Raw genomic sequence first — 57,671 nt, 5'->3', positions numbered from 1 at the left:
CGCATGAGACTCCACTTCGATCGACAGCTTCTCACCGCCGTCCACGACATCGATAATGGCCAAATGCAGGCAGTTATCCTGAAGGGCTGCCCGCATTCCAGCAAGTCGAGGCTGCAATTCATCCATCGTCATTGTGACGCCTCGCACGACCTGCACGATCGACCATTGCGCATCTTCCGTGAACATGGAAAACGCCTTTTCGAGCGACCCGGTCCCGAATTCCTTCAGGAAGGACTCGATAATCGAGAGATTATTGCTGGCCATTGGTTTCTTTCCGGCTTTATTCGAAGGAAATGGAATCAGCGACGCGCGTGAACAGCGGGAACAGCTTGTTCATCGCCATGTCGTGCAATTCCTGATCCATGCCGGTCGTCGCCTGTTTGGCGATGATGACGGCATAATTCAGTTCATAGGCATGACGGGCCGTCGATTCGACGCCCATATTGGTTGAAACACCGCCGATCACGACTGTCTTGATGCCGCGCCGGCGCAGTTGCAGGTCCAGTTCCGTGCCGGTGAACGCGCCCCATTGACGCTTGGTGATGAAAATATCTCCTTCCTGGGCGAGCCCCGGGGCCAATGCATCGAAATTGGCGGGCAGTCCTCCTTCGAACTGCATGGGGGCATCGACAGGCTGCATCAGCGCGTCGCCGAAATCCGGAGACCAGCTGACATTGACGAGAACAACCGGGGCGCCAGCGGCGCGAAACTGCTCGGCCAGTTTCTTGCCCTGGCTGGCGAGTTCTTCGGATGTCAGCGGTGTGAGCGGAAGGGGGAGAATGCCCTGCTGAATATCGATCAGCACCAGGGCCGTCGTCTTCGGATCTACAATGGTCACTATGCACTCCAACGGAAGATGTGGGCGTTGTGGTTCTGATCCAGCTTTCTAGGCATGATGAGCCATCGCCTTCCCTCCCAATTTGGAGGGGGAGGCAAGATCGGCCCCCTTTCCCGATCCCCCCTTCGCCGCCATCCTGTTCCCTAAGCGCCGACAGGCCCCAGCAAACCAAGCTGGCCCAGCAGCGCCATGGCCTGCGCGCGCGTCTTGCAACCGAATTTCTGGACGACATTGTCGAGATGGAAACGGACTGTCACCTTGGATATGCCCATCAACTGGGCGATTTCCGCTTCGCGATAGCCCTGCGCCAGCGTCCGCGCGCAGTCCCATTCGCGGGGCGTCAGATGGGAACGCTCATCCTGATCGTCAGCATCGCCGCCCACCGACTGGCCGGCAATCCGCATGAACCGATGACCGATGGCGAGAAGGTCTCCCTCAACGCTTTGAATCAGCGCCTTGAAGGACGAATCCTTCGCTCCTCCGGCCAGAACCATCATCGCAACCCGTCCCTTGGGAAGGTGAATGGGCACGACCAGCAGGGTGGAAACCCCCATATCGCGAATGAGCGCGGTCACCTGCCGCTGTTCGGGCGAATCCTGATAAGGTTGCCGCCGACGTTTTTCCTGAAGGGATACGACGAACGGGAGATCGGTAAACCGGCAACGAATATAGACTGGCATCTTGAGCGCGGCATGGCGATCCCACCAGAGGCTCAGCAGTTCATCCGGCCATCCGCGCGCCCGGGCATAGCGGTCCATTTCCGGTATCTGATAGGGATGGGAGGTATCGAGAACCCAGAATGTCAGCGGCAGATCAAGCACCGCCGCAACGGCATCGAGCACCTTCTCCGCTTCGCTCAGTTCCGTTGCGTTACGCAAATCGCCCAGAATAGGTTCCAGCGCTTCACGAACGCTTTTTTCGGCATCGACCGGAGACTCCATCACATCACAGGCAAACATGATTCAGGTCCTCTTCCTATTTTGAGATCGCCAGCTTCAAGCCGGTCGAAAAACGTCATGAAATAAATGCTTTGCGTCCGTTTCTCCGGAATATTCCACCTTCACCTTCTCCCGTCATATCTGCCCTTCGGACTTCTCCAATGACGTTGTACCAACCTTCCAGTCACCGCTCAAATGCCGGGAGATTTCCTGAGCACCCGTCAGAATGGCGGCCTTCAGACGCTCCAGCGCGTCTCCCTGCAACAGGCTCGTCAAACCGATCGCGACCAGCGACTGTCCCAATCGCCCGCCATCGCTCCACACAGGTGCAGCCACGACCGTAACACCGGGAATATATTGACCTTCATCCACACCGATACCAGTTCGCCGCACTTCTTCGACTTCATCCAGCCACGCCTCGAACGTCGGCGGATTACCCCATTGCAAGGTTGCGAAACGGCTCTTGAGGTCTTCGGGTGACAGGCCGCCAAAGGCCGCGATGCACCGGCCGGTTGCGCTGATCAGCGCTGGAAAGCGGCTGCCGATCTGCGAGCTGATCTGAAGCCCCTGGATGTGGGGAGACATCGCTACGACGACGATATGATCCGCGCTGACAATGCTGGCGCCCAGAACAGAGACCTGATGCGCCTCGGCAATCCGATCGATCTGGCTCTGCGCGATCAGGGAAAAGCGGTTCCTCCGCAGCCAGTGGCGCGCAAGCGTCAAAACCCCCGCATCCAGCGAATATCGTTTCGTATCCGGATCGAAGGAAACGAATTCCTCCGCCACCAGCGCCCTTAGCACATGCAGACAGGTACTGGGCACCAGTTCGAGTTCACGCGCAATCGCATGAACCCCCATGCCCGAATCGGCCTTGCCGAGCAGGCGCATGACGGCCGCGGCCCGCGCTATGGCCGGGGCCTTGCTGGCCTCAACGACCCTTGCCAGGCCGCCCGTCGATTTGGCCGACTCCTCACGATCTTCAACTATTCCGGCCATCGCGCTCCACCTCTTCGCCGTTCACTGTTCGATATATACAACATTATTTTATATTTACAACATCTGATTCGTCGATTTATGAATCAGCGAACGGGCGATCGCGGCCCTCTGAACCTTTCTGGAGCATTGGAAGTGGCAAAACTCACCGACCTCACGAGCTACGCCGACGCGCAGGCTCAGGCTTCGTCCGAAGCCTTATGGGATCTGTTCGACGGCAACCGGGAAGAGCTCAACATCGCCCATGAGTGCATCGACCGTCATGCCGACGGAACAGGGCGGACCGCCGTGCGCATCGCAGATGCCGGGGGCGACGATGTCCTGTTGAGCTTCGACGAGATTGCGGCTGGCTCATCGCGCTTCGCCCATTGGCTGGAAGACCAGGGCATCGGACCGGGCGATCGCGTGGCCTTCATGCTCGATCCGTCGCTGCCCTTCTATGTGTCGATGTTCGGCGCGATCAAGCGCGGAGCGATCGGCGTTCCTCTTTTCACGCTGTTCGGCCTCGACGGGCTGCGCCTGCGCGTGGACGACTGCAAGCCCAAGCTGCTCGTCGTCAATGCCGCCAAGGAAGCCATCGCCCGCGAGATTGACGGCCTTCAGGTCGTGGTCGCGGACGACGCTTTTCTGACGCTGCTTGAAACCTATCCGACAAGCTATGCAGTGAAGAGCAAGGCCAACGATCTGGCGGTGTTCCAATACACGTCCGGAACGACGCGCGCCCTGCCCGCCGCCGTCAAGCATACGCACCGGGCGTTGGTCACGCTGATGCTTGCCGCGCTTTACGGCACCGGCATCCGTCCGGGCGACGAGTTCTTCTGCCCCTCCTCCCCCGCCTGGGGCCATGGCCTGTGGCACGGCACGCTGGCGCCGCTGGCATTGGGCGTCACCACCGGCACCATGTCGGGCAAGTTCGATCCCGTCCGCCTGATGCAGGCGCTTCAGGATTTCAGGATCACCAACATGTCGGCCGCCTCCACCCATTATCGCATGATGGGCAAGACCGGCACGGCTGAAAATTACGCCTTCTCGATCAGGAAGCTGTCGTTCACCGGCGAGCCGATCGATCCTGCCACGCTGGAGTTCATCGACAAGGCCTTCCACGTCCCGGCATGCAGCATGTACGGCACCACGGAAATCGGCGTCGTGCTGGTCAACTATCCCGGCGCGTCGGACTTCCTTGTCAAGCCCGGCTCGCTCGGCAAGGCGATCCCCGGCCAGAAGCTGGAAGTCCAGCGCCCGGACGGAACGCTAACCGCGCCCGGCGAAGTCGGCGAACTGATGCTGTGGCGTCGCGACAATTGGGAAACGACCAAGGATCTCGCCCGTATCGACGAGGATGGCTATTTCTACCATTGTGGCCGAGCCGACGACGTCATCATCTCCGCTGGCTGGACGATGAGCCCGGTCGAGATCGAAAACACCATGCTCAAACATCCCGATGTCGCCGAAGCGGCAGTGATCGGCGTGCCCGACGCAACCCGCGGCCAGGTGGTCAAGGGGTATGTCGTTGCAAAGCGGCCGGGCGACCCGGCCTTTACCAAGGAGCTTCAGGACTTCACGCGCGAACGCCTGAGCCAGCATGAATTCCCGCGCATCATCGAATTTGTCGACGAACTTCCAAAGACGCCCGCCGGCAAGATTAATCGCAAAGTCCTCCGCGATCGCGAGAGCGCCCTCGCCCAGGTCTGAACATCATTTTCAAGGAGAGAAAAATGGCATCCATCTTAGAAAACCGGGAAGCCCGCTTCCCCAAGATTACCGAGGACGGCCTGGCCGACCTGCGCAAGCGCATCGGCGTCAAGATCGAGAATTCGGTCGAACCCTGGAACTATGAAGCGTCGCGCGACGCGATCCGCCACTACGCCCATGGCATCGGCGACGACAATCCGTTGTGGACCGACCCCGCTTATGCGGAAAAGACCAAATATGGTTCGCTCGTCGCGCTACCGAGCTTCCTATTCTCGACCAGCCGTATCATTTCCGGCTATTCGGGCGGCCTGTCGGGCGTGCATGCCATGTGGGCCGGTGCGGACTGGACCTGGCACAAGCCCGTCCTGCGCAACGACACGATTTCGACCGTGGCCTATCTCAAGGATCTGATCGAACACCAGACCAGGTTCGCCGGCCGCTCCTTCCAGCAAATCTACCATGTCGATTTCTACAACCAGCATGGCGACCTTGTCTCCGAAGCTGACAGCTGGGTGTTCCGCACCGACCGCGATGAGGCCCGTGAGCGCGGTACCAAATATACCGAGGCGCGCGGTCGCGTCGAACCCTTCACCGAAGAGCAGCTCGCGGAATTCTCCAAATATTACGGGGCCGAGGAAGTCCGGGGCGCCACACCACGTTACTGGGAGGATGTGAACGAAGGCGATGTCCTGCCGACCATGATCAAGGGGCCGATGACCGTCACCGGCTTCATCGCCTATGCGCAGGGCTGGGGCGGCCTCTACATCCGCGCCAACAAGATGGCGTGGAAGATGCAACAGGCGCATCCGGGCCTGGGCATCAAGAACCGCTTCAACGTGCCCGATTGCCCCGAGCGCGTCCACTGGGACGAACAGTTCGCGCTCGATGTCGGGGCGCCGGGCGCCTATGACTATGGTCCGGAACGTTGCAGCTGGCTGACCCATCATGCCACCAACTGGATCGGCGACGACGGCTTCCTCCACAAGTCGAAATGCCAGATCCGGCGTCACAATCCGGATGGCGATGTGATCTTCATCGACGGCTCGGTGATCCGCAAGTTCGAGGACAACGGCAAGAAATATGTCGAGATCCAGCAGAACGCGAAGACCCACCGTGGCGAAGTATCGGCCTTCGGCACCTCGGTCGCCGAACTGCCCTCGCGCGTCCGATAAGCAGGCGAATGGCCGGGTTGCAAGACCCGGCCAAGCAGCCTTCGGACCGAACCGGCGCGACACTCGAAACCTATCTCCTCCGCCGGGACACGGGCATCGCACTTGCGACGCCGCAGGAGATCATTGGCGATGCGCGCAACAGGACACACGCAGGTCGGGATATGCCCCGCATTATTGACAGGCGCTTCTTTTCCCCGTTGCACTACTCCTATCATGTCAATCGGCGACGCAATGTGAGGCCTGTTTAAGTCTGAGGTCCAAGCATGGATGCATAGCTTGGGTTGTTTATGGAGAGAGGCTCTTGTCTATCAATAATCGGCGCGAAAATGCGATTTTCAACCAGAACAAGTTGAAGATCGGGACATTCGCCACGAACACCGTCGGATCGATGCACACAAGCGCGCCGGAGGCTTTCCAGCCGTCCTGGTCCAATGCGCTCAAGGCCGCCACGATGGCTGACGGTGCTGGGTTCGAAGCGCTGCTGGCACTGGCGCGGTGGCGCGGGCCGCTGGCGGGCAATCCCGATCATCGCGGCCATGTCGTGCTCGATCCATTCGCCTGGGGTGCCGCGCTGGCGATGGCGACGAACTACAGCACACTGTTTTCAACCTCCCATGCCCCGATGGTTCATCCGCTTCTGGTCGCAAAACAGGGCGCTACGATCGATCATATTTCCGGCGGGCGCTTTGGCCTCAATGTGGTGGGGGGCTGGAACCGGTCGGAGTTCGAGATGTTCGGCTTCAACCTGGACGAGCATGACCGGCGTTACGAATATCTTGAGGAATGGCTGACCGTCGTAAAAAGGTTGTGGACCGAACATGACGAAATCGACTTCCAGGGCGATTTCCTAAAGTTGAAGGGGGCGATTTCGCGTCCCCAACCCGTGCAAAATGGCGGTCCGCCGATCCTGAACGCCGCCGTATCGGCGCGGGGCCAGCGTTTCGCGGCCGAATATGCCGACGCAGCCTTCGTCTACGCCGGTCTCGATAAGGATACGATCGCAAGCTACAAGACACTTGCGCGCGAGGAGTTCGGTCGGGATCTCGCTGTTTGGACCCAGATTCCCATTGTGCAGCGCTCGACCCGGGATGAAGCGGAAAAGTTCCTGAACTATTTTGCAAACGAACATGAAGATGTCGAGAGCGTCGACGCCTGGCTCAAGGGGATCAATGCTGAATCCCGCGACATCAAGGGCGGAAATGCCAAGTTCAATAGGGTTGATGTGAGCTGCGGCGGGCCTCCGGTCGTTGGAACAGCGCAGGATATTGCCGACAGCCTGATCGAACTGAGCGAGCGCGGAATTGACGGCGTGCTGTTCTCATGGTTCGATTTCGAAGATGGCTTGACGCGCTTCATCGAGGAAGTGATCCCTCTGCTCGAAACCGCTGGGATGCGCGCTCCTTTTGTCCCGCCCACAGAGCATCGCTAAAACATTCCAACCATTAACAAGAGCGGCCGATCTTATATCGTAAGATCGGCCGCTATTTGCTGCGCGCCAATGATGTCATCGACGCGCGCATCTCTTCAGCTCCTTAGATCACCATGCATCCTCCAGGATCCTCCTGACTTCCGACACGGACGAGATCGAACGTGGGTTGGCCGCGACATAGGAATCATGGATTGCCGCATCAGCGACAGCCGGCAGCACGTCCCGCGATATGTCGGCATCGCGCAGGCGACCCGGCAGGCCAAGATGGGCGACAAGATCACCCACTATGTCGCCCAGCCTTCTGGAAGGCTCACCGATCATGGCAGCGATCACCGCTTGCCTCGCGCCATTTACCTCCTCATTGAAGCGCAGTACATGGGGGAGCATCACACAGGACGTATCCCCATGCGACATCCCCGCAGTGCCGCCCAGGGCATGACCGATGCCGTGACTGGCCCCCGCCTTGACACCGCCCGACGCCGGCCCAAGGATCGAAAGCCACGATCCCTTCATGCAGTCCAGCCGCGCATTCATGTCGTTCGGATCATCGAACACCTGCTTGAGCGACACGATCAGCAGTTGCGCGGCGCGAAGCGAATAGGCATCCGACAGCGGATTGGGATTGATCGAGCACCAGGTCTCGACCGCATGGTCGACAGCCCGCATCCCGGTGGAGAACCAAAGACTGGGCGGTGTCTGGACCGTCATTTCCGGATCGAGAATGACGATGTCCGGTCCAAGCTGCGGATAGACATAGACTCGCTTGACCGGGCCGCGTTCATCAGTGATCCCCGCCCCCGATGTGAACTCGCTGGCCGACAGCGCAGTCGCGATCGCGACGAAGGGCAAGGTTGGCGACTTCACCGGTCCATAACTGCCATCATCGACGCGGTTATAGGGACGCAGCCGGTCGATGTCGTCCGCCTCCTCAATGGCGTTTGCCACGCACAGGCGCGCAGCCTTGACCGTGTCGCAAACCGACCCTCCACCGATCGTCACGACGCCGCCGGCGCCCTTCAGCGCCTCGGCCACCCGAATAACTTCCGCACGCGGCGAATGGGGACGGATGCCCGAAACCATGGAATGGAATTTGGGTCCGAGCGCTGCGGCAACCTTCTCCGCCAGCCCTCCCGGGCGGGCGAGGCTGTTGGCCGTGACCACCACCACACGGTCCATGGACAGGCGGCGAACGGCTTCGGCCAACGCCTCGGCCATCGGGATGCCAAAGGCAACGCTCTGCTGCGGCGGCGCTGCCGACCAACCGATTTCGCGCAATTGTGCCAAGTTATTTTTCCTTCTCCTGGGATGCGACAGCATGTCGCGAACCGCCCTCGTCGGGACGATGCCTCGAAAAAGCCCGAACGATGGTTGCCACTGAAGATCGTCAATCGATCAAAATGTAGTATGCCGGTTTAAGTCGAGCACATCAAAAAGCAATTTTTATCCAGATCACGAAGAATTTTCCAACGACTTCAACATTGCCGCTGAAAATTCACCCATAAGCAGAGTCGATCTGCCTGGTGCAGACTAACCTGCCTTTACAACTTCCTTGCGCAACGCTTCGACATTGATGGGGAGCTCACCTGGATAGTCCAGCTCACGCGAGATGCGCAGCGCACCATGGTTCAAGGCCTGAAGCAAACCCGCCAAATCCCCTTCGACCACCTGCGCGAGCACACCCCCCGCTGACAGCGATGCCACGATATCGCCATTATGATCCATGATCGGAACGGCGACATGCATATAATTGTGCCCGCCTTCTTCCTCATCAAGGGCAAAGCCATTCTGGCGGACAGCTTCAACGACTTCGAGAAACAGTTGAGGCTCCGTAATCGTTTTTGTGGTTATCGGGTCCATGCCATAGGTCACAAGCAGAGTGGCGACGGCCGAATCCGTCATGCCACTGGCCAGTATCTTGCCCGGCGCGCAGGCATGGATGGGAGCCACCACTGTCAACGCGACATCGCGCTGCATCATGGGCGTAGGCAGCGACCGCATGACCACGACCTTGCCCTTGCTCAGGCGGCCCAGTCCCACATAAAATCCGGTCCGGGCGGCGATTTCATCCATGATCGGACCGGCAATTCGATCCAGATTGCGGCGACCCAAGGCGCAGGCCCCCAGGACCGCGAGCCCCAGGCCGGGATAGCAGCGCCCGGACTCGTCATCCTGATAGATCATTTCCGCCTTCGACAGCGTCGCGACGATGCGCGACACCGCACTCTGGGACATGCCCAGCTTCGCCGAGATCTCTCCGATCCTCAACGGCCTGCGGGCATTTGCCACGGCTTCCAGAACTTCGATCGCCTTTCTGACCGACTTGATCGGCGAATCGCCTTCCTGGTCTTCCACCATATCCTCCTGGTTTCCTTGCCGCCCGGGCGTTTCAGCCTAACTGCCGAACGTCCGTTTCGCAACAGAATAGCGACATCATCGCAAGCGCCATCCGCATTATGAATAGGTAAATCCATTTTTTCTTGACCTATCAGGGATGCTCGAGCGATGTGATGCATGACCGCGCGCATTTCGACAGGACAGGTCGCACGCGTCGCCTTGGAATACCGCCCCGTCTGGCGCGATCGAAGGCGCGGCATGCAGGGGAAAGAGCGCCTATAATATCCGTTCGCATGCATGATTTAGGGACTGAATATGCCAGATGATTTCAGACAACGGGCCAAGCTGATGCGGAAAGGCCGATCCTATGAGGATTTTGAAGTTGGCCAGCGGTTCGTGCATCATTGGGGCCGCACGATCACGGAGAGCGATACCGTCAACTTCTCCCTCCTCTATCTGTGCTACAATCCCCTCTATTTCAACCGGGACTATGCCAAGGCCCACGGCCATCCCGACATCGTCGTCAATCCCCAATTCCTGTTCAACGTCGTGCTGGGCATGTCGGTCGAAGATTGCAGCGAAGGCGGTGGGCCGTTTCTGGGCGTCTATGATCTGGTCTACGATCACCCGATCTATCCGGGCACGACCGTCGTCGCCCAGACGGAGACTTTGGAAAAACGCCTGTCCTCAAGCAACCCCCGGAACGGCATCGTAACGTGGCGGACCGAAGGGTTCGACAGTGATGGAGAACGCATCATCAGTTTCCGTCGTTCCAACCTCTCGTTCCTTCGCAATCCAGGAGAAGGTGCATGAAGGCCCGGCTCTCGCAACTCACCGGCAATTATAATTATTTCGAGGATTTCGAGATTGGCGCCGTGATGCGCCATGCCCGAGGCAAGACCGTCACGCCGCTCGAAAACGTCATGACGACCAATCTGGTGCTGAATACGGCGGAAGGCCATTTCAACGAACATGTCATGGAATCGACCGCTTATGGCAAAATCCTGTGCTATGGCGGCGTGAACTTCTCACTTGTCCTTGGGCTTGCGTCGCAGGACTGTATCGAGAACGCGCTGGCGGAATTGTCCCTGAACAATATCAAGCTGTCCGGCCCGGTGTTCCACGGCGACACGCTTTATGCCTATTCCGAAGTCCTGAGCAGAGAAGACAGCGATCGCGAGGATGCGGGGATCGTTGAGTTCCGCCATTACGGAGTGAACCAGCGCGACGAGGTCATCGCCCAGGTCGATCGCCGGGCGCTGATCAAGCGGCGCAGCCATTGGGCCGATAAATGACCCAGCATTTGCGAGAGGGGGCTTTCAGTATCAGAGCCGATAGGTTCCCTCCCCATATGGTTGACGCGGCAGCCCGCCCGCCGGACAGGGCAGATCGGGCATTGCCCCTTCCTATGCGACTAGGAGAGTTGAATGAAACGCCTTGAAGGAAAAGTGGCCATCATCACCGGCGCTGCCAGCGGTCTGGGCGAAGCGGGCGCCCGGCTTTTCGTCGCTGAAGGCGCAAGGGTCGTGATGACCGACATTCAGGATGGCACGTCGATCGCGGCCGAACTGGGCGATTCCGCCATATTTTGCAGACATGACGTGACGGACGAAGCGGGCTGGGAAGAGGTCGTCAGCAAGGCGCTGTCGCAATTCGGGCGCCTTGACATATTGGTCAACAGTGCCGCCATTCGCGATGTGAAGCCCTTGATGGAAACGAGTGTCGCGGAGATGGAGCGCAGCTTCCGCATCAATACGCTTGGCCCGATGCTGGGCATGAAAGCGGCATTCGCCGCGCTGAAAGCGTCCGGCAAGGGCGCGGTCATCAACCTTGGTTCCGGCAACGGCGTTCGCATTCAGCCCGGCGCGCTGGCCTATTCGACGAGCAAATGGGCGCTGCGGGGGCTTAGTGGATGTGCGGCGGCGGAATTGGCCCGTGCAGGCATCCGGGTCAACAGCGTGATCCCCGGCATGGCCAAAACACCCATGCATGCCGCCACCAATACGCCGGAAACCATAGCGAAATATGAGCCGATGATTCCCCTCGCCCGCCTTGGAGAGCCCGAGGAAGTCGCCCAGGCATTCCTGTTTCTGGCCTCCGATGCGGCCAGCTATCTGGTCGGATCGGAAATCGTCGTGGACGGCGGCGTCCTGCTCTAACGAAGATCGGGAGGCCGGGTCCGGATCGCTGCGCCCCGGCCTTCAAAAACGCTCACCGACCATTTCTTCGCTCTTGGCCCAAAGCGCCTCGGCTCTTTGCGGATCGAGGGCATAGGCGCGGACGCCCGAACGAATGGTGGGATCATCGCGGACGATTTCAGCGACGCGACAGTCCTCGCAATATTGCCCGCCCACAGCTTCCGCTGACGCGACGATCGCACTCCAGACCGTCGTCGCTGCTCCTTGAGGGACGGATTTCCACTGATAGGATTGGCTGCCATCCACCGAGGCGATCAGCCTGCTCGCAACCTCGGCGGTCATATTCTTGGAAAAGCCGGTCCTGATCCGCCCCGGATGGACTGCGGTTGCGCGGACGCCCCGGTGCCTGTGGCGCGCATCGAATGCGACGGCGAAGAGAATGTTGGCCGTTTTCGAGCGGCCATAGCTGCCAAACTCCGTATAGGCTGCGCGCTCGAAATTCGGATCGTCAAGATTGACGTCTGCATGGCGATGGCTCGCTGAACTCAGATTGACCAAGCGTGACCCCGGCTTCAGGAGCGAGGCAATCCGGTTCACCAAAACGAAATGCCCCAGATGATTGGTCCCGAATTGCATCTCAAAGCCGTCCTCGGTTTTCCCGAACGGACAGGCCGCGATCCCGGCATTGGCGATGATGACGTCGAAAGGCGCACCGGCAGCAAGCAGGCTGTCGGCGCAGCGACGCACGCTGGAAAGCGAAGCGAGGTCAAGCGGCACGACCGCCATCCCGCCGCTGTCAGCAGCCCCGGCCCGCACAGTTTTCGCCATCATGGAGGCCTTGTCGGGGTTCCGGACCGCGCCGACGATCCAGGCGCCATGCGCGGCCAGTACACGCGCGGTTTCCAGACCCAGACCGGCCGATGCGCCAGTCACCAATATGCGCTTCCCGCGCAAATCCAGACCCTCCAGCACCTCGTCGGCCGTTGAGTCGGGCCCTAACTGATTCGCGTCGCTTGCGGCCATAGGCTGCCTTGTCCTGCCTGGGGAGGAGCCGTGCCGTCAGATCCGCGACAGCAGCCGGTGCGCCAATTTCAGGTGCGGCGCGTCGATCATCTTTCCGTCCAGCTGCAGCACGCCCGCACCCGGATTGGCCTCGAATGCGGCTACGACCGCACGCGCATGGGCAATCTCTTCATGGCTGGGCGAGAATGCCGCATTGATCGCGGCGACCTGCGCCGGATGGATCGCCATCATACCGGTGAAACCATCGCGTCGCCCGCGCGCCATATAGGCGGCCAGACCCGCTTCATCCCGGAAATCGGGATAGACCGTCTCGATCGCTGGGACATCGGCATGGTGCGCACCAAACAGCACGAGGCTGCGCGCCAGTTCATAGGGGGGCGTGTAGCGCCCCCCGTCCTCCCGCGAGGAACTGGCGCCGATGGCGGCGGGTAGATCTTCCGCGCCCCAGGTCAGGCCCACCAGCGCATCGCGGCACTGCGCATAGGTGCCGAGTTGAAAAATGGCGGTCGGCGTTTCGGTCGCGATGGGAAGCACCGGCACCCGCCCCTCTCCCATCATGTCCAGCAAGCGGAGGATGCTGGCGGCTCCCTCCGCCTTGGGCAAGACGATCGCATCAGGTCGGCCGGGCAGGACGACCGCCAGATCGTCTTCGGTCATCCCACTGTCCAACGGGTTGAGCCGCACGAAGCAGCGGTCATGACGCGGCCCCGCGAGATAGTCGGCAACCGCCGCGCGGGCGCTATCCTTCGCAACGGGCGCAACGGAATCTTCCAGATCGAGAATGATGGCGTCAGCCCCGGTCGCCGCCGCCTTGGCAAAGCGTTCAGGCCGGTCGCCCGGCACGAAAAGCAGGGAACGAAGCATCAGGCCGCCCTCTTCACCAGAGCTGTCCGCACGCATCGGCAGACCAGTTCGTCACGCTGATTGAGCAGTTCATGGCGGAAGGTGACAATCCCGGCATTGGGACGGGATCTGGATTCCTTCAGATCGACCACCTCGCTCGTCGCGCGCATCGTGTCGCCGATAAAGACGGGCTTGGGCATCACCAATTGGTCATAACCCAGATTGGCAACCAGCGTGCCCAGCGTCGTTTCCCCCACCGAAAGGCCGATCATCAGCGCGAAGGTGAAGGTGCCGTTGACAAGAATCTGCCCGAACTCGCTCGCCTTCGCCGCCTCGGCGTCGATATGCAACGGCTGCGGATTGTGCGTCATCGTGCTGAACAGCAGATTGTCAGTTTCCGTCACGGTGCGGCGGATCTCATGCTCGATCCGGATACCCACCTGCCATTCCTCAAAACAGCGTCCAGCCATATCAGACGTCCCTCTCCTCGATCCTTGCCAACAGCGCTTCGACCTGCACCTGAGAGCCTGCACTGGTCTTCAGCTCGGCCACCACGCCGTCGAACGGTGCGGTCAGCGTGTGTTCCATCTTCATCGCTTCCAGAGTCAGCAACTTTTGCCCCTTGGCAACCTGTTGGCCCTCGGACACCGCCACCGAGATCACCCTGCCCGGCATCGGCGCAAGGATCGCCCCGTCACCCGCCGCCGCGCCGTGCACCCCCTGCTTGCGCCACGGTTCGAGCAACCAGACCTGCCCTTTTTCCGTGGCCAGGACGGACTCGCGTGGACGTTCCACGCCATGACCGTTGAGCGGGATTTCCACCGTCTCGCCGTCAAGCAGGAAGCGGGCGCGGCCGTGCGGTTCGGCATTGAGGCGGAAACCCGGCACACGGCTCTTCGGCACCAATTGCATCGCCGCCTTCGCCAGCATCGCATCCGAAGGGACGGGCGGCTGGGCCAGCGCCTCGCCATCGCGACCGATCAGGCCGGTATCGACCGTGCCCGCTGCGAATTGCGGGTGGGCCAGCGCCTTCACAAGAAAGGCCGCATTGGTCTTGACGGGCCAAACCGCCGTGTCCTCCAGCATCTCGCCCAGCCGCTCGATCGCCTGTTCCCGCGTCGATCCATGCGCGATCACCTTGGCGATCATCGGATCGTAGAAGGGCGAAACCTCCGCGTCCTCGTAAATGCCGGTATCGATCCGTCCGCCACGGGCCGAACCGAAGCGCAGCATCTGAATCCGGCCGATAGAAGGCAGGAACCCCTTAGCGGGGTCTTCGGCATAAAGCCGCGCCTCCATGGCCCAACCGCTGATGGCCAGTTCCTCCTGTCGCCTTGGCAGCGGTTCGCCGCTCGCCACGCGCAACTGCCATTCGACCAGATCCTGCCCGGTGATTTCCTCGGTCACGGGATGCTCGACCTGCAAGCGCGTATTCATTTCCATGAACCAGATGCGGTCTGCACGAAGCCCTTCAGAACCGTCGGCTATGAATTCGATCGTGCCTGCGCCTTCATAATCCACCGCCTTGGCCGCACGCACGGCGGCGGCACAGACCGCCGCACGCGTAGCGGCATCCATGCCCGGCGCGGGCGCTTCCTCGATCACCTTCTGATGCCGCCGCTGGAGCGAGCAGTCGCGCTCGAACAGGTGGACGACATTGCCATGACCGTCACCGAAGACCTGCACCTCAATGTGCCGGGGCGACAAAATATATTTCTCGATCAACACATGGGGATTGCCGAACGATGCCGCCGCCTCGCGCTGGCAGGATGCAAGCGCATCGGTGAAATCTTCCGGACTTTCGACCAGCCGCATGCCCTTGCCGCCGCCGCCTGCGACCGCCTTGATCAGTACGGGATAGCCGATCTTCTCCGCTTCGCCGGCCAGGAAAGCAGGGTCCTGATTTTCGCCCAGATAGCCGGGCGTGGTCGGCACCCCTGCCTGCTGCATCAGCTTCTTGGCGGCATCCTTGAGGCCCATGGCGGTGATGCTGTCGGGCTTCGGCCCGACCCAGACGAGTCCGGTATCCAGCACGCTCTGCGCGAATTCCGCATTTTCCGAGAGGAAACCATAGCCAGGATGGATTGCCTCCGCCCCGGTCGCCCTGGCCGCAGCGAGGATCTTCTCCCCCATCAGATAGGATTCGCGCGCGGGCGACGGGCCGATATGGACTGCCTCATCCGCCGAACGGACATGCAGCGCGCGGGCGTCCGCATCGGAATAGACCGCCACGGTGCGGATACCCAGCCGCCTTGCGGTGCGGATAATGCGGCAGGCGATTTCGCCGCGATTTGCGATAAGAACGGAACGGATCACGGCACTACATCCTGAACACGCCGAACGCCGGGCGTTCGGGGATGGGCGTTTCGAGGCAGGCTTCCAGCGCCAGCCCCAGCACGTCGCGGGTCTGCACGGGATCAATCACGCCATCGTCCCACAGCCGAGCGGTGGCGTAATAGGGATTGCCTTCATCCTCATATTTCTGCCGGATCGGCGCCTTGAAAGCTTCGGCCTCCTCCGGCGTCCATTTCGCGCCGTCCCGGTGGACCGTGGCGAGCACGCTCGCCGCCTGTTCGCCCCCCATCACGGAAATGCGGCTGTTGGGCCAGGTGAACAGGAAGCGGGGCTGATAGGCGCGACCGCACATCCCATAATTGCCCGCACCGAAACTGCCGCCGATCAGCACCGTGATCTTGGGCACGGTTGCAGTAGCGACGGCGGTTACCAGCTTCGCGCCATGTTTGGCGATGCCTTCCGCCTCATATTTACCGCCCACCATGAAGCCGGAAATATTCTGGAGGAACAGCAGCGGAATACGGCGCTGACAGGCCAGTTCGATGAAATGCGCGCCCTTCTGGGCACTCTGGCTGAACAGCACGCCATTATTGGCAAGGATCGCTACCGGCATCCCGCAAATATGGGCAAAGCCACAAACCAGCGTGTTGCCATACAGGGCTTTGAACTCATGAAATTCCGACCCGTCGACAATCCGGGCAATCACCTCATGCACATCATAGGACGCGCGGACATCTTCGGGGACGATCGCATAAAGGTCTTCCGGATCGAATTTCGGCGGGCGCGCCTCGCGCCGTTGAATGCCGGCATCGCCTGCAGGACCCAGATGCGAAACGATATCCCGCACGATTGACAGCGCATGTTCATCATTATCGGCAAGATGATCGGTCACGCCGGACGTGCGGCTGTGCATTTCGCCACCGCCCAGTTCCTCCGCAGAGATGATCTCGCCCGTGGCAGCCTGCACCAGCGGAGGGCCGGCAAGGAAGATCGTACCCTGTTCCCTGACGATCACCGTCTCGTCCGACATGGCGGGGACATAGGCGCCGCCGGCCGTACAACTGCCCATCACGCAGGCGATCTGCGGAATGCCGCGCGCGGACATGCTCGCCTGATTGAAGAAAAACCGGCCAAAATGGTCGCGGTCCGGAAATACCTCCGCCTGATTGGGCAAATTCGCGCCGCCCGAATCCACCAGATAGATGCAGGGAAGGCCATTTTCGGCCGCGATCTCCTGCGCGCGCAAATGCTTCTTCACCGTCAACGGGTAATAGGTGCCGCCCTTTACCGTCGCATCATTGGCAAAGATCATGCACTGTCGCCCGGACACGCGCCCGATGCCGGCGATAATACCCGCGCCGGGCACTTCATCCCCATAGAGGCCGTTCGCGGCAAGCTGTCCGATTTCGAGCAATGGCGAGCCGGGGTCAAGCAGCTGCTCCACGCGGTCGCGCGGCAACAGCTTGCCCCGCGAGACATGACGGTCGCGGCTGCGCTCATCCCCGCCAAGGGCTGCTTTCGCAACTTGGGCACGCAATTGCTGAGCCAATGCCCTGTTATGGGTCGCTCGCTGCTGAACCAGCGGATCGTCCGGATTGAGGCTGGAGGAAAGAACGGGCGCCGTCATCCGGCCGCTCCGGCCGAACTGCGGAACGGGGGATCGCATTTGGTCGGATCGAAATCACTGTTCGACTTCATTGGCATATTCTTCCGTTCACTTTCGGCGGATATTCTGGACGGCGGCCGGCCTGTGGAAAGACGGGATTTGCAGGCGATCCCGGATGGATTACCCGATGATAACCGCGCCAGGTCCCGACAACCGTCGACATCGCCATTTTCGCAACTCTGTCCGACCTTGCGCACCTCTCACTTTCCGCAGGTATCACCAGACTCGAACGGTGGCTTGGTGCTCGCTTGTTCACAGGCGAAAAGCCGGTTCCAATATGCCGTGGAGAGGATGATGACAAAGCACTACCGGCCTTCGACTTATCAGGCGAAGGCCATCGATCCCGAAGACGGCAGCCTTTACCGATGGTATGTGCTGGCCGTGCTGGTGCTGATCAACGCCATGGGCGCGGCCGACAAGGCGATCATCTCCGTTGTCGCCGAGCCTTTGAAGCAGGAATTTTCGCTCAGCGACAAGGATATCGGCCTGTTGGGCGGGGTGGCCTATACACTCCCCTATGCGCTTGCCATCCTGCCGATGGGGTGGCTTGTCGACCGCCTCAATCGCCGTGCACTGTTGTGTTTTTCGGTAACGATCTGGAGCGGCTTGACCGCAGCGGGTTCGATCGCCGCCAATTTCACGCTTCTTGCGATCGCGCGCATGGGTGTCGGGACGGCGGAAGCTACCCAGGGGCCAGCAGCCATGTCACTCATGGCCGACACATTTCCGCCTGATAGACGGAGCACCGCCATCGGCATCTATATTGCCGGAGCAGCAGCCGGGGCGATCCTGATCTTCGTCGCTGGCGCTTGGCTATTGGCGCACTATGGCTGGCGCACGGTCTTCCTTGTCTCCGGCGGTCCGGGCGTGGCGCTTGCGGCACTCCTGCTGTTCACGACGAAGGAGCCGCGACGCGGACGCTTCGACACCCCCTCCGCCGCGCCGGACAATGCCGGGTTCAAGGCGACGTTCAAGTCGATCATCGGCAACAAGGCCATAGTCTACACCATGGCCGGAGCGACCATTGCCAACGGCGTCATATTTTCCATCACGATCTGGACGACGTCTTTCCTGGTCCGCGTCTATGACAAACCCGTCAGCGAAGGAGCGTTCTGGACGGGCATGGGATATGGCCTGGGTATGGTGATCGGCGCCACGGCTGTCGGACCGATTGCCGATCGCTTTGCGAAGGGCCAGGTGAAAAGGCTCGCCTTGATCCCGATCCTCGCATCAATCGTCGCCGTCATTGCGGGAATGGTCATGACGTCGGGTCATTCACTGGGCGTTTCGCTGATCGGGCTATGCCTGATTGCGGTGATGGGCGGGATGTTCGTTCCACCGGGCTATGCGATCATCATCGCGCTGAGTCCGGCACGGGAACGCGGCATCTCCCTTGCGGCATCCCGATTTGTCACGAACCTTCTGGGCAACAGCACCATCCCGTTGATGACGGGCGCCATATCTGATGCGCTGGATATTCGCTGGGCGATCCTGTTCACCTCGACATTGCTGATATTCACAGCGTTTTTCTATTGGAGAGTGTCGGTCATCGCCCAGCGGGAATGATGTTCCGCGTTCGCGGGAAGCTCGACATGGAGCTCGAGCTTCCCGACCCGCTTCAACGTTCGAGCACGTCCTCACCATCGGGATATTCGACCAGTTCCAGCCGGAGACCGTCAGGATCGGTGCATATCAGCCATCGCCCGCGCAGCAACGGATGATCGAAAAGGACACGCGTATCCTCCACCACAGCACCGCCATATTCGACCACGCGCGCGGCCACGGCGTCGATATCCTTCACCCATATCGCAAGATGCGTGAAACCCAGCCGGTTCATCGGCACCCGCTCCGGCGGCCCCTCATGGCCGGGAGATATGAAGTGGAGCAGTTCCAATGTCATATGATCACGGCGGATGATCCGGGTTTGCAGATCGAGCGAACCGTCGATTTCCAGGATACGGCGCCAGCTATCGCCCTTGAAGGCGAATTCCCGCAGCATTTCGAAACCCAGACCTTCACACCAAAAACGGACGGACCGTTCAAGGTCCGTCACGCATATGCCGATGTGTCCGATCGTCCAGCCCGTCATCGGATCCTCTTCCGCTTGTTCATTACCCGGGCATGAGCGCCCGGGCGCATGTTACTGCGGAAAACGCCGATGTGGGAAGAGTTGAGCGGCGATCGCGTTCTTGAGTACCGCAGGAGCACCGCCAGCAACCATGGCCGAAACGGCATCGCGCATCGCTGTCTGCACCGGGAAGTCCATCGTCACGCCGTCGCCGCCATGCAGCTTCACGCCAGTCAGCGTGACCTGAGGCGCCATTTGCGAGCCGAACAGCTTCGACAGGCTTGCATCGAGAACCTTGGGGAACACCCCCTGATCCGCCGTGCTCGCCGCGCGCCATGTCAGCAGCCGCTGCGCCTCAATCGCCAGATACATGTCGACGATGTCGTGATAGACCGATTGATACTGAATGACGTCCTTGCCGAAACATTGACGCTTTTCGACATAGGCGACAGCCTCGTCATAGGCGATGCCAGCCAGCGACAGGCTGAAGATCGAATTGTGCAGCCGCTCCATGTTAAAGCCCGTCATCAATTCGCGGAAGTGCCCCGCGCCGCGCACCACATTTTCCTTGGGCACGCGGCAGTCGGTCAAAATCACCTCGCCATGCGGCATGCCGCGACAGCCCAGCCATTCGACGCCCCGCAGCAGTTCGCAACCCGGCGTACCGGCCTCGACCAATATGCAACCCACGCCCCGCGCGCCCGGAATGTCGTCGAATCTGGCAAACACGGCATAGAGTTCATTATGCGGCGATCCGGTGATGAAGCGCTTGTGGCCATTGACGATAAAATGATCGCCATCGACAACAGCGGTGGTTTCCAGATCGGTCAGGTCCGATCCATGATCGGGTTCCGTCAGCGCGATCGCACAACCAATATCCCCGTTTACGATGGGCGGCAGGTATTTCTGGCGCGTACGCTCTTCATTCGACAACAGGATCATGGAAGGCCCCGGTCCGGTCGTCGAGAACGGCCCTTCACCCAGAATCCAGCTGCGCGAATTGCGCACGAGCTGCTCAACCACTATGGCATAGTCCAGCGCCGTGCCGCCCTTGCCGCCATATTGCTTGGGAATGGTCAGGCCCAGAAGCCCCGCGTCGCGCAGCGTGACGACGATGTCCTTATAGGGGGACTCATCCTCGGCGTCCCATTTTTCATATTGGCCGCGCCATTGCAGACCCACTTCCCGGGCCTTTTCCTGTAACGCAAGCTGCTCTGGGGAAAGGTCAAAATTCATCACCACTCCTGCAATTCGCTATGCCGGCAAATAATTTCCCGGCGCCGTTTCGTTTCGCCCTGTTCGGACACAAGATGTCGGGGCGAGGGGAGCATCGTCGTCCTTCCCGCCTCGTACCGATCCTAGTGGATCCGATCCTGCGCCGCCCCATCACAATCGAGGGCGATATTCCCCTTTCCCGCAAGGGATCGGGCCAAGTCCGTCAATCCGGCCGCGTCGGCTTTCCAAGCAGAATGTCGGAGATGATCCGCTGCTGGATTTCCGACGTCCCCTCAATGATCTTGGTAAGCCGCGCGTCGCGCCAATAGCGTTCGACAGGATGCAGCGTGGTATAGCCCGCGCCGCCCAATATCTGCAAAGCCTCGCTGGTCACGCGCTCCGACATTTCCGACGCATAATATTTGGCCATTGAGGTCTCCAGCGAGGAGCCCTTGCCTGCATCGATCTGGGCACAGGTATGATACATTAGCTGACGCGCCGCCTCGATCTCCGTCGCCATGGTCGCGATCTTGAAGCGGATAGCCTGAAAATCGGAGATCGGACGGCCGAACTGGACGCGATCCTTGGCATAGGCAATGGCGTGATCGAGCGCGGCCTGCGCCTGTCCGATCGACCGTGCCGCCGTATGCGCGCGCGCAATACCCAGCATCGCCGCAGCCGCCTGGAAACCGCGACCATCGTTCAGATTCTCGTCCGCCTGGACCGGCGCACGGGTACCTTCGAAACGCAACTCCCACGTCTTCCAGCCGAAATAGCCGATCTTGGGAATGGGTGCGCCCGAACAATTATTGGGAAGCTCCCCCTTCGGCTTTTCAACCGCCACCATCACGGTACGCGCCTTGGCGCCCGGCGCCGCGTCGGGATCGTCGACCTTGCAGAGAACGATGATGCAGTCGGCCCCGTCAGCGAAGGTGCACCAATATTTGTTGCCGGTAATGACCCATTCGTCGCCCTCACGCCGCGCCTTGGTGGCGACATTCGAAAGGTCCGATCCGGTCTGCGGCTCGGATAGCGCGCCGGACCCCAGATAGTCTCCCCGGATCATCGCCGCGATCTTCTCACGACGTTCCACCTCGGTTCCCGGCACCGACTTGTAGAAGCCGTTGGCACGCGCCAGCACGCTCGCCACGCTCATCCATCCGCGCGCCAGTTCCTCGGCGACCAGGCAATATTCGAAGGCGCCCAGGCCCAGGCCGCCCAACTCTTCCGGAACCAGAATTCCGAAAAAGCCCAGCTCCCCCATGCGCTTGATAAGCTCACGCGGAATATCGCCATGCTCGGGATCGAGCCTGTTCGCCAGCGGAGTCACCTCCTCATCAACGAACTGGCGGGCCATGTCCCGTATCATGATCCGTTCCGGCGTCAGATAACCGACGGTCGCTGCCAAACCCATGTCATCCATCAAACTGCTTCCCGCTAACGATCGGATCGATCGGTTTCACATGCCGTAAAGGTCAGCCAGATCGAGCGTGTTGCGAACAAAGCGCAGCACCGCGACGTCGATCATGACGCCGTCAACCTGAGCGGCGCCGAAACCCTGCGCTTCTGCCTCGCGATAGGCCCTCTCCATCTTGCGCGCGCGCTCGACCTCATCGGCCTTGGGCGAGAAGACGTCGAGACCCGGCGCGATCTGATTGGGGTGGATCGCCCATTTGCCGACCATGCCCAGCGTCTTGGCGTAGCCGGCCTCGCGACGATAGCCCTCTTCGTCCTTGAAGTCGCCAAACGGCCCATCAACAGCATCAAGCCCAGCCGCACGCGCGGCCATGGCGATACGGAAGCGGGCATAGTGGAAAAGATCGCCCGGATAGCCCCCGGTGGCACCGATGCTCTCAATCGCGATACCCTGCGAACCCGAATAGTCGCCCATGCCGAAGATCAGGCATTCCAAACGATCGGAACAGCGAGAAATCTCCTCGACATTCTGAAGCGCCTGCACCTCCTCGATCAGCACTTCGATGCCGATCCGCTTGTCGAGCTTCAGCTTCTTCTCGAGCTGACCTAGCATCCGGTCCAGGAAGATCACGTCGGCGGCGCTATAGGGCTTGGTCAGCATGATCGTGTCGATATTGGTGCCGGCCCTCTCCACCACTTCGATGATGTCGCCGTGGCAGAACTCGGTGGTCACGTCGTTGATCCGAACGCACCGTGTCTTGCGGCCCCAATCGAGGTTGTTCAGCGCCCAGGCGACCTTGCTGCGCGCTTCCACCTTGGCGGCCGGCGCGACGGCATCTTCCAGGTCGCAAAAAATATGATCGGCGGCGGACGCGGCTCCCTTCTGCAACATTTTCTCGCTGCTGCCGGGAATGGACAGCTGGACGCGTCGAGCGCGCTTAATCCTGTTCGTCACCTTCTTCTCCTATTTGTCCGCGGCGATCGCCGCTCGTTTCTCGATAAGCTCGCCGATCTCCTCCTCGGTGAGCCCGACCCGGCGCAATTCCTCGACCGTATTCTCACCCAGCAGCGGCGCCCGCCGTCGCACGCCCCCCGGCGTGCGCGTCATTTTTATGGGCACGCCCGCCACGCGAACGGGTGGGTCTCCATTCGGTTGCTCAACCGGCACGATCATCTCACGCACGCCATAATGCGGGTCGTTCGCGATGTCGGCGATATCCATGACCGGCCCATAAGGCAGCAGGCCGCCAAGCCGTTCGGTCAGTTCCGCCTTGGTGAAGCGCTTCGTGAACACACTGAGATCATCGACGAGCGCCCAGCGATGCTCCACGCGAAGCTCTGGCGTGGCATAATCGGGATTGTCCAACAGGGACTGCGCCTCAAGCTTGTGGCACATCGTTTCGAAAAAGGGCTGTTGATGCGACGCCAGTGTGACGTGACCGTCGGCGGCCGGATAGATGCCAAACGGCACAAGGAACGGATGATGATTGCCCTCGGGCCGCGGCACGATGTCCAGTACCGAATGCTGGTAGACTGTACGCTCGCACACCGCCAGCACCGCGTCGACCATCGCAATGTCGACGAACTGCCCCTCACCCGTCTGCCGGGCATTGTGTATGGCCGCCAATATGCCAAAAGCGAACATCGTGCCGGGAATGATATCGCCCACGCCAGGACCGATCTTCGTCGGGGAAACGGGATCGGGTCCGGTAATGGCCATGATACCGCCCATTGCCTGCGCCACGACGTCATAGGCCGGCCATTGCCCATAGGGTGACGCCCCTGTCCTGTCGTCACCAAAGCCGCGTAGCGCCGCATAGACGATTTTTGGATTGACCTCGCGGAGAACCTCATAACCAAGGCCCAGACGCTCCATTACCCCGACGCGGTAATTTTCGACCACCGCATCCGCGTCCGCGACAAGACGCAGAAACGCAGCCTTGCCTTCGGGGCTTTTAAGATCGAGGCAGATCCCTCGCTTGTTGCGATTGACGCTCTGAAAATAGCCGCCCAGCGCCTTTTCGCCTGCCCCCTCGCGGAAAGGCCCCACCGGCCGGGTCATGTCGCCGTCAGGCGACTCGATCTTGATGACCTCCGCCCCATGGTCAGCCAGCATCATCGTGGCATAGGGACCGGCGAGCATCTGAGTCAGGTCGATAATCCTGATGTCCTTGAGCGCACCGAAGCTCATCTTTCCCACTGGCTCCCATTTGGGCGGTGCGACATGGTCGATCCACCGCCATTTCCGACGTCCATTCCGATCCCCGCAGGTGATGCGTGCTGCGCCCCTGCCGGTATAGCGACCATACATTCCGGCCTGCTGTCCTGACCCCTCCAAATTGCGAGGGCCGACATGCGGCAATCAGCCGGATCATCAAAGCCGAAGCTTACCAGAGATGCTCATTGGCGACGACCAGAAGGATGATATGGGCCAGACCGTGCACACGATCGACATGCCCCTCGCCCGTGCGATCCTCACCAAGGCAGACATCGCCAGCATAGAAATATTGGGTGTCTCCACCGCCGCCGCCGACCACAACCTCGGTCGTGCCCGAAAGGAAGATGGCAAGCTGGTTGATGACGCCGGGATGCCAATCCAGCAGGCCATCCTCCCATGACAGGAACCGAAACCCTTCCATCGACTTGCCTGCCGTCCACTCCCCCGGTAGCGCGGCGAACAATTCAGCAAATTCGTTAAACCGGGAACGCTGTTCCTCATCGGTATACATGCGTTTGAAATTGACCGCGCCCGGGCGCGGTACGATCGTGCCGGGACCATGATCCTGGCCCTGATCCTGCGGCCAGTCTGCATTGACGCCGATCTGGATCAGCCGGCACCCCTCTTTTGCTGTAAATGTGGTTCCAGCCACGGCTGCTTCATCGACCAGCAACAGGTCGCCGGACTCAAGCATGGCACTATCGCCCGATATACTGGCCATATGCAGCTGCCCCGATGCGATAACGGTCAGCAAGGCTCCGGGCTGGCTGGCGAAATTCTCAACGGGTCCCGGATCCAAGCGGATGGCGTGGAGCGGCCCGCAGGGCGTCAGTTGATGGGTCGGCGGCGGTGCCTCTCCCCGGGCGCGCTTGCGGTAGATTTCCGGGTCACTGACACCTGTGCGATGGACCGAGGGAAAGGCCAGCGGGCTTATCGAACCTGTCCCTTTTGCCGTTGCGTCAACGCGCATCGCTTTCACTGGCCGCATCCTTCCCAAAAATCGTCCACGCCTTCAAAAGCGCATTGCTTGCCTAACGACCTAAGCAGGTTCGATGCCCCTCACAATATCGGGGGGCATTTTTTTATTTGGGTGATCAAATATACGAACCACTGCGGGCTACCCGCGCAATGCTTCCTGTAAGAATCCGGAGACGCTGATGAATCAGCTCGATCTACCGCCCCTGTTCGAGTCCCTTTGCGGCGAGAACGGCCGTTTCACGATGATGGCGCCCGATGGCTGGCGTCAGGGGCGCACACTCTTTGGGGGCGCCAGCGCAGCCCTCGCCGTGGAGGCCGCCTGCCGCACGCTTGACGGTGCGCCGCCGCTCAAATCGGCACAATTCGCCTTCATCGGCCCGACGATGGGAGAGCTTGATATCACGGTACGGGAAGTCCGTCGCGGCAAGAACTCGATAATCGCAATCGTGGAAATCGCCGCCGACGGCGCACCGGCCCTGGGCGGGTTCCTGTTCTTCGCCGCAGAACGAGAGAGCGCCTTCGCGCACGACCGGCTGTCTCCTCCCGATGTACCGTTGCCTCAAGCCTGTAGCGATCTCAAGCAGTTGGTGAGGATGTCGCGATATTCGGCCAATCTCGACATGCGGTTGGCTGGGGGTGCTGCACCGTTCAGCGATGCCGCAGTGCCGGAAATCCTGGCATGGGTTCGCCGCATTCAGGACGAACCGGCCTCCAGCGCCGCGCGCCTGATCCTGTTGGCCGACAGCCTGCCACCGGCAGCAACAGTGCCGATGCGCGACCCCTGCCCCGGCAGCAGCATGAATTGGTCCGTCGAGTTTATGAGCCAGCAACCGGCAACCGACTGGCACCTCTTTCGATCGACCAGCGACTATAGTCGCGGCGGCTATTCCATCCAGACCATGACCCTGTGGGACGGGGCCGGGAACCCGATGGTCGCGGGACGCCAGCATGTGACCCTCTACGCCTGAAACAAGGGCAACCCAAAGCGAAACTCTGGGTTGCCCGTTTATATTTTGGGCACGATATGGTCCTTCACGAAAGCCATATAGGCTTCTTCAGACACTTCGTGACGCAATCGGACCAGTTCCTTGATATCGTCGGTCACGACATAGCGCAGGCGATCCGTTCCGTCCGTTGCCGCCGCATATATTGCCTGAGCGACATCATCGGCGGTCGCTTTCGCATTGTCCCGCATCACGGCTATGTTCCTGGTCGTTCCTTCCAGGAACGGACCATATGCCTCGGGAGCCAGCGCCGCTTCCATTCGGGCCACGGCGCTACTGTCAAACGGTGTCGTCAGCACGCCACCCGGCTCGATCAGTTTCACGGAAATGCCCAATGCACCCAGTTCATGATAGATGCCCTCGGAATAGCCTTCGAGCGCGAACTTGCTGGAGCAATAGATCGACATGGCCGGCAGGGCGAACATCCCGCCGCCCGAGGAAATATTGATGATCGATCCCGAATTTTTGGCACGAAAATGCGGTAATATGGCCCTGACGACATTCATCACGCCGAACAGATTGGTTTCGAACATCTTCCGGATATCGGCATCGCTGAGGCTTTCGAACACCCCATAAAGGCCGAAGCCTGCATTGTTGAGCACCGCATCGATATCGCCGAACCGTGCAATACCGGCATCGATAGCCGCAGCGATGCTGTCCGGATCGGTCACATCGAGCCGGCACGTCGCGACATTCGCTCCGGCAAGAGTCTCGATCGACGCCGGCGTTCTTGCCGTCGCGACGACATTCCAGCCATTTTTGGCAAATAGCCGGGCGCTCGCATTGCCCATTCCGGTTGAGCAGCCGGTAATCAGGATCGTTTTAGGCACAGGTCCCTCACGTCAATGAAGATGAAAGTCAGCGGTCCACCATGTCCATATAGGCTTCGCCATAACGCGGCCCCGAGACATGTGTCGGATCGAGCGCCTCATCCAGCCTGGCGATGTCATCCGGGTCGAGGTGAAGCAGGGCAGCGTCGATATTGTCCTGAAGATAGGTTTTCCGCTTCGTGCCGGGAATGGGCACGATGTCATCGCCCTTGTGCAGCAACCATGCGATGGCGACCTGCGCGATCCTCGCGCCGCGTTCGACAGCAATCTGCTGGACGATCTGCGCCGCGCGAAGGTTGGCGTCGAAATTTTCTCCCTGGAACCGGGGATCGCTGCGCCGATAATCGCCTTCCGGATATTCCTCGGCCCGCTTCGCTTCGCCTGTCAGGAACCCCCGGCCCAGTGGGCTGAACGGCACCAGACCTATATTGAGTTCGCGCAACAGGGGCATGATTTCAGGCTCAAGATTCCGCTCCCAAAGCGAATATTCGCTTTGCAGCGCCGATACCGGGAATGTCTCATGGGCCCGGCGGATATTGGCGATTCCAGCTTCAGACAGGCCGAAAAACCGAACCTTTCCCTCACGAACCAGATCGCCGACGGTTCCAGCCACATCCTCGATCGCAACGGCAGGATCGATCCGGTGCTGATACAGCAGATCGATGTGATCGGTCTGCAACCGGCGCAGGCTTTCGTCGACGACCTTACGGATATGGTCCGGCCTGCTATTCATGCCGGCATATTTCCCATCGACAATCTGATAGCCGAATTTGGTTGCGATGATCGCCTCATCCCGCCGCCCCTTGAGGGCGCGGCCGAGCAATTCCTCGTTGCTATGGGGACCGTAGATCTCCGCCGTGTCGAACAGGGTCACCCCATGGTCGAGCGCATGATGCAGGGTCGCGATCGACTCCGCTTCGTCGGCATGTCCATAGGAATCGCTCATTCCCATGCACCCCAGCCCGATGGCGGAAACCTGCAACCCCTGGCTTCCAAGCTTACGCAAAGGAACCATTTCCTACTCTCCTACCCAAACGCATCCAACGACCGTTAAGCTACCCGTGGGGCCCTGCCCTCGCTTCAGCGCGCTTGCCGCGCCGCGTCGGCCGCGCGGATCTGCGGCCAGCCACCACGGGTAAAGACACGTTCGATCCATCCGTGACCGACCTGACCGTTCCAGGTCCAGCGCGCCGGACCCTCGCACGCCAGATCGATCTCGCCTTCCTTGGTACCTGGATACATGCCCTGCGGCATCAGCGTCAGGGGAAGCGCCCCCAGCAGTTCGCCGTCGATCCGATGACGCTGCCCCTCGCAGGTGAATTCCACGGTGAAGTCATGCGGCTCTCCGCATGTTCCGGTCAGCAGCGGGCCGGAATAATCGGTGATCGGGAGAAATTCCTCGCCACGCCAGACATAGCCCATGAAATAAAGCGGCCGGCCCGTCACGAACACCTGGACACAGTGGAAGATGCTACCGTCAGGGAAGGTGCCGTTGACCCAGGATTCGCGCCACATATGGCTATTGTGGCGGGGACCGCAGGAATGATCCCGATGACCGACCGCATCGAACTGAATGACCTCCCCGTGAAACTCAACCGTTCCCGCCACGCGGGTGCTCTGTTCGATGTGGAGACCCGAGCCGCTGACCGCCAGATTATTGTCCTGCGCCTCCATCTCCTCCGGCTTGAGGCGCATGCCCTTGCCGAATGTGGGCGTCGTGCCCGTTGCCACGAGATCGAGCTTCAGACGTTCGGTCGGGCCGTCGGTCAACGGCATTTGGCCCAATTCCCCCATCAGCAGCCGGCGTCCGACACCGTCATAACGCAGGCGCCAGCTTTCGCGCGGAACGATGGGAAGAATCTCTGCCTCGCCGGTCCGCATCGGCTGGCCTTCGACGCGCGGCGCGAACGTCCGGCTGACGATGATCTCACCGTTCGGCAGATAGACGGCGACAATGGCTTCCCAGATCTCACGCCCCAAAAGGCCCCAATGGGAATAAGCCGCAATGCCCGATGCCGGATCATAGCAGGTAAACTGTGCACTCTCGCTCCAGAAGGGCGAGTTATCCGGCATCTTGTGGAATTCGTCATCGTGAACCGCGACCTGATGACTGGACAACGACATACTTCCTCCTAAAGTGATGCTTGGCTTGGCGAATGATCGCCCCACAATGATTGCGTCAGCGTTTTCCGGTCAGGACATCCAGCCCACCTGCCGCCGACATCTCGAAACCGATGAGCCTCGCAAGACCCCGGGTAAACGGATTGTTGAGAATGGCCGCTTCGTTCCGACCGTCGTCGCTTGCCTTGCCCATCAAGCTCAGCGCACGCATCGCCTGGATCGAGGCGTGGATGCCCGACATCACCTCAAAGAAATGAACATTGCCGAGCGGGCGGCCGCTCAATTCCTCGTAGCGGCTCAGTAAAGCCTCACGATCGGGAAAGCCCTCAGGCAGATCGAGGCCGAACTGGACAGTATAGACGTGGGTCAGCAAAAGCCAGTGGCCGAGATCCTTTTCCCGACTTGCGAGGCTCGCCCCCTCCCAGTCGATCACCGCGCGAACGCCCAGATCCTCATTGAAGATCATGTTGCCGATCCGGCTGTCGCCCCAGCTCAACACCAATTCTCCATCGAGCGGCATATTGTCACGCGCCCAGGCCAAGCCCGCCTCTATAGCCGGGACACGCAACCCCTCCGCAGCCCAGCGATAGAATTCTTCATAATAGGCCAGTTCGCGTTCGGTGCTCGACCCCTCGCCCGCTTTCAACAGCCAGTCGAGGCCCAACGTCCGCCAGTCCACCTCGTGAACGCCGACAAGTGCGGCAAGGGCATTGTCGCATAGGTTTTGACGTTGCTGTGGGGTCAAGCCCAATATCCAGCCACCGGCCGCAAAGCTCGGATCGTCCGACGGGATATGCCCGTCGACATAATCCATCACAAAAAAGGGCGCGCCGAAAATATGGCTGTCGGTATCGAGCCAGCGAACCCGCGGCACTGGCACGGCCGACACTTCAAGGACGCGCATGACTTCGAACTGACGGCTTACATCATAAGTCGGGAACAACCCCTCACCTGTCGGCTGGACGCGCACCACGAAACGACGATCATGCCGTCCTTCGCGATCGCTCCAGCGCGCATCGAACAACATGGTGACATTGGAAAAGCCATTGGCATCAGGCGTGTTCAACAAAGTGACTTCGACATCTGAAGTGGCATCGAGACGCGCAGCCAGCCATCCGGCCAAGGCTTGCTCCATAGTATCGCACGATGTGGGTGTCATGGTCTGTGACATCTATGTATCTCTTCAAGGTATCGACTGGCAGGGTTGGACCGATATGTTCGTCAGAATTTATAACCCAGGGTCACGCCATAGGTCGCCGGCTTCGCCGTAAAGCGCTGGATGCCGTCGGTATATTGATAGATATTGGTGAGGTAGAATTCATTCATGATGTTCTTGCCCCAGACCATGATACGCACCTTCCCGTCATGGAACTCCAACCCGCCCTGCACATCAATAGTGGTATAGGCCGGCAGTTTGAAGTCGGGTTCATTCCCGATCGAGGAAGTCGCATGCGACCGATGGATGATCTGGCCGCCGAAAAACGCCTTGGTCGTTGCACCGACAGAGAAGGAGTAGTTGAAATTGCCGCTGACGTCCCATTTGGATGCGCGCGGGATCGGGTTACCAGAAAAATCGCCGAGCGCGCCGGTAAGGCTGTAGAGACCGGCCGCCTCGACCAGCTTCGTGTCGAGATAAGTCACAGCGCCGCCAATCGTCAGGCCCGGGATCGGACGCGCATTCACTTCGGCTTCGAAGCCCTTGATCTCGGACTTGGGAATATTGACCAGCGCATCGAGCTTACCGAAGAGCGGATCGAGCAGTTTCGACTTCACCTGCTTGTCACGATAGTCATTGTAGAAGCCCGCAAGATTGACGGAAAGCTTCCGGTCCAGCAGCTGCAACTTCACGCCACCCTCGACATCGAGAACCGATTCCTGCGTAACGGGCGAGAAGGCGAGATCGGCAGACCCGGAAAGCGCGGGGAAGCTGCCGGCCTTATAACCCTTGGCCACGTTGATATAGACGAGGACATTGTTACTGGGCTTCCAGTCGACACCCGTGCGCCAGGACAGGTTGTGTTGGTTCAACTCTCCCTGAAATTCGTGAAGCGTGAAGTTGGAGGCGAAAATGGTGCATGTGCCGGCGGGATAGGTTATCCCCGTAACGGCGTTCGTCAGGATGTTAAAATAGGCAAGGATATTGTTCGGCTCAGGCCCCGTGGTAAAGCCAAGGTTGCAGTTTTTCGTCGAACGGTCCGCCTGGGTATAACGCGCGCTGCCCTTCACCGTAAATTGACCGAATGTATATTCAACCGCGCCGAACACGGCATAATTCTTCATCACCTGATGGTTGGTAAAAGTGTTTCCGGGGAATGGAAGGCCCGCAAAAATATTGGTATAGTTCGACGTGGCGTCATGCTGGGCCGTAGCATCAATTTCATCCGAAACATCATGGCTGTAGTTCGCGCCCAATGTCCAGCGGAACACCGGATTACTATTGTCGGCAAGACGCAACTCGGTCGAGAAGCTGTGGATATAACCGTCATTCTGGATCAGATCGATCCGTTCCCCGACCAGACCGTCGCCTTCCGGCACCTGCCGCTGCCTGTAATCGACATAGGATGTGAGGGAGGTCAGCGTGATGGCGTCCGTCACCTCATAATCGGCGCGCACTGCGGCCTGGAGCAGCCGGTTGTCGGCACTTGGCCTATGGCTGGGCGTCCATTCCGCGAGACGGGCATTGTCGACGGCGTTCGGCACGGGGGGCACGAAGCCGCTGCCAGCAGGAACCGGGAAGTTCGGAATGAATTTCTGGAATTGCGCAGCGGGCGGTTCGCTGCGATCCCGCCAGCCATTGAGGTTGGTCTGGATGCGCAGCCGGTCTGTCGGGCGCCAATCGAGCAGGAAGCGCGCGGCAAAAGCCTCCGGCGCACCGTTGCGGTCATCCGGGCGGCTGATACTCCTCTGCCAGCCGTCGCCACTCGTCGCCCTGACAGCAACGCGCGCGAGCAAAGTGTCCGTGACCGGACCGCTGACATAGGCATCGGCGGTGAAAGTGTTGAAACGGGCATAATCCAGACTGACGCCCGCCGAAAAATCCTGCGTCGGCTTGGCCGCGATATAGTTGATCGCACCGCCCGTCGCATTATTCCCGAACAGCGTGCCCTGCGGCCCCTTCAGTACCTCGACGCGTTCGACATCGAACAGGGCCTGGCTGGTCAACACCGGAAAGGACAGCGGCGTTTCATCGAGATACACGCTGACGCTGGGATAAGCGCCAAGCGTTGTGTCGTAAAAGCCGATACCGCGTAGCGTATAGACCGGCGTGTTGCTGTCGGTCTGCGTGAAGACAAGGCCCGGCACGGCCGTGGCCAGATCCTGGAGCGACGTGATGTTCCGCTGCTGAAGCTGCGCTCCGCCGAGCGCCGTGATCGTCAGGCCCACCTTGCTCAGATTTTCCGCGCGCTTATTGGCCGTCACGATAATCTCGGCCATTTCCTGCGGCGACGCCCCCTTCGCGCTGTCATCCGCAGCTTGTGCGGCAGTGGACGAAACGCTCATTGCCACCAGCGCGACCGTTGCGACCGAAGCAAACTGGCAAGTGCGCTTTTTCATGTGCATAACCCCTCCTTGGGATTCGATCCCGATATCGGGATTATCGGTCTGATGATGATCGCGGGCGGCCCTGCTGGCCGCGCTGTTCGTGAGGACATGCTATCCTTCCGACGGTCACTCGCCCCCATCACTATTGTGAGGGAGGCGAAGTTTCGCAGAGATCCAAAGGAAGCTATCTGTCGTTGTGCTCTGCGGTACGGTGGACAGCCCGCATCAATGCCACGGACATGAGCAGCACCCAAGTGCTGGATGCCATGCCAGGCATGGAATAGCTGAGGAAGCCATTCCAATCCATGGCTTTCGATGTCACGAATATCCCGCCGGCAAATCCGGGCAAGAACAGGATCGCGACAATAATATTGAGATAGGCGACCCATTTCGGGAATATCGGGTTCGGACTCCTGTCCCCAAGAACCACGAAGATGATTCCCAGAAACTGGATGATGGCGGTTGGCGCGGGCAGTTCGAGCGCGAGTACGGCAATATCGTTCATCGCCTGAAGGATTTCAGGCGGCCGATCCGGGCGAAAGGCGGCGGCGGACCAGATGATGCCAGTCAGCGCGAAAGGGAGGTTGCCCATGACACCGCCCATGATCTGCACGAAGACCCAGGGCGTGACGCGCCCTTCGATACGCTGCAACTGGGCGGAAATGGCCGCCGCGAAGAGCATCATGAAAGCTGCGCAGAACAGGAAGAAGGTGCCCGCGATCCGTATCCCGGTCAGATGTTCGCGATAGAAGGCGGCCACCTCCACCGCACTCAGTTCCGAAGACATGGGCAAGGAAAAACCGGCGAAGCCGAGACCCGTCATCGCACAAATGAGCGATAGCGGCCCTGCCCAAATGCATAGCCGCTGATGGAATGGCCCCATGATTTCTTCCCCTGTATATTGTTTTACCTTTCGCCAATATTGCGAAACGCATGCCATGGAGGACCTGTCACTTTTGCGGGCATGTCACATTCGGCACCGGGCAGCTATCCGGGCACGGCCGGAGCCACCGGATCGGCACTTTTCGTCGCTTCAGCCAGGGCGATCGTATATCGGGCTTGGGCAAGGTGCAGAAGTTCGACCATCTTGCCATCAATGCGGATGGCGCCGCTATTCGCATTTCCCGGGTCAGCGAATGCGGCCACGATCTTCCGCGCCCACGCCAGTTCCTGCTCGGTAGGCGAGAAGGCCTGATTGCAGGGGTCGATCTGTCGCGGATGGATCAGGGTCTTGCCATCGAAGCCCATCGACGCCCCCTGATGGCATTCCGCCAGAAAGCCCTCATCATCCTCGAACGCATTGTAGACGCCATCGACCACAGCGATACCATGTGCGCGGGCAGCGGCAACGGCGGTCATGAGGAAGGACAGTATGTTGGCGCGGCCCGACAAGAAGGTGGCGCGCAGTTCCTTGACCAGATCATTCGTGCCCATGATGAAGCAGGTGAGCCGGTCGGTCTGCGCCGTCGCCGCAATCGCCTCGAGCTGAAACAGGCATCGCGCCGTCTCAATCATGGCCCAGACAGGCGTATCGCCATCCAGCCCGCGGGCGCAGGCCGCAATATCGCCGGGCCCATTGACCTTAGGCAGCAAAACCGCATCCGGCCTTGCGGACCGCACAGCCGCCAGATCTTCCTCATACCATGGCGTATCCTGGCCGTTGATCCTGATCACCAGCTCGCGGCGCCCGAACCCTCCGTCACGTACGGCGGTCACGGCCTGCCTGCGCGCCTCAGCCTTCATTTCCGGCGCCACGGCGTCCTCAAGATCAAGGATGACGGCGTCGCACGCCAATGTCCGCGCCTTTTCAATAGCACGCACATTGGCGGCCGGCAGATAGAGCACGCTGCGACGCGGCTTGATGTCGATCACGATCTTTCCCTCAAGTCCAACTTTCCCGATGCCCGCCGTTCCCATTCAACCGGTGACAGACATTTTGCTCCCAAGCGCGTTGACGAGGCGGTTCTGCCACTCCAGCCGCGAGCCCAGAATGAGTGCATCCAGCCGGGCGCGGCGATAAAATAGCTGACAGTTCGACTCCCACGTCACGCCGATGCCGCCATGAATCTGGATATTCTCCTTGGCCGCGACATCCAGCGCGTCGGTCGCGCTGCACCGGGCACCCGCCGCTGCCAGCGATATTTCCGGGGAGCCTGTAGAGCTGGCCCATGCACCGTAGAAACAATGCGACCGCGCCAGTTCTATCCCCACATACATGTCGGTCAATTTGTGCTTTATCGCCTGGAAAGAACCAATCTTCCGGCCGAAGGCCACACGATCCAACGAATATTCCCGGGCCATGGCCAAGGCCGTCTCCGCGGCTCCCAGCTGCTCGAAGGCCAGCAGCACCGCGGCCCGGTCCCGGAGCCTGTCCCAGGCTTCCGGGTCGCGCGAGAGCAGCTCCACCGGCACGTCGTCAAAGCTGATCCGGGCGGCAGGACGCGTGGGATCGAGCGAGGTCAGAGCCTTCCGTTTCACCCCTGCCTGATCGAGATCACACAGGGCGAGCAATGGCCTGCCCGTCTTATCCATGGCCGACACCACGGCGACATGGGCAAGCATGCCGTCCAGAACAGGCAGCTTAACGCCTGTCAGCCGCCCATTCTCCACGACGCATGGCCGGTCGCCACTGCCGGACCGATCATCCCATGCCTGCGCCCATGTCCCAATGGTCGAGCCTTCAGCCAAACCCGGCAGCCACCGCGCCTTCGTCTCGTCGGTCCCGTACATACAGATGGCTTCGGAACAAATCCCGACCGAAGACAAAAAGGGCACGGGGGCGAGCGATCGTCCGATCTCCTCGGCAACGACGCATAATTCCAGCGCGCCAAGGCCCAGCCCGCCATATTCTTCTGGAATAGCGATCGCAGGGACGCCCATTTCCGCCAGCCCTGACCATGTCGCGGCAGAATAGCCTTCCATGCCGCCTTCCAGCAGCTTGCGGGCTTCCCCCAGGCCGTCAGCCTTTTCCAGAAAGCGCCGAACCTGGGTGCGGAACTGCTCCTGTTCGTCGGAAAAATCGAAATTCATAAAGCGCTCCGGGGAAACTGACGGCCTGTCCGTCGGGCTGACTGCGTCAGGCGCAAAGTTCGTTGAAGGGAACGGTCCGATCGACGCGAATATCAGCGGGAAGACCCAAAACCCGTTCAGCCAGGATATTCCGCAGGATCTCGTCGGCGCCGCCAGCCAGGCGGAAGGCCGGGCTCCAATACCAGGCCCGCTCGATCACCGCCCATTCATCGCCCAGATTATCCGCCGACATGATGCCAAGAGCGCCAAGCATATCGAGCGCGTCCATCGCCGAACGCTGCCCCTGATTGGTCACGATCAACTTGCCCATCGACTCTTCCGGTCCCGGCACGCCGCCCTGCGCCACCGTCGTCTGGGTACGGTAGTTCATGAGCTTCACGCCGAAACCGTTGAGCCAGCATTGGGCGATTTTCTCCCGAACCCGCTCGTCTTCAATTGCGGGCCGGCCATTGACAACGGACTGGGTCGCAAGTTGCCAGAGATGCTGCCACTCGACAAAGGCGAGTGATCCGGCGGTCGACCTTTCCTGACCCAGGGTGACGAGCGCGACCTTCCAGCCTTCGTTGACCGGACCGATCCGGCAGGAGTCGGGCACGCGGACATTGTCGAGAAAAATCTGATTGAACTCGGCCTCACCCGACATCTGCTTGATTGGCTGAACCTCGACACCGGCCTGACGCATGTCCACGATGAACATGGTCATGCCCTTATGCTTGGGCACAGTGGGATCGGTCCGCGTCAGAGCAAGGCCGAAATCGGCATAATGGCCGCCGGTCGTCCAGACCTTCTGCCCGGTGAGGAGCCAATCATCGCCATCGCGCACCGCTCTTGTACGCACGGCCGCCAGGTCCGAACCGCAATAGGGTTCCGAAAATAGCTGGCACCATATCTCGTCACCGCGCAGCAATGGGCCGATGAAACGCTCACGCTGTTCATCGGTGCCGCAATGCATGAGCGTCCCGAGACATAAATGCAGCCCGATGGAGAAGAATTCCGAACCGTGGAGCGTGTCGACGTCAAAGTCTTCCTGCTCCTGCATAAAGATCAGATTCTGGATTTCGGTGCCGCCCAGCCCGCCATATTCCTTCGACAGGGTGATGGCGGCGTAGCCCGCCTTGGCCTTGGCAGCGAGAAACTTCCGCGCCCGTTCGACCTTGGCTTCCGGATCGAGCGGCTGTCCTCCTGCGGCCGATTTCGGTTGCGCATGCCGGCTGAGCCAGTCGCGAACCTCAGCACGAAATGCCGCCTCCTCCGGAGTATCGTTGAAGTCCATCCCTAGCTCCCGTTCATGCTATCCGGTCGGCCCGCCGAGGCCCACCCGCCTTTTTTCCCCGCACTTTCGATTTCTATCCCCCGGCCCCGAGTGCGGCACTCTCATTTCGGCGGGGGAATCCCTTCGCTCAGGCGAACAGGTCACGGCCGATGATATGCTTCATCACTTCCACCGTGCCGCCGGCGATCTTCGCCACGCGGGCGTCGACAAAGGCGCGGGCGATCGGAAATTCGAAGACATAGCCATAACCACCGAAGAACTGGAGGCACTCGTCCGCCACACGGCAATGGAGGTTGGATGCAACCAGCTTGACCTTGGCTGCGTCGACGCCGGTCAGCGTACCATCGAAGAAAGCCGCGATACTGCGGTCAACGAAGGTCCGTAGCCCGGCCGCCTCGGCGCTCAATTCCGCAAGCTTGAACTGGGTATTCTGGAACTCGGCCAACGGCTTGTCGAAAATCTTGCGTTCACGCGCATAGGCGATGGTCCATTCGAGGATCGCCTCGATCGCGCTGCAACTGCGGATCGCCTGCACCAGCCGTTCCTGCGCGAGCTTGGTCATCAGCATCGTAAAACCGGCGCCCTCCGCGCCCAGGAGATTTTCGACCGGGGCGCGAACATCCTCGAAAAACAGTTCCGCCGTATCCTGGGCCTGAAGCCCGATTTTCTCCAGCATCCGGCCACGCTTGAAGCCCGGCTGATCGGTCTCGATCACGATCAACGAAACACCCCTGGCACCGGCCGCCGGATCGGTCTTCGTCGCGACGATGATGATGTCGGCGTTGAACCCGTTGGAAATATAGATTTTCTGCCCGTTGATGAGATACTCATCACCCTGACGGACCGCCGTGGTGCGAAGGCTCTTGAGGTCGCTACCCGCCCCCGGTTCAGTCATGGCGATGGCGCCGATGAACTCGCCTGTGACCATCCGGGGCAGATATTTCCGCTTCAGCGCCTCGCTACCGAAACTCAGAAGATAGGAGGCGACCATCTCGGAATGGACCATGAAGCCCGAACCCGGACCAGAAACGCCGGCCCGCGCCAGTTCCTCGATCACGACGACATTATAATACCATTCCGCGCCGATCCCGCCATATTCCTCGGGCACATTGACGCAAAGCAGACCCTGTTCTCCAGCCTTGCGCCATAGCTCCCGCGGCACCACGCCGTCCAATTCCCATTGGCGGTGATGCGGGACCATCTCCGTCTCAATGAAGCGCCGCACATTGTCGCGGAAAATGTCATGTTCATTCGAAAATAAGGTGCGCGGAAGCATTGGCGTTCTCGATTATTGCAGGCCCAGGACCGAAACAGCGGCGACGCCCAGATAGGGAACACCACCAAGATTGTGGGTCAGCCCCATGCTGACGTTGGAAAGCTGCCGCTCCCCGGCCCGGCCCAGAAGCTGGTTGTAGATTTCATAGGCCATGCGCAGGCCCGAGGCCCCGATCGGATGACCAAAGCATTTCAGGCCACCGTCGACTTGGCACGGCACTTTCCCGTCCCGGTCGTAAAAGCCATCGAGAATATCGGAAACAGCCCTGCCGTCTTCCGACAGGAAAAGATCCTCCATCGTGACGAGTTCGGTGATCGAAAAACAGTCGTGCACCTCGATCAGCCCGAGCTGCTCGCGCGGATCGGTGATACCGGCCTCCTTATAGGCCTTGGTGGCGGCATTGCGCGTGTTGCGGACATAGCTGCCATCCCACTGGTCGGTGGTGGATTCACGACCGCTCGACACCGAAAGCTGTATGGCCTTGATCGTGACAAGATCACGCTTGCCTAGCGCGCGGGCGATCTCCGGCGTGGTGACGATCGCCGCAGCCGCGCCGTCACTGACGCCGCAACAGTCGAACAGGCCGAGCGGTTCGGCGATCATGGGCGCGTTCAGGATCGTTTCCAGCGGGACGGCCTTGCGCAGGTGCGCCTTCGGCGACAGCACGCCGTTCTGATGGCTTTTCCAGGAAACATGGCCGATCGCCCGCTTCAGATCCTCCTTCGGGATGTTGTGGCGCGTGCGATAGCCAGCCGCGAGCTGGGCAAAACCGGCAGGCGCCGACCCCATCGGCAACCACAGGTCGTTGAACGTGCCCTTGGTCTGCACCGGCAGGCCACCATAGCCCGTATCCTTCAGCTTTTCCGAGCCGATGGCGAGCGCGATGTCCACCGCGCCCGATGCGACGGCATAGGCCGCACCGCGAAGGGCCTCCGTACCGGTCGCGCACATATTCTCCATGCGGCTGACGGGAATACCGTCCAGACGCAGCGCGGTTGCGGCCGGAATCGCCGAGTTGCCAACATTGATCCGGTCGAAGCACGATCCGGTCCACGCCGCGTCGATCTGCCCCCGTTCGATACCGGCGTCCTGCAACGCCTCGTCAAACGCCTCAGCGAGAAGCGCCTCGGTCCCGACATCCCAGCGCTCGCCGAACCGCGAACAGCCCATGCCGATGATCGCGACCTTGTCCTTAATGCCACTAGCCATTGAATGCTCCTTTGGGAACCGAGCCAGCCTCAGGCGACTGGCGCCGCTTTCCAGAAATATCGATAATATCCGCGGGTTTCGTCGCGCTCCTTGATCCGGAAGCGCATTTCGAGTGCCGTACCGACGTCGAACGCATCGGGATTGACGTCGACAAACTCCATGAGCAGCCGCGCGCCGACATCGAACTGGGCAAAGCCCATGTACATTGGCGGCGACGGATGGAAGGTCAGCCCATCGGCAGTGAAGGTGAGTACATGGGCCTTCTCTTCGGCAAGGCACAGCGGCTCCAGCGCGGTTGAGGGCGCCTGACATTCCACACAATAGGCAAGCTGCGGAAACTGCACCTGCCCACAGGACGAACATTGGCCTGCCACAAAGCCATTGACCTGATCAGAAGAGCGATACTGTTCCGTCAGCGCTGTCTTGGTATCGCGCTCGGCACGCATCCCCTGATCGGGATGAATTTCGTCATAGAAGGCCGCCATCTGGGCGTAGCTCTGCGTGGTGTGACCTGCCGCGACCAGATCGGCAAGCGGCCGCGCCGGACGGCCGGACGCTACCGCATCGGTCGTCCGCAGCACCACGACATCGGCGCCCTGCCCGAAGCCAGCGACCACGATCAGCTGACCGGGCTGGGCCTTGTCGAGAATATCGGACAGCATCAAAAGGCTGTGCGCCGCCCCGGTGAAGCCGACGTCCAACTCCAGCGCTCCCGCCACCGCGGTCGGTGCGATACCCGCCGCCTTGGCCACCGCATCGGCGATACCCCGCGAAGGTGCCGGGAAGACGAAGCTGGTCACATCATCAGGCGCAACGCCCGCATCGGCCAGAGCTTCCCTGATCGCCTCGGCCCCGATCTTCAGATAACCCTCTTCGCGGATCCAGCGCTCTTCCCAGAAATAGTCATGCGCGAAGCCCGAGGCCCGGAAATGGTCGACCAACAGGGTTGTCACCGAAGCCGAACCGATCAGCGCGGCCGCGACATTCTCGCTGCCTAGCAGGAACGCCGCCGCACCCGCGCCATACTGCATTTCCTGCACGCTGGCCGGTTTGGCGCGTAACCGCTCGGATGCCAACACCAGCGTCGGCTTGCCACCGGCGCGCAGAGCGTTGCTGAGTACCGCCATTCCTGCACGATGCGATCCGCCGACGTCCATGGAATTGACTTTGCGGCCCAGTCGCAGTGCGACAGCAACGATAGCGCTCGACTGAAGATCGGCGGTCGGCGCGGTCGTCGAAGCCAGCTGGATATTGCCCACTACCGAACGGTCACGCGGCCCTAAGCAGTTGCGCGCGGCCTCGACGCTCATGGTCACCACATCTTCATCCCAGTTGCAAAAGGCGCGACGGCCCTTTGCCTGCCCCTTCAGCGATGGAGCCATCCAGGCATGCGTCGCCGCGATCACGCTGCGGTCGAGCCGGTTCCGGGGGACATAGCCCCCCCATGCGACAATCCCAAAAGTCATCCTAGCTTCATCCTTGTGCCGGATAGTTCACCCATTCGCCGTCAACGGCCGTTCGGGCGGCCTCAGTTAATCCTGAAAAGTCCACGATCGAGGACGACGACATCCCGTTCCGGCACGCGGGCCCGGAACCGCCACACATCGCCATCCTCGAACATTTCGATGCGGACGGTGTCGCCGGGGAATACAGGCCGGCTGAAGCGTGTGAAGATTTCCTTCAGGCGCGACGGATCGTCGCCGCACAGTTCCTGAACCGCCGCCAGGCACGCGATCCCGAAGGTCGACAGGCCGTGCAGGATGGGCCTTTCGAACCCGGCATTGCGGGCGACTTCCGGGTCGGCGTGTACCGGGTTGTAATCACTGCTCAGGCGGTAGATCAGCGCCAGTTGCGGAATGGTCGGCACGTCTACGACCTTGTCGGGCGTGCGATCCGGCACCGCCTGGGCGGGTGCGGGCGGCTCACCCCAGCTGCCGCAGCCACCATTTCCGCGCAGGAAATAGGTGGAACGGACCCGGCAGATCAGGCCACCATCCCCCCTGTCCCGAATCCGCTTTTCGAAGAACACCGTCGCGCCCTTCTCCGGCCCCTTGTCGTCAACCGCCAGCACTTCATATTCGCCGATCACTTCCGCTTCAGGCTTGAGCGGGCGTTCGAAGATGATCCCCTGCTCCCCATGGAGTACCTTCAGATAATTGACGCCCAGAACGGGATCGGTAAGCCACGGCCCCGGAAAGGCGATCACCGAAGCCTGTGCCGGAATGGCCTTGAGGCTCTTTTCGTACACGAAAGGAAGCTGCCGCAGGTTCATCGGGTCGGCGCCCGCGCCGACGCCAAGCGCATAGAGCATCGTATCCTTGGCCGTGTAACTGGCATTCAGGGCCGGGAAGTCACGCTTGATCAAAGCCTCAAGATTCATTCCATAGTTCCTGTCCTGGTTTCCGGCGTGGCTCGCCCGCCTTGCCGTGAGCGTCGACCATGCAACGCCGGGATCGGCGCATCCCTTGCGGATGGCGCCAGCCCTTCCCGCGGCGTCGAACCGCGATGGCGTTGTGACTGAACGACGATCGAATTGCGTCTGACAGGTCAGTTACTGGCAGTCGGGGTGGCCTATCTGCACCCTCAAAAGCGATGGGGGGCGCATCGGGAAAACCAGTCCAGATTGGGGCAACGAAATGGGCGCCCCCAATAGGCGCCCCCGATTTCTGCCTAGATGAAACACAGAGGAACGGCATAGATGACTGGTAAGATTCTGGAGGGCAAGGTCGTCCTGGTTACGGGCGCAGGCAACGGTATCGGCGCGGAAATCGCCAAGCTTGCGGCCAGGCAAGGCGCCAGGGTGGTCGTCAACGACCTGGGCGCTTCGCAGTTCGGCGAAGGCGACGATACCCGCCCGGCGCAGCGGGTCGTGGACGAGATCAAGGCAGCCGGTGGCGAGGCGGTGCCCAGCTTTCACAGCATCGCGTCCTGGAACAGCGCCCATGCGATCATCGACGATGCCTTGAACGCCTTCGGCCGTCTGGACGGCGTGGTGAACAATGCCGGTATCCTACGTGACGTCATCTTCCACAAGATGACCGAAGACGATTGGCAGAGCGTCATCGACGTGACCCTGTCGGGCTATTTCTATGTGTCGCGCGCGGCGGCGAACCATTTCAAGAATCAGGAAGGTGGCGCTTTCGTTCACATGACCTCGACCTCGGGGCTGATCGGCAACCGCGCCCAGGTCAATTACGGCGCGGCCAAGATGGGCGTCGCCGGCCTGTCCAAGTGCATCGCGCTGGACATGGAGCGCTTCAAGGTGCGTTCGAACTGCATCGCGCCCTTCGCCTACACCCGCATGACCGCGACCATTCCCGAGGATACCGAAGTCAACAAAGCGCGCGTCGCCGTCCTCAAGCGCATGACGGCCGACAAGATCGCGCCGCTGACCGTGGCGCTGCTGTCCGATCAGGCAGCCGATGTCACCGGCCAAGTCTTTGCGGCGCGCAACAACGAACTCGTGCTGTTCACCCAGCATCGTCCGCTGCGCACGACGCAAACCTCGGACGGCTGGACGCCGGAGAGCTGCCTGGAAACTGCGCTGCCCGCGCTGCGCCCGTCCATGTATCCGCTGGACATCTCCTCGCAGGTCTTCACCTGGGACCCGTTCTGATGGAAGATCCGGTCCTTTCGCGGAAGACAGGCCATGTGGGGTGGTTGACCTTCAATCGCCCCGCCCAGCGCAATGCCATGAGCAACGAGATGCTGGACCTGTTCTTCAGCAAGCTCAAGGCCATGGATGCCGATCCGGAAATACGCTGCATCGTGGCCAATGGAGCCGGGGGTAATTTCATCGCTGGCGGCGATGTCAGGGCGTGGGATCGGTTGAAGACCATGTCGCCCGAGGAAAGAGGTGCAGATTTCTGGGAAAGGCTGGGGCCTGTCCTGCCGCTCATCGAGTTCATCGACGGGATGGACACGCCGTTCATCGTCGCCCCGCAGGGTTACAGCGTGGGTGCCGGGCTGAGCTTCGTGCTCGCCGCCGATTTCGTGATCGCTGACGACACGGCAAAGTTCATATTCGGCAATATCCGCATGAGCCTCGTCCCCGACATGGGCATCACCTATTTCCTCCCGCGGCTGACAGGTCAGCGGCGCGCCATGGAACTCGCCCTGTTCGGTAGCCAGATCGACGCGGCGCAGGCCAAGGCTGACGGGATCGTCGACGAGGTGGTGCCCCCCGACGCGCTGGAGGCGACGATCATGGACCTTGGCGCCAGGATCGCCGCCGCACCGGCAAGAGCCGTGGCCGAAACGCGCAAGCTGCTGCGTGCCAGCCGCAACCGTGCGCTGGCCGATCAGCTGCGCGCCGAAACGGACGGCATTGCGCTCTGTGCGGGCGAGGATGACTTCATCGAAGCGATCACGGCGTTCGCGGAACGGCGCCCGGCGGTCTTTGGAGTACGCAAGCCGGCGTGACGCAAAGCGGCGGCCCATGTCGCCGCTCGCACCGCGTCTCGTCAGTTGCCGCCGTGCACGGTCTTACCCATAACGGCAACTGACGAGACGCGGCCGCCGGTCATTCCGGCAGGCCCGCGCAGACAAGAGAGAGGGAAGCATGGCATCGCCCGAATATGACAGGCTCATCGCGCAATTGCGCGCCACGGATCTGACCGCGATCTCTCCCATCGAAGAGAGCCGCACGAAGTGGGAAGCTTTTGCCGGAACTTTCAGCATCTCCGATGATGTATGCTTCGAGCCGGTAGATGCCCGTGGCGTCGAGTCCGAATGGATCACGACGCCCGAAACCGACCCCAATCGGGTCGTGATCTACCTTCACGGCGGCGGCTATAATATCGGCACCATCAAATCCTATCGCAGCCTCGGTTCACGCCTCGCCCGCGCCAGCAAGGCTCGCCTGCTGCTCGTGGGATATCGTCTGGCGCCGGAACACCCCTGCCCCGCCGCGGTGGAAGATGCCGTCACCGCCTATCGCTGGCTCCTGGAGGATCAGGGCATTGCGCCATCGAGCATCGTGATCGGCGGCGATTCCGCTGGCGGTGGCCTTGTCATCTCGATGGCTGCGGTAAGCCGCGATGCCGGGCTACCGATGCCGGCGGCGCTCTTCGCCATTTCGCCGTCGACCGATCTTGCCAAGGAAGGCAAGTCCGTCACTGAACGCGCGCATCTCGACCCCATCATCAGCTACGAGAGCAGTATGGGGCACGCCATGCGCTATGTTGGTCCGGGCGGAGACCTTAAAAATCCGCTGGCATCGCCGCTCTATGCCGATCTGCGCGGCTTGCCGCCGCTCCTAATGCTGGCCGGCACCTATGACACCCTGTTCGACGACGCCACGCGGGTCGCGGACAAGGCAAAGGCGGCCGGCGTGGAAGTGGAACTCGACGTTTGGGAAGAGATGGTCCATTCTTGGCCTCTCTTCGCGGACCTCATTCCGGAGGGCCGGGCCGCGATCGAAAAAATCGGCGGTTACGTCCAGCGCGTCGTGCCCTGAAGGAGATTTAAATGACTGACCGCGACACTGCCCCGAAACATCCCGGCGGCATGGCGCCATCACCCGACCTGACCGTCGGGATGATCGGCCTGGGAGACATGGGCGCAGCCATCGCCAGCGCCATCCTTGGCAAGGGCTTTCCCATGGTGGTTTACGATCTGCGGCCCGAGGCGGTGGATGCACTTGTCGCCAAGGGCGCCCGGGGCGCCGCCTCGGTCGAGGCGCTGGCCGCGGACTGCGACACGGCGATACTGGTCGTGGTCGACGATGCCCAGGTGCGTCAGGTGGTCGGTCAACTGCTGGCCCGCCCCGGCAGTCTGAAGTCGATCATCGTCAGCGCCACCGTGCTGCCGGGGACCGTCAGCGATCTTGCCGAGGAGGCGGCAAAGCAAGGCATCGCGCTGCTCGACGCTCCGGTTACGGGCGGTGCAGAAAAGGCGTCGCGCGGCATCATCACCATCCTTGTCGGCGCGTCGGCGGAAGCGATGGCGCAATGCCGGCCCGTATTCGAAGCCTTCGGCGCGAACATCTTCCACCTTGGCCCTCCGGGCGCGGGAAGCGCAGCCAAACTGGTCAACAACCTGCTCAGCATCGGCGGCAATATATTGTTGCTGGAGGCCATGGACCTCGCCCGGGCCTATGGCATCACCGAGGATGCCGTGACGGAGTTTGTCAGCACCGGCGCCGGGGATTCCCGTGGCCTGCGGACCTGGGGGCGTCTGGATCGCGCACGGCGCAGCCACACGCTGGCCGGCACGCCAGAAATCTACGAGATTTTTGCGAAGGATGTCCGAGTGGCTGCCAAAGCCGCCGGAGCCAGGGGCGTGACGCTGCCCGTTGCGGCCGGCATCGGCATGATGATCGGACAGAAATTCCGCGAACGCGACAAATTTCTGGCGGACAATGACATGCTGGGCCCGATCCCCACCTGTCGGATTTGCGGGCAGGAACTCGCCGCGCCATTTCGGGCGGCAGGCACCCACCCCGAATGCACGTCCCTGACGCCCGATCAGGCATGCGGGTAAGCGTCCATATTCATCCCGTTGAGAAAGTAGCAGAGCGGCTCAGTATCTGATCGCAGCAGAGCCTGAGCCGCTCTGTCGTCGCGCAATCGTCAAAACAGCTTCGTGCTTAGCGTGACGCCATAGGTGCGCGGCGGCCCGGGAATGCGAAACACCCCGACCGCACTCTCGAACACCTGGGTCGAATAATTTCTGTCGAAGAGATTATCGGCCCACAGCCGGACGCCCAGCCGCCTGTCGCCCGAGGTCCAGCCCAGACCCGCGCTCACCAGAGTGTAGGACGGGTTCACGAAGAGGTTGGACGGACCAACGAACTGATCGTCGGCATAGCGGGCCGTGCCGTCGAACCGGAGATCGCCTCCGCCAAGCGGCGCAGTGTAACCGAAGCCGAAGGATGCGGACGTCTTGGGCGCGTAAGGCAGACTGTGGCCATCGGCATTCTGATTGTTGAGCGTCACCGCGCCCCCACCCGGAGCCTTGACCGGAATGAAGAAGGTCGCGTTGGAGAAGGAGTCGAACCGGGAATGCAGATATTCGAAGGCGCTATTAAGCTCCAGCCGCCCGCTGACCTTGACGCCCATATCGAGATCGAAGCCCGATATGGTGGCGCGGGCCGCGTTGGTGATCGCTGATCCGCCCGCCGTCAGGACGCTATATTGAATGTCCCTGAACTTATACAGGAATGCGGCCGGATTTATGCGGACCCGCCCGTTCAGGAACGACATTTTGAGGCCGCCTTCATAGGAATCGAGGCTTTCCGGTGAATAGCCTGGCAGTTTTGTGGCCCCGGAAAGGGTGAAACCACCGCTCTTGAGCCCCCGGTTCCAGGACACATAGCCCATGATGCTGCCGGTGAACTGATGGTCGAGGGCAAGGCGCCAAGTCCATCCGTCCGAATCCTGATTGTCCGCCGCGAACGGCAACCGCATTGGATTGGGATCGCGCCCGACCAGCGTGTAGAGCCCCTCTGGCAGCTTCGCCTCTTCGCGCGTATAACGCAGCCCGGCGGTGATCTTGCTGTGGGGCGCGAACGCATAGGTCAGTTGCCAAAAGCCCGCGATCGATTCCGACCGCTGCTTGCGGAAATAGCGCAACTGCCCCGCAGCGCCGGTGAACGAACCGGTCAGGTCCAGCGGCAGGATTGTCGCCAGCGCATTGTAATAATAGGCGCCGACGACCCAACTGAGCGGTGTGCTGCCCTGCGATGCCAGTTGTATTTCCTGCGAGACGTTGCGGTAGCGCAGGGTCTGAACCGCCGTCACGATGTTGAGCGGCGTTGCGTCCTGGTCGAAATGCGCGAGCGGTTGCGCGTCATGATAGGAGGTGATCGACGTCAGCCTGGCAAAGTCCAAGACATTCTGTTCGACCCGCAAATAGCCGAGATAGGAATCGAAGCGGAAGGCATTCTTCGCCTCGGCACGGACGTCAAAGCGTCCATAGGCGCTCCCGTCGACGCCATCGAGGCCCCGTGTCCCCGCGATCGGGATATAGTTGATGCCGCTGTCCTTGATATGCCGATATTGGAAGAAAGCGGTGATGGTACTGTTGTCCGTTGGTTCATAGGCAATCTTGGCGCGGGCCGTGACATCGTCGCGGAAGAAGGTGGCTTCATTGGCGATCCGGTTGAACCCATAGCCACGGCCCTGATCCCTGAAATCAACGGCCAGAGAAACACCCAGATTGGACGCGAGATGAACGTTCCCATAGAATTTGCCGGTCACCGTCCGATAATTGCCATAGCCGATCTCGCCCTCCAGCGACGGGGCGGCAAGCGGATCGCGCGTGACGGCCTGAATGACGCCACCTGTCGTATTGCGTCCGAACAGCGTTCCCTGCGGCCCTCTCAGAACCTCTACCCGCTCCAGATTCGCCAGTGAGAGCGAGCCATATGTGGTGTAGACATAAACGCCATCGATATAGGCCGCGACCGATTGTTCGGAATTGACCGTCGTACTCGACGTGCCGATGCCGCGCAGGAAATATTGCGAGCTGTTGGTCTTGGTGATCGACAGCCCCGGCACCAGATTGGCCAGGAACTGCGTGTCGGAGACGTTGGCGGACCGCAACGCCTGCGTCGAAAGTACATTGACGGCGATCGGAACATCCTGAAGCCGCTCTGCCCGGCGGTTCGCAGTCACGATAATATCCGCGCTGTCGTCGACACTCGCACTGGTCTGCCCATGTGCGACCACTGGGAAAACCGTGCCTGCCGTCGCGAGCAGGACAGATTTCACCCAAATCTTCTTCACGATCACAAACTTCATTCCACGCATCCCCCTGAACCAATTGATTTTGGTACAGGAGGTGCGCAACTCGGCGCGCGAGTTCTAGCTGTCACAAAGGAGAGGCTTGCGCTGGAAGCGCCATCTCCGCCTCGATCAGCCCGGCCAGATGCCGCCGCACACGTACCGAGGCGGCGTCGATCGACAGCAGAACCGGGTCCATCTTCAGCAGGTCGGTAGCGTTCTTCATCCGGCGTTGTATCGCCTCGGCCATGACCTTGTCCTCCAGCACGAAGGCATCATGGAACCACTGGCGGACCCGATCGTCCATGCTCGCGTCATCGAGCCTGAAGCTGCGCGAGTTTGCGTAGAAATAATGGGTCGAAAGTTCAGTCTCCGGGGTCAGCAGATGCGTACCGATCTGTTCAATCCCTTCCGATCGCGGCTCGCCGACACATGTCACGCCAGTCGAATTATGCAGCAATGCAGGAGCCTGCCAGATGAATTCGATCCACATGTCGACCTTCTCAGGATCATCGGGAAGACATCCGGCAAAAAAGCCCGGCGCCTTGCGATCCGGCAACCATTGCCGGGCGTAGACCGTCCCCCCTTCCTGCGTGGTCTTGAGCGTGACGTCCCCGTCATTGTCCAGATATTTGCTGTGCAGGAACCGGGCGTGGCTGGGGTCCATCAGATTGTCTGTGAGGATTTCGTAATGCGCCGCCATCGTCATTCCCCCGGTGACGGTACGGCGACCCGAAGCGGTCAGATAGGCAAGGTCGGGGACCAATTCCGGATCGGCCCGCTCCGCCTCGCCCATCCAGATCCAGACAAGCGAGTGACGCTCGATCACCGGATAGGCCCGGACATTCGCCCGCGACGGCACGACATGATTGCCATGCGGATTGGCCACGCAATGCCCTGCGGCATCGAAACACAGCCCATGATAGCCACACTCGACCGTGTCGCCGATCAGCTTGCCCATATGCAAGGGCGCGAAGCGATGGGGGCAGCTGTCAGCCAGCACCGCGACGCTGCCATCCTGCTTGCGGAACAACAGAACCGGCTCATCAAGCAGGGTGCGCGGAAGAAGCGCCCGCGTCACCTCCTCCGCCCAGGCCGCCACATACCATGCGCCGCGCAGGAACCGTGCCATCGCTATATTCCTCCGTCTATGGTTCCCTGTTTCGCAGAGGCCCCTGCCGCAGCAATCCGTTCATCCGTTCAACGCCAACTCAGCCTGCATCGCCGGCACCCCCGCGCCATCGACGCGAATGTCGCAGCCCGAAATGAAGCTGGCCGCATCACTTGCCAGGAACCGGGCGGCGCCGACGATGTCCATCGGGGTCACCCAACGCCCGGCCTGACATGTGTCGATGAACGCAGCCGCGCGCGGATTGCTCTCTCGCTCGGCGCGCCCCATCGGGGTATTGGCCATGCCCGGCGATATGGTGACGAGCCGGGCACCCCGGCGGATCCAGTGCGGCGCCCTTCGCGCACAAAGTTCGATCACGGCCCATTTGCTGAACATATAGGCGATGGAGGCCCGTTCCATTTCATCCTCAGCCCCACCCAGTTGATCGATATGGGGCGCGATCCGGGCCAACAGGTTGGGGGCGAGTGGATCGAGGATGATCTCACTGATCTCGGGCGTGATCGGCGCGAAATAGGCCGAATTGGAGGAGATCACGATCACCGGACTGCCTGCGGACACAACAGGGTCGAGCGCCCGCAGAAATTTCTCCGTCGCGACAAGATTGACCGTCATGATCCGGTCCCAGCGCGTACCCGCCGCCGGGGACAGCGCCGCCGTATGGACGACCGCGCCAAGCCCCCCGCCCGATGTCGCGGCTTCCACCACCTTGCCGAGCACAGCTTCGTCACCAAGGTCGCCAGCGATCGCGGCGGAGACGGTGTAGCCACCATCGCGCAATTCCCCTGCAAACCCCGCAAGCGGCGCTTCCATGATATCGACCAGCACCAGATCCATGGTCTCACCAAAGGAACGGGCGAGCGCCCGGCCCATGCCGCCGTTGGCACCGGTGATCACCGCCCGCTTGCGTCCGTCTCTCTGGTTCAAATCATCGCTCCTGTAGACCATATCATCATTCTCCGAAGGCCGGCGCTCCGGTCAGACCGGCGGCTGTGGGATCGTCCGGCCCGGACGCCCGTCCACGCCGACCGGCGTCGATCCGGGCAGGGTCGCGCGCTTGACGACGCGCAACTGCGAACCGAAGTCGACTATGGCGCGATGCTGCGTCGCCCGATTGTCCCATAGCGCCACGTCGCCCACGCGCCATCCCCAGCGCACGGTATTTTCCGGCCGGGTGATATGATCCTGCAGAACGGCCGCGATATGGCGCGAATCCGAACCGTTGAAGCCCGCGAACCGTTGCAGATAGGCGCCAAGGATCAACGCCCGCTCGCCGGTTTCCGGATGAACCCGGACCACGGGATGCTCAGCCTCCATGCGGACCGGGCGGACGGTTTGCAACCAATCTTCCTTGTCCTTCGCCTTGCCGGAAGCCTGGGTATAATCGAAGACATTGGTGTGAATGCCCCGCAAGCCATCCGCCAGGGCCTTGAGCGGTGCGGGCAGGTCCGCATAAGCCGTTGCCGTATTGGCCCACATGGTGTCGCCGCCCGCCTCCGGCATGACGATTGCACGCAAGGTCGTCACGTCCGGCGGCGATTCCACATAAGTCTGATCGGTGTGCCAAATGTCCGCCGCATAGCCGTCCGACGAATTCAGCTCGATCAGCCGTGCCTCCTCGGCGGCGGCCCCCGGTGCGTCGAAGCCCGCCCGACCCAGACGGGCGACCAGCGCCGCATGTTGCTGATCGTCGAGGTGCTGGTCGCGGAAGAAGATGACCTTATGCCGTGCCAGCGCTGTGCGGATCGCAGCGAGCGTAGCGTCGTCGATCTTCTCTGCGAGCGAGACGCCACGAATGACCGCGCCGATCCGACCCGCAACTGGCTCGATCTCCAGTGGACTCGTCGGGTCCGGCATATTGATATAATTTGAATCGGCCTGCGCCATATCGGATTTGTTCATGGATACCTCCATTAATTTCTTCTCTATCCGCCTGATCAGTACTTATAGCTCAGCGTGACGCCATAAGTGGCAGGCCTGCCCATGAAGCGCTGAATACCATCGGTATATTTGTTGATGTTGGTCAGATAGAATTCGTTGGTAATGTTCTTGCCCCAGATCATGATCCGGACCTTCCCATCATTCAGTTCAACACCGGCCTGCCCATCAAGGAGCGTCACGGACGGCATCAGGAAGTCAGGCTCGCTGCCGATCGACGATGTGCTGCTGGACCGATATGTCACCTGCCCCCCGATGAAGGCTGAGGCAGAACCGCTTAGCGGGAACTTGTAGTTGAAATTGCCGCCGACATTCCACTTGGACGTGTAGGGGATCGGATTGCCGTTCCAGTTGCCGGGTAAGCCAAGCTGGCTGATGATGCCATTGGCATCGTCCAGCCTGGTGTCCAGATAAGTCACCGCGCCACCCACCGAAAGCCCGGACACTGGACGCGCATTCACCTCCAGTTCGACGCCCCGAATCGACGATTTTGGAATGTTCACCAGGGCGTCGAGCGAACCGAAGAGCGGATCGATCAACTTCGACTTCACCTGCTTGTCGCGATAGTCGCTGTAGAAGCCCGACAGGTTGACCGATGCCTTGTGATCGAACAGCTGGGCCTTGATACCGCCTTCGACGTTCAATACCGCTTCCTGGGTGGCTGGACGGAAAGCGAGGTCAGCCGATCCTGCAAGCGCTGGGAAGCTACCCGCCTTGTACCCCTTGGCCACGTTGAAATAGGCAAGGATATTGTCATTGGGCTTCCAGTCGATGCCCACGCGCCAGGACACATTATTCTCGTTCAGCGTGCCGTGGAATTCATGGAGCGTACGGTCGGGCGCGAAGATGAGGCAGGTGCCGGCGGGATAGGGCGTGGTCACGCTATGGAAAACCTGCACCGCCAGGATGTTGAAATATGTCAGGATGTTGTTCGGTCCCGGTCCCCGCGTGAAGCCCAGGTTGCAATTGTCCGACTTGCGGTCTGCCTGCGTATAGCGGGCGCCGGCCTTCAGCGTGAACTGACCGAAACTATATTCGGCCGCACCGAACACTGCGTAGTTCTTCATCTTCTGATCATTGGTGAAGGTATTGCCGGCAAAGCCGAGACCGGCGAATTTAAGCGTGTAGTTCGAAGTGGAATCCTTCTGTGCGCCACCGCTGATTTCGTGCGTGACATCATGGCTGAAATTGCCGCCCACGGTCCAACGGAACACCGGATCGGAATTATTGGCGAGCCGAAGTTCGGTCGAGAAGCTGTGGACATATCCATCGTTCTGCGGGATATCGAGGCGCTGCTGCGGCAGACCGTCACCTTCCGGCGCTTGGTTCAGCTTGTAATCGATATAGGATGTCAGCGAGGTCAGCGTAATGACATCCGTCACATCATAGTCGATACGCGCTGCCGCCTGAAGCAGTCGGTTATTGGCCTTGGGAGGAGTGCTTGGCGTCCAGTCTGCCAGACGGGGATTATCGACAGTATTGGGCACGAAGGGCACGAAACCGCTATTGGCTGGGACCGGGAAATTCGGAATGAACTTCTGGAATTGCGCGGCCGGCGGTTCGGTGCGATCACGCCAGGCGTTGAGATTGGTTTGGACTCGCAGCCGGTCGGTCGGGCGCCAATCCAGCAGGAAACGCGCAGCGAAAGTCTCGGGTGCGCCGTTGCGGTCGCCTGGGCGGCTGATGCTCTTCTGCCAGCCGTCGCCACTCGTTGCCTTTACCGCGACGCGCGCGAGCAAAGTGTCCGTGACCGGACCGCTGACATAGGCATCGGCGGTGAAAGTGTTGAAACGGGCATAGTCCAGGCTGACGCCCGCAGAAAAATCCTGCGTCGGTTTGGCTGCGATATAGTTGATCGCGCCACCCGTCGCATTATTGCCGAACAGCGTGCCCTGCGGCCCCTTCAGCACCTCGACGCGCTCGACATCGAACAACGTCAGGGTGGTCAGCAACGGAAAGGACAAGGGCGTTTCATCGAGATAGACGCTGACGCTGGGATAGGCAGCAAGCGTCGTGTCGTAAAAGCCGATGCCGCGAAGCGTATAGACCGGCGTGTTGCTGGCAGTCTGCGTATAGGTCAGGCCCGGCACCGATGCCGCAAGATCCTCCAGCGAGGTAACCTTCTGCTGCTCAAGTTGCGCCCCGCCCAGCGCCGTGATCGTCAGGCCGACCTTGCTCAGGCTTTCCGCGCGTTTGTTGGCCGTTACAATGATTTCAGCATAATCCGGCTGATCGGTCTTCGCCACCTCGTCCGCTGCATGTGCCGCCAAAGGACTGACAGCCATCACAGTCAAGGCGACAACACCTACCGAAGCAAGACAATGATTTCTAAAATTGAAATACATAACCCCCTCCAAAATCATTTTTATTTATTCATTTTATATTTATGATATTTGATATAGAATTTTATTAAAAATAGTTACCTATCCATTTTGAGAGGAAATGGAATTATGACACTTCATTCTTCAACCAGGCAATTTTGATTTAGCGGCGCATGACATCATTGGACGCAGGCAACTACCAGCCTGAACCCGATGCACAAGAATATCGTGGACGCCTTTTCCTCAGCCCCTTCTCCCGGCCTCTTTCCGTTGCCTCCGAACCTTCAGCAGATCGGCCAGATCGTTGCGATCGGGTCAAAGGCCACCAAGGTCGCGACAGATATGTATCTTTGCGACCGATGGCGACCGCAGTTGCACATCATTATGAAGTGATTTTATCTTGGTACTAGATGATCATTTATTCTGGTATAAAATCTACATGGCCCAGGACATTGAACGACAGCGGCATTTATTGGGGGCATTTTTGCGCGCTCAGCGCGAGCGCCTGCCCAGCCCGCCGGGAGCCAGCACCAGACGCCGCACGCCCGGCCTGAGACGCGAGGAACTGGCCGACAAGGCTGGACTCAGCGCGACCTGGCTCACCTGGCTGGAACAGGGGCGGGAGGTGAATGCGTCGGTTGCAACGCTCGCGCGATTGGCGGATGCGCTAAAACTATCGCCAGCGGAACGAGGCTCCTTGTTCGATCTCGCCGGCAAGCGCGACCCGAAAGGTCCGGCGCCCGTGGCCACCGATCTACCCTCTGAACTGCTGGCACTTCCATCCAGCTTCATCGAGCCGGCCTATCTGCTCGATTCGGTCTGGACCCTGCGCGCATGGAACAAGCCTGCCTCAGAGATTTTCGGCAACCGGCTGGAGGAAGCGGACGATCTCAACCTCCTCGCCTGGGCCTTGCTGTCGCCGGTCGCCCGGTCGCTCAGCAATGAGTGGGAAGAACGGGCATCCCGGCTGGTGGCGGAATTTCGTGCCGACTTCAACCGTCGCCCGGGCGACCCCGCCCTGCGGGCGCTGGTCGACCAGCTCAGCGAGCAAAGCCCTCTCTTTGTCCAACTCTGGCATTCCCAGGACGTGCGCCGCCGCGAAGCTGCGGCACGACTCTATTTCCATCCCGTCCGCGGCCCGGTGCGGTATCGCCAGATAACCCTGCTGGTCGCCGAGTGGCCGGAAGTGAAGCTGGTCTGCCTCATGCCTCTTGCTCAACAGGAGAAATAGGGAAAGCATCAATGCCAAGGGACAAGTCCCCTCGCGATTTGGAGGGGGTAGGGTTGCTATCGATCGCCATATGGTTCCCGCAAGGACGGATTGACTGACCAGTGGTCGATGCCGGATATCGCCTCGTGGCGATTGAACGGGGCTCGCCATGGAGTTCCAGAAGAGGTGGAAAACATTCGCATGGATAAATTCTTGGACGGGAAGGTAGCTATTGTCACAGGTGCCGGGCGGGGCATCGGCCGTGCCGAAGCGGTTGCGCTGGCCGAAGCAGGCGCCAGTGTCATAGTGAACGATCCCGGCGTCGATCTTGAGGGCCTGGGCGGGTCCCATGAGCCTGCGGACGAAGTCGTGCAGGAAATCGTCCGGCAAGGGGGCAAAGCCGTCGCGAATTACGAGTCGGTGGCGGATTTCGACGGAGCCGGACGGATCGTCCAGCAGGCGATCGACACCTACGGGCGGATCGACATATTGGTGAACAATGCCGGCATCATCGGGCCGGACCTGTTGGAAGAACATGGCCCGGAGGAATATGAACGGGTCATCGGCATCCACCTTACGGGCACCTTCAACATGTGCCGTCACGCCGTGCCCCATATGAAAGCGCAGCGTTACGGCCGCATCATCAACACGGTGTCGAACGCCTGGAACCTGCCAACCGGCCTGTCCGCCTATGCGGCCGCCAAGGGCGGCACCGTCAGCCTGACCTGGGCCCTGGCCATCGAACTGCAATCGTTCGGGATCACCGTCAACGCCATCGCCCCCTTCGGCGCGTCTCGCGGGCATGGGCCGGGAATGGCGCGCGAGCAGAAGAAAGCCGAAGCGGGCCTCATGAGCGGCGACCGCCTCAACAAGACCGCTGGACGCCTTGTGGATCCGGCCTATTCGACGCCGACCTTGCTGTTTCTGCTGACGCCGGAAGCCGACGAGATCAACGGATGCATCCTGCGGAACGGCGCCGGGAAGATCTCCCGCTTTTCGCACCCGGAAGAAACCTCGGTCCTGTGGCGCGACCATGAAAAAGATGGTCCGTGGACTGTGGATGAACTGAGGAAATTGCTGCCGAACACCCTGTTTGCCAATAGCAAGAAAGCTCCGCATCTGTAGAGTGTTCGATAAGGTGATCACCCCAATTTCCTAACGAACTTCACCAATGAACCATAACCGGAGAGGGTAAATTCAGATGACAGCCAAAAAACATCTGGTCGTCGGCGGCGCTGGCGGTGTCGGATCCGCCCTCATTGAGCTGCTGGTGAAGCGCGGCCATGAGGTCGTCACGACCGTGCTGAATGCCAAGGAAGCATCCACGATCGAGCAGCGATTTGAGGGCAAGGTCCAACATCATCTTGTGGATCTGTCCGATGCAGACGCCGCGCTCGTCAAATTCAAGACCATTGTTTCCGCTCTGGATTCGCTGGATGCGGTGACGATCTGCGCGGCTATTGCCCCCAACGGCCCTGCGGAATTTACGGCGCTGTCGACCTTCCGCCGTTCCTATGAAATCAACTGCGTCGCCAACATGGCCGTTTATCAAGCCGCGATGCCGGCCCTTCGCCAGAGCAAGGGCCGGATTGTCGTCCTCGGATCAATGGCCGGACGCGTGGCCTTCACCTTCATGTCGGCCTATGTCGCGTCGAAATTCGCGCTGGAAGGGCTGTGCGACGTCATGCGACGCGAGGCCGAACCGCAAGGCGTCAAGATCAGCCTGGTCGAACCGGGCGGTATCCGCACCAATCTGGTCTACCAGCAGCTCAGCGACATCCGACATGCCATCGCAACGATTGGTGAAGAGGAAAAGCGCCTCTACGGCCAACTTTACGAAGGTTATTTGCGGGTCAGCGAGGCCAGCATGGACGGCAACTCCTCGACGGCGGAACAGGTTGCGGAGATCGTACTCGAAGCGCTGGAGACCGAGCATCCTCAGACGCGCTACATTGCCGGACAGGATGCAAAGGACTTCCTGAGTGCCTTTGGAACAATGCCGGACAGGGAAATCGACGCCGTATTCAATCGCATGTATTACGGCGAACCGGAACTGCTGGTCCGATAAAGGGACTTATCACGATATATTGCCGATCCATGCGCCTCAACCAGGGCATGGATGCCATCCCTTTGAGGAGCCATTATCATGGATATTGGTGAAGCCCTGATCCGTGAGGAAATTCGGTACACGATCGGCCGCTATATTTCTGCTGTAGACCGCAGCGCATATCATGAGCTGAGCGACATATTCATGCCCGACGGCGTGATGCACTTCGGCGGCATGCCTCCCCTCAAGGGTCGCGATACGATCATCGCCGCCATGACGGCGGGTGCGGAGCGGCGGAAAGCGCAGCAGCCCGGCAATTTCAGCCGCCATGTGCTCGGGCAGTCGATCATCAATGTCGTGAGCGATACGACCGCCCGTTCGATCCACTATATTATGGTGATATCGGAAATCGGCCTTGATCATTCCGGTCTATATATTGACGACTTCGTGAAATCGGGGGATCGCTGGCTAATCGCGCACCGTTCAGGGAATCTGGAATGGGCGCATCCCAATTCGCGCTACGCGGCACCGTCAAATCCCAGCAACCCCCAACCAGGTCCGACACCCCGGCCGGATCTGAATCTAGGCTTCATGGTTTGACGCCCGTTTCCACCACGATCTTGCCGACATGGTTCATTGCATCCATGGATTTGGCAGCCTCGACGATCTGATCGAGCTTGTAACGCTCTGCGATCAGCGGCCTCAGCAAGCCGTTGGCAACGCCCTCCTGAATGAACGCAACGCCACGGCGCAGA

The 57,671-nt window shown here is 60.6% G+C and carries 52 protein-coding genes (2 of these 52 only partly in view); 16 read left to right on the top strand and 36 right to left on the bottom strand.

What is annotated here, in order from left to right; all coding sequences use genetic code 11:
- The 4 genes from HUK73_RS22360 to HUK73_RS22345 form a co-directional block, all read right to left on the bottom strand.
- Nucleotides 1–264: the 5' portion of a nuclear transport factor 2 family protein gene (locus HUK73_RS22360; RefSeq protein ID WP_176594006.1), read on the bottom strand. 168 nt of this gene lie to the left of the window's left edge; 264 of the gene's 432 nt are visible here — the first part of the coding sequence; the start codon lies at nucleotides 262–264; its stop codon lies beyond the left edge, outside the window.
- A gap of 16 nt (nucleotides 265–280) precedes the next feature.
- Nucleotides 281–838 (bottom strand): hydrolase, encoded by a 558-nt coding sequence (locus tag HUK73_RS22355; protein WP_176594005.1) that lies wholly within the window; start codon nucleotides 836–838, stop codon nucleotides 281–283.
- A 143-nt stretch (nucleotides 839–981) separates the two neighbouring features.
- Nucleotides 982–1,797: a helix-turn-helix transcriptional regulator gene (locus HUK73_RS22350; protein ID WP_176594004.1), complete on the bottom strand. Its 816-nt coding sequence runs from the start codon at nucleotides 1,795–1,797 to the stop codon at nucleotides 982–984.
- A gap of 114 nt (nucleotides 1,798–1,911) precedes the next feature.
- On the bottom strand, nucleotides 1,912–2,775 hold the full coding sequence (locus tag HUK73_RS22345; RefSeq protein WP_176594003.1) for an IclR family transcriptional regulator: 864 nt from the start codon (nucleotides 2,773–2,775) through the stop codon (nucleotides 1,912–1,914).
- Between the two features lie 132 nt (nucleotides 2,776–2,907).
- On the opposite strand from HUK73_RS22345, the gene HUK73_RS22340 reads away from it, so the two are divergent.
- From HUK73_RS22340 to HUK73_RS22330, 3 genes are all read left to right on the top strand, one after another.
- Nucleotides 2,908–4,464, top strand: coding sequence for an acyl-CoA synthetase (locus HUK73_RS22340; RefSeq protein ID WP_369805596.1), 1,557 nt, complete (start codon nucleotides 2,908–2,910; stop codon nucleotides 4,462–4,464).
- A 23-nt stretch (nucleotides 4,465–4,487) separates the two neighbouring features.
- A complete protein-coding gene (locus HUK73_RS22335) occupies nucleotides 4,488–5,636 on the top strand; it encodes a MaoC family dehydratase N-terminal domain-containing protein (RefSeq protein ID WP_176594001.1) in 1,149 nt (382 codons plus the stop codon).
- Between the two features lie 301 nt (nucleotides 5,637–5,937).
- Nucleotides 5,938–7,065 (top strand): LLM class flavin-dependent oxidoreductase, encoded by a 1,128-nt coding sequence (locus tag HUK73_RS22330; protein WP_218036688.1) that lies wholly within the window; start codon nucleotides 5,938–5,940, stop codon nucleotides 7,063–7,065.
- A 108-nt stretch (nucleotides 7,066–7,173) separates the two neighbouring features.
- On the opposite strand, the gene HUK73_RS22325 is transcribed toward HUK73_RS22330, so the two are convergent.
- Both HUK73_RS22325 and HUK73_RS22320 read right to left on the bottom strand, forming a co-directional pair.
- The gene (locus HUK73_RS22325; protein WP_176594000.1) at nucleotides 7,174–8,349 is read right to left on the bottom strand and encodes an iron-containing alcohol dehydrogenase; all 1,176 of its coding nucleotides are present in this window, start codon (nucleotides 8,347–8,349) and stop codon (nucleotides 7,174–7,176) included.
- A gap of 243 nt (nucleotides 8,350–8,592) precedes the next feature.
- Nucleotides 8,593–9,420: an IclR family transcriptional regulator gene (locus HUK73_RS22320; RefSeq protein WP_176593999.1), complete on the bottom strand. Its 828-nt coding sequence runs from the start codon at nucleotides 9,418–9,420 to the stop codon at nucleotides 8,593–8,595.
- Between the two features lie 294 nt (nucleotides 9,421–9,714).
- On the opposite strand from HUK73_RS22320, the gene HUK73_RS22315 reads away from it, so the two are divergent.
- The 3 genes from HUK73_RS22315 (at nucleotide 9,715) to HUK73_RS22305 (ending at nucleotide 11,558) form a co-directional block, all read left to right on the top strand.
- Nucleotides 9,715–10,212, top strand: a complete 498-nt coding sequence (locus HUK73_RS22315; protein ID WP_176593998.1) for a MaoC family dehydratase — start codon at nucleotides 9,715–9,717, stop codon at nucleotides 10,210–10,212.
- The gene (locus HUK73_RS22310; RefSeq protein WP_176593997.1) at nucleotides 10,209–10,694 is read left to right on the top strand and encodes a MaoC family dehydratase; all 486 of its coding nucleotides are present in this window, start codon (nucleotides 10,209–10,211) and stop codon (nucleotides 10,692–10,694) included. The genes HUK73_RS22315 and HUK73_RS22310 overlap by 4 nt, the downstream gene beginning before the upstream one ends.
- A 132-nt stretch (nucleotides 10,695–10,826) precedes the next feature.
- Nucleotides 10,827–11,558: an SDR family NAD(P)-dependent oxidoreductase gene (locus HUK73_RS22305; protein WP_176593996.1), complete on the top strand. Its 732-nt coding sequence runs from the start codon at nucleotides 10,827–10,829 to the stop codon at nucleotides 11,556–11,558.
- Between the two features lie 42 nt (nucleotides 11,559–11,600).
- Here HUK73_RS22305 and HUK73_RS22300 read toward each other — a convergent pair whose 3' ends face one another.
- Genes HUK73_RS22300 through HUK73_RS22280 form a run of 5 tightly spaced genes read right to left on the bottom strand, consistent with a single transcriptional unit; the run spans nucleotide 11,601 to nucleotide 17,325 of the window.
- Nucleotides 11,601–12,560, bottom strand: coding sequence for an SDR family NAD(P)-dependent oxidoreductase (locus tag HUK73_RS22300; RefSeq protein ID WP_176593995.1), 960 nt, complete (start codon nucleotides 12,558–12,560; stop codon nucleotides 11,601–11,603).
- Between the two features lie 36 nt (nucleotides 12,561–12,596).
- Nucleotides 12,597–13,427 (bottom strand): CoA ester lyase, encoded by an 831-nt coding sequence (locus HUK73_RS22295; RefSeq protein ID WP_176594773.1) that lies wholly within the window; start codon nucleotides 13,425–13,427, stop codon nucleotides 12,597–12,599.
- Complete coding sequence (locus tag HUK73_RS22290; protein WP_176593994.1) at nucleotides 13,424–13,873, bottom strand: MaoC family dehydratase; 450 nt, start codon at nucleotides 13,871–13,873, stop codon at nucleotides 13,424–13,426. Before HUK73_RS22290 ends, HUK73_RS22295 begins: the two co-directional genes overlap by 4 nt.
- Nucleotide 13,874: 1 nt before the next feature.
- A complete protein-coding gene (locus tag HUK73_RS22285; RefSeq protein WP_176593993.1) occupies nucleotides 13,875–15,719 on the bottom strand; it encodes an acetyl/propionyl/methylcrotonyl-CoA carboxylase subunit alpha in 1,845 nt (614 codons plus the stop codon).
- A gap of 4 nt (nucleotides 15,720–15,723) precedes the next feature.
- Nucleotides 15,724–17,325 carry a carboxyl transferase domain-containing protein gene (locus HUK73_RS22280; RefSeq protein WP_176593992.1) on the bottom strand — a complete coding sequence of 534 codons (1,602 nt, stop codon included), beginning with the start codon at nucleotides 17,323–17,325 and terminating at the stop codon, nucleotides 15,724–15,726.
- A 330-nt stretch (nucleotides 17,326–17,655) separates the two neighbouring features.
- On the opposite strand from HUK73_RS22280, the gene HUK73_RS22275 reads away from it, so the two are divergent.
- Nucleotides 17,656–18,930 (top strand): MFS transporter, encoded by a 1,275-nt coding sequence (locus tag HUK73_RS22275; protein WP_176593991.1) that lies wholly within the window; start codon nucleotides 17,656–17,658, stop codon nucleotides 18,928–18,930.
- A gap of 52 nt (nucleotides 18,931–18,982) precedes the next feature.
- Here the strand turns inward: HUK73_RS22275 and HUK73_RS22270 are convergent, their stop codons facing one another.
- The 6 genes from HUK73_RS22270 to HUK73_RS22245 all read right to left on the bottom strand — a co-directional run bounded on the left by HUK73_RS22270 (nucleotide 18,983) and on the right by HUK73_RS22245 (nucleotide 25,260).
- Nucleotides 18,983–19,453: a VOC family protein gene (locus tag HUK73_RS22270; RefSeq protein WP_176593990.1), complete on the bottom strand. Its 471-nt coding sequence runs from the start codon at nucleotides 19,451–19,453 to the stop codon at nucleotides 18,983–18,985.
- 51 nt (nucleotides 19,454–19,504) lie between these two features.
- Nucleotides 19,505–20,668: an acyl-CoA dehydrogenase family protein gene (locus tag HUK73_RS22265; protein ID WP_176593989.1), complete on the bottom strand. Its 1,164-nt coding sequence runs from the start codon at nucleotides 20,666–20,668 to the stop codon at nucleotides 19,505–19,507.
- Nucleotides 20,669–20,870: 202 nt separating this feature from the next.
- Nucleotides 20,871–22,070: an acyl-CoA dehydrogenase family protein gene (locus HUK73_RS22260; RefSeq protein WP_218036686.1), complete on the bottom strand. Its 1,200-nt coding sequence runs from the start codon at nucleotides 22,068–22,070 to the stop codon at nucleotides 20,871–20,873.
- A gap of 36 nt (nucleotides 22,071–22,106) precedes the next feature.
- Nucleotides 22,107–23,018 (bottom strand): CoA ester lyase, encoded by a 912-nt coding sequence (locus HUK73_RS22255; protein ID WP_176593988.1) that lies wholly within the window; start codon nucleotides 23,016–23,018, stop codon nucleotides 22,107–22,109.
- 9 nt (nucleotides 23,019–23,027) lie between these two features.
- Nucleotides 23,028–24,374: a CaiB/BaiF CoA-transferase family protein gene (locus HUK73_RS22250; RefSeq protein ID WP_218036685.1), complete on the bottom strand. Its 1,347-nt coding sequence runs from the start codon at nucleotides 24,372–24,374 to the stop codon at nucleotides 23,028–23,030.
- A 76-nt stretch (nucleotides 24,375–24,450) separates the two neighbouring features.
- Entirely contained in the window at nucleotides 24,451–25,260 is an 810-nt protein-coding gene (locus HUK73_RS22245) for a hypothetical protein (protein WP_176593987.1), read from the bottom strand.
- 178 nt (nucleotides 25,261–25,438) lie between these two features.
- On the opposite strand from HUK73_RS22245, the gene HUK73_RS22240 reads away from it, so the two are divergent.
- Nucleotides 25,439–26,227 (top strand): thioesterase family protein, encoded by a 789-nt coding sequence (locus HUK73_RS22240; RefSeq protein ID WP_176593986.1) that lies wholly within the window; start codon nucleotides 25,439–25,441, stop codon nucleotides 26,225–26,227.
- Nucleotides 26,228–26,265: 38 nt separating this feature from the next.
- Here the strand turns inward: HUK73_RS22240 and HUK73_RS22235 are convergent, their stop codons facing one another.
- The 13 genes from HUK73_RS22235 to HUK73_RS22175 all read right to left on the bottom strand — a co-directional run bounded on the left by HUK73_RS22235 (nucleotide 26,266) and on the right by HUK73_RS22175 (nucleotide 41,925).
- Nucleotides 26,266–27,093 (bottom strand): SDR family oxidoreductase, encoded by an 828-nt coding sequence (locus HUK73_RS22235; RefSeq protein ID WP_176593985.1) that lies wholly within the window; start codon nucleotides 27,091–27,093, stop codon nucleotides 26,266–26,268.
- 28 nt (nucleotides 27,094–27,121) lie between these two features.
- Nucleotides 27,122–28,108, bottom strand: coding sequence for an aldo/keto reductase (locus HUK73_RS22230; protein ID WP_176593984.1), 987 nt, complete (start codon nucleotides 28,106–28,108; stop codon nucleotides 27,122–27,124).
- A 65-nt stretch (nucleotides 28,109–28,173) separates the two neighbouring features.
- Nucleotides 28,174–29,217: a hypothetical protein gene (locus HUK73_RS22225; RefSeq protein ID WP_176593983.1), complete on the bottom strand. Its 1,044-nt coding sequence runs from the start codon at nucleotides 29,215–29,217 to the stop codon at nucleotides 28,174–28,176.
- Nucleotides 29,218–29,272: 55 nt separating this feature from the next.
- A complete protein-coding gene (locus HUK73_RS22220) occupies nucleotides 29,273–30,385 on the bottom strand; it encodes a phosphotransferase family protein (RefSeq protein WP_176593982.1) in 1,113 nt (370 codons plus the stop codon).
- 50 nt (nucleotides 30,386–30,435) lie between these two features.
- Nucleotides 30,436–32,769: a TonB-dependent receptor gene (locus HUK73_RS22215; RefSeq protein ID WP_176593981.1), complete on the bottom strand. Its 2,334-nt coding sequence runs from the start codon at nucleotides 32,767–32,769 to the stop codon at nucleotides 30,436–30,438.
- Between the two features lie 172 nt (nucleotides 32,770–32,941).
- Nucleotides 32,942–33,580, bottom strand: a complete 639-nt coding sequence (locus HUK73_RS22210) for a hypothetical protein (protein ID WP_176593980.1) — start codon at nucleotides 33,578–33,580, stop codon at nucleotides 32,942–32,944.
- Nucleotides 33,581–33,744: 164 nt separating this feature from the next.
- Nucleotides 33,745–34,629 (bottom strand): CoA ester lyase, encoded by an 885-nt coding sequence (locus HUK73_RS22205; protein ID WP_369805595.1) that lies wholly within the window; start codon nucleotides 34,627–34,629, stop codon nucleotides 33,745–33,747.
- 45 nt (nucleotides 34,630–34,674) lie between these two features.
- Nucleotides 34,675–35,787, bottom strand: coding sequence for an acyl-CoA dehydrogenase family protein (locus HUK73_RS22200; RefSeq protein WP_176593978.1), 1,113 nt, complete (start codon nucleotides 35,785–35,787; stop codon nucleotides 34,675–34,677).
- A 46-nt stretch (nucleotides 35,788–35,833) separates the two neighbouring features.
- Complete coding sequence (locus HUK73_RS22195; protein WP_176593977.1) at nucleotides 35,834–37,060, bottom strand: acyl-CoA dehydrogenase family protein; 1,227 nt, start codon at nucleotides 37,058–37,060, stop codon at nucleotides 35,834–35,836.
- A gap of 127 nt (nucleotides 37,061–37,187) precedes the next feature.
- Nucleotides 37,188–38,336: an acyl-CoA dehydrogenase family protein gene (locus tag HUK73_RS22190; protein WP_176593976.1), complete on the bottom strand. Its 1,149-nt coding sequence runs from the start codon at nucleotides 38,334–38,336 to the stop codon at nucleotides 37,188–37,190.
- A gap of 12 nt (nucleotides 38,337–38,348) precedes the next feature.
- Nucleotides 38,349–39,545 carry an acetyl-CoA acetyltransferase gene (locus HUK73_RS22185; protein ID WP_176593975.1) on the bottom strand — a complete coding sequence of 399 codons (1,197 nt, stop codon included), beginning with the start codon at nucleotides 39,543–39,545 and terminating at the stop codon, nucleotides 38,349–38,351.
- A 29-nt stretch (nucleotides 39,546–39,574) separates the two neighbouring features.
- Nucleotides 39,575–41,011: a 3-oxoacyl-[acyl-carrier-protein] synthase III C-terminal domain-containing protein gene (locus HUK73_RS22180; RefSeq protein WP_176593974.1), complete on the bottom strand. Its 1,437-nt coding sequence runs from the start codon at nucleotides 41,009–41,011 to the stop codon at nucleotides 39,575–39,577.
- A 62-nt stretch (nucleotides 41,012–41,073) separates the two neighbouring features.
- Nucleotides 41,074–41,925: a MaoC/PaaZ C-terminal domain-containing protein gene (locus HUK73_RS22175; protein WP_176593973.1), complete on the bottom strand. Its 852-nt coding sequence runs from the start codon at nucleotides 41,923–41,925 to the stop codon at nucleotides 41,074–41,076.
- 318 nt (nucleotides 41,926–42,243) lie between these two features.
- Here HUK73_RS22175 and HUK73_RS22170 point away from each other — a divergent pair, with 318 nt between their 5' ends.
- The 4 genes from HUK73_RS22170 (at nucleotide 42,244) to HUK73_RS22155 (ending at nucleotide 46,028) form a co-directional block, all read left to right on the top strand.
- Complete coding sequence (locus HUK73_RS22170) at nucleotides 42,244–43,161, top strand: SDR family NAD(P)-dependent oxidoreductase (RefSeq protein ID WP_176593972.1); 918 nt, start codon at nucleotides 42,244–42,246, stop codon at nucleotides 43,159–43,161.
- Nucleotides 43,161–43,967, top strand: a complete 807-nt coding sequence (locus tag HUK73_RS22165) for an enoyl-CoA hydratase/isomerase family protein (RefSeq protein WP_176593971.1) — start codon at nucleotides 43,161–43,163, stop codon at nucleotides 43,965–43,967. Before HUK73_RS22170 ends, HUK73_RS22165 begins: the two co-directional genes overlap by 1 nt.
- Nucleotides 43,968–44,106: 139 nt before the next feature.
- On the top strand, nucleotides 44,107–45,003 hold the full coding sequence (locus HUK73_RS22160; RefSeq protein WP_176593970.1) for an alpha/beta hydrolase: 897 nt from the start codon (nucleotides 44,107–44,109) through the stop codon (nucleotides 45,001–45,003).
- Nucleotides 45,004–45,014: 11 nt separating this feature from the next.
- The gene (locus HUK73_RS22155) at nucleotides 45,015–46,028 is read left to right on the top strand and encodes an NAD(P)-dependent oxidoreductase (RefSeq protein ID WP_176593969.1); all 1,014 of its coding nucleotides are present in this window, start codon (nucleotides 45,015–45,017) and stop codon (nucleotides 46,026–46,028) included.
- 89 nt (nucleotides 46,029–46,117) lie between these two features.
- Here the strand turns inward: HUK73_RS22155 and HUK73_RS22150 are convergent, their stop codons facing one another.
- The 5 genes from HUK73_RS22150 to HUK73_RS22130 all read right to left on the bottom strand — a co-directional run bounded on the left by HUK73_RS22150 (nucleotide 46,118) and on the right by HUK73_RS22130 (nucleotide 53,623).
- The gene (locus tag HUK73_RS22150) at nucleotides 46,118–48,289 is read right to left on the bottom strand and encodes a TonB-dependent receptor (RefSeq protein WP_176593968.1); all 2,172 of its coding nucleotides are present in this window, start codon (nucleotides 48,287–48,289) and stop codon (nucleotides 46,118–46,120) included.
- A 70-nt stretch (nucleotides 48,290–48,359) separates the two neighbouring features.
- Nucleotides 48,360–49,403, bottom strand: coding sequence for an aromatic ring-hydroxylating dioxygenase subunit alpha (locus HUK73_RS22145; RefSeq protein WP_176593967.1), 1,044 nt, complete (start codon nucleotides 49,401–49,403; stop codon nucleotides 48,360–48,362).
- A 60-nt stretch (nucleotides 49,404–49,463) separates the two neighbouring features.
- On the bottom strand, nucleotides 49,464–50,327 hold the full coding sequence (locus HUK73_RS22140; protein ID WP_176593966.1) for an SDR family oxidoreductase: 864 nt from the start codon (nucleotides 50,325–50,327) through the stop codon (nucleotides 49,464–49,466).
- 51 nt (nucleotides 50,328–50,378) lie between these two features.
- Nucleotides 50,379–51,302 carry a TauD/TfdA family dioxygenase gene (locus tag HUK73_RS22135; RefSeq protein ID WP_255326496.1) on the bottom strand — a complete coding sequence of 308 codons (924 nt, stop codon included), beginning with the start codon at nucleotides 51,300–51,302 and terminating at the stop codon, nucleotides 50,379–50,381.
- A gap of 35 nt (nucleotides 51,303–51,337) precedes the next feature.
- Nucleotides 51,338–53,623, bottom strand: a complete 2,286-nt coding sequence (locus tag HUK73_RS22130; RefSeq protein WP_176594769.1) for a TonB-dependent receptor — start codon at nucleotides 53,621–53,623, stop codon at nucleotides 51,338–51,340.
- Between the two features lie 520 nt (nucleotides 53,624–54,143).
- On the opposite strand from HUK73_RS22130, the gene HUK73_RS22125 reads away from it, so the two are divergent.
- The 4 genes from HUK73_RS22125 to HUK73_RS22110 all read left to right on the top strand — a co-directional run bounded on the left by HUK73_RS22125 (nucleotide 54,144) and on the right by HUK73_RS22110 (nucleotide 57,516).
- Nucleotides 54,144–54,890 (top strand): helix-turn-helix domain-containing protein, encoded by a 747-nt coding sequence (locus tag HUK73_RS22125; protein ID WP_218036684.1) that lies wholly within the window; start codon nucleotides 54,144–54,146, stop codon nucleotides 54,888–54,890.
- 180 nt (nucleotides 54,891–55,070) lie between these two features.
- The gene (locus tag HUK73_RS22120; RefSeq protein WP_176593964.1) at nucleotides 55,071–55,994 is read left to right on the top strand and encodes an SDR family NAD(P)-dependent oxidoreductase; all 924 of its coding nucleotides are present in this window, start codon (nucleotides 55,071–55,073) and stop codon (nucleotides 55,992–55,994) included.
- Nucleotides 55,995–56,070: 76 nt separating this feature from the next.
- Entirely contained in the window at nucleotides 56,071–56,937 is an 867-nt protein-coding gene (locus HUK73_RS22115; RefSeq protein WP_176593963.1) for an SDR family NAD(P)-dependent oxidoreductase, read from the top strand.
- Nucleotides 56,938–57,015: 78 nt separating this feature from the next.
- Nucleotides 57,016–57,516, top strand: a complete 501-nt coding sequence (locus tag HUK73_RS22110) for a nuclear transport factor 2 family protein (RefSeq protein WP_176593962.1) — start codon at nucleotides 57,016–57,018, stop codon at nucleotides 57,514–57,516.
- Here HUK73_RS22110 and HUK73_RS22105 read toward each other — a convergent pair.
- Nucleotides 57,506–57,671 carry the final stretch of a zinc-dependent alcohol dehydrogenase family protein gene (locus HUK73_RS22105; RefSeq protein ID WP_176593961.1) on the bottom strand. It continues 836 nt past the right edge of the window, so the window shows 166 of its 1,002 coding nt (coding positions 837–1,002); its start codon lies off the right edge, out of view — the gene reads right to left on this strand; it ends in the stop codon at nucleotides 57,506–57,508. The genes HUK73_RS22110 and HUK73_RS22105 overlap by 11 nt on opposite strands.

Origin of the sequence: Sphingobium sp. EM0848 (assembly GCF_013375555.1) — a bacterium.
Classification (GTDB): Bacteria; Pseudomonadota; Alphaproteobacteria; order Sphingomonadales; family Sphingomonadaceae; genus Sphingobium.
Note: the sequence above shows the minus strand (reverse complement) of the source record. Positions and strands in the feature narration are given on the sequence as shown.

What these genes read in the sequence shown, in the direction of transcription:
- HUK73_RS22110 (WP_176593962.1), top strand. Translation starts at nt 57,016, where the DNA reads ATGGATATTGGTGAAGCCCTGATCCGTGAGGAAATTCGGTACACGATC.
- HUK73_RS22350 (WP_176594004.1), bottom strand. Translation starts at nt 1,797, where the DNA reads ATGTTTGCCTGTGATGTGATGGAGTCTCCGGTCGATGCCGAAAAAAGC.
- HUK73_RS22210 (WP_176593980.1), bottom strand. Translation starts at nt 33,580, where the DNA reads ATGACGGGTCTCGGCTTCGCCGGTTTTTCCTTGCCCATGTCTTCGGAA.
- HUK73_RS22320 (WP_176593999.1), bottom strand. Translation starts at nt 9,420, where the DNA reads ATGGTGGAAGACCAGGAAGGCGATTCGCCGATCAAGTCGGTCAGAAAG.
- HUK73_RS22265 (WP_176593989.1), bottom strand. Translation starts at nt 20,668, where the DNA reads ATGAATTTTGACCTTTCCCCAGAGCAGCTTGCGTTACAGGAAAAGGCC.
- HUK73_RS22335 (WP_176594001.1), top strand. Translation starts at nt 4,488, where the DNA reads ATGGCATCCATCTTAGAAAACCGGGAAGCCCGCTTCCCCAAGATTACC.
- HUK73_RS22150 (WP_176593968.1), bottom strand. Translation starts at nt 48,289, where the DNA reads ATGAAGTTTGTGATCGTGAAGAAGATTTGGGTGAAATCTGTCCTGCTC.
- HUK73_RS22135 (WP_255326496.1), bottom strand. Translation starts at nt 51,302, where the DNA reads ATGAACAAATCCGATATGGCGCAGGCCGATTCAAATTATATCAATATG.
- HUK73_RS22145 (WP_176593967.1), bottom strand. Translation starts at nt 49,403, where the DNA reads ATGGCACGGTTCCTGCGCGGCGCATGGTATGTGGCGGCCTGGGCGGAG.
- HUK73_RS22230 (WP_176593984.1), bottom strand. Translation starts at nt 28,108, where the DNA reads ATGGTTCCTTTGCGTAAGCTTGGAAGCCAGGGGTTGCAGGTTTCCGCC.
- HUK73_RS22120 (WP_176593964.1), top strand. Translation starts at nt 55,071, where the DNA reads ATGGATAAATTCTTGGACGGGAAGGTAGCTATTGTCACAGGTGCCGGG.
- HUK73_RS22275 (WP_176593991.1), top strand. Translation starts at nt 17,656, where the DNA reads ATGATGACAAAGCACTACCGGCCTTCGACTTATCAGGCGAAGGCCATC.
- HUK73_RS22165 (WP_176593971.1), top strand. Translation starts at nt 43,161, where the DNA reads ATGGAAGATCCGGTCCTTTCGCGGAAGACAGGCCATGTGGGGTGGTTG.
- HUK73_RS22270 (WP_176593990.1), bottom strand. Translation starts at nt 19,453, where the DNA reads ATGACGGGCTGGACGATCGGACACATCGGCATATGCGTGACGGACCTT.
- HUK73_RS22260 (WP_218036686.1), bottom strand. Translation starts at nt 22,070, where the DNA reads ATGGATGACATGGGTTTGGCAGCGACCGTCGGTTATCTGACGCCGGAA.
- HUK73_RS22315 (WP_176593998.1), top strand. Translation starts at nt 9,715, where the DNA reads ATGCCAGATGATTTCAGACAACGGGCCAAGCTGATGCGGAAAGGCCGA.
- HUK73_RS22180 (WP_176593974.1), bottom strand. Translation starts at nt 41,011, where the DNA reads ATGACTTTTGGGATTGTCGCATGGGGGGGCTATGTCCCCCGGAACCGG.
- HUK73_RS22345 (WP_176594003.1), bottom strand. Translation starts at nt 2,775, where the DNA reads ATGGCCGGAATAGTTGAAGATCGTGAGGAGTCGGCCAAATCGACGGGC.
- HUK73_RS22185 (WP_176593975.1), bottom strand. Translation starts at nt 39,545, where the DNA reads ATGGCTAGTGGCATTAAGGACAAGGTCGCGATCATCGGCATGGGCTGT.
- HUK73_RS22280 (WP_176593992.1), bottom strand. Translation starts at nt 17,325, where the DNA reads ATGACGGCGCCCGTTCTTTCCTCCAGCCTCAATCCGGACGATCCGCTG.
- HUK73_RS22130 (WP_176594769.1), bottom strand. Translation starts at nt 53,623, where the DNA reads ATGGCTGTCAGTCCTTTGGCGGCACATGCAGCGGACGAGGTGGCGAAG.
- HUK73_RS22215 (WP_176593981.1), bottom strand. Translation starts at nt 32,769, where the DNA reads ATGAAAAAGCGCACTTGCCAGTTTGCTTCGGTCGCAACGGTCGCGCTG.
- HUK73_RS22220 (WP_176593982.1), bottom strand. Translation starts at nt 30,385, where the DNA reads ATGTCACAGACCATGACACCCACATCGTGCGATACTATGGAGCAAGCC.
- HUK73_RS22200 (WP_176593978.1), bottom strand. Translation starts at nt 35,787, where the DNA reads ATGAATTTCGATTTTTCCGACGAACAGGAGCAGTTCCGCACCCAGGTT.
- HUK73_RS22310 (WP_176593997.1), top strand. Translation starts at nt 10,209, where the DNA reads ATGAAGGCCCGGCTCTCGCAACTCACCGGCAATTATAATTATTTCGAG.
- HUK73_RS22290 (WP_176593994.1), bottom strand. Translation starts at nt 13,873, where the DNA reads ATGGCTGGACGCTGTTTTGAGGAATGGCAGGTGGGTATCCGGATCGAG.
- HUK73_RS22175 (WP_176593973.1), bottom strand. Translation starts at nt 41,925, where the DNA reads ATGAATCTTGAGGCTTTGATCAAGCGTGACTTCCCGGCCCTGAATGCC.
- HUK73_RS22250 (WP_218036685.1), bottom strand. Translation starts at nt 24,374, where the DNA reads ATGTATGGTCGCTATACCGGCAGGGGCGCAGCACGCATCACCTGCGGG.
- HUK73_RS22170 (WP_176593972.1), top strand. Translation starts at nt 42,244, where the DNA reads ATGACTGGTAAGATTCTGGAGGGCAAGGTCGTCCTGGTTACGGGCGCA.
- HUK73_RS22240 (WP_176593986.1), top strand. Translation starts at nt 25,439, where the DNA reads ATGAATCAGCTCGATCTACCGCCCCTGTTCGAGTCCCTTTGCGGCGAG.
- HUK73_RS22190 (WP_176593976.1), bottom strand. Translation starts at nt 38,336, where the DNA reads ATGCTTCCGCGCACCTTATTTTCGAATGAACATGACATTTTCCGCGAC.
- HUK73_RS22155 (WP_176593969.1), top strand. Translation starts at nt 45,015, where the DNA reads ATGACTGACCGCGACACTGCCCCGAAACATCCCGGCGGCATGGCGCCA.
- HUK73_RS22300 (WP_176593995.1), bottom strand. Translation starts at nt 12,560, where the DNA reads ATGGCCGCAAGCGACGCGAATCAGTTAGGGCCCGACTCAACGGCCGAC.
- HUK73_RS22160 (WP_176593970.1), top strand. Translation starts at nt 44,107, where the DNA reads ATGGCATCGCCCGAATATGACAGGCTCATCGCGCAATTGCGCGCCACG.
- HUK73_RS22305 (WP_176593996.1), top strand. Translation starts at nt 10,827, where the DNA reads ATGAAACGCCTTGAAGGAAAAGTGGCCATCATCACCGGCGCTGCCAGC.
- HUK73_RS22115 (WP_176593963.1), top strand. Translation starts at nt 56,071, where the DNA reads ATGACAGCCAAAAAACATCTGGTCGTCGGCGGCGCTGGCGGTGTCGGA.
- HUK73_RS22225 (WP_176593983.1), bottom strand. Translation starts at nt 29,217, where the DNA reads ATGTCGTTGTCCAGTCATCAGGTCGCGGTTCACGATGACGAATTCCAC.
- HUK73_RS22195 (WP_176593977.1), bottom strand. Translation starts at nt 37,060, where the DNA reads ATGGACTTCAACGATACTCCGGAGGAGGCGGCATTTCGTGCTGAGGTT.